Below are 56,362 nucleotides of genomic sequence, written 5' to 3'. Positions count from 1 at the left end.
CTGCAGGTGCCGGTCGATCGCGGCGATCAGGGCGGGCAGTTCCGCGCCGGCGTCGTAGCCGGCGGGCCACCACGCGCCGTCGACCGCGCCGCGGCGCGCGAGGTCGGGATCCAGACTGAACCGCACCTTCTTCGCGCCGGTCATCAGGAGGGCCTGCGCCGTCGTGCGGCCAGGCGTGCCGGGGTCGGCCAGCGTACGTCATGAGCCCAGCCGAGCCGTTCCAGCCACCGGATCAGCCGGGCGGAGATGTCGATCTGGCCGGGCAGCACGCCGTGGCGGGCGCAGGTGGGGTCGGCGTGGTGGCCGTTGTGCCAGCTTTCACCGAGCGACAGGATCGCCAGCGGCCAGAAGTTGGCGGCCCGGTCCCCGGCGTGGGTCTTCAGCGGTCGTTCGCCGAAGACATGACAGACGGAATTGATCGACCAGGTGATGTGGTGCAGCAGCGCGATCCGTACCAGGGCGCCCCAGAAGAACGCGGTCAGCGCGCCGCGCCAGGTGCCGGTGGCCAGCAGGCCGATGGTGGGCGGCAGCAGCAGCGAGGCCGCGGCCAGCGGCCCGAACAGCCGGTCCACCCGGCGGATGCCGGGGTCGTTGAGCAGGTCCTTGGCGAACCGCTCCCGGTTGGTGCGCTCACGCCCGAACATCCAGCCGGTGTGCGCGAACAGCAGCCCCTTGGCCAGGCCGCGCACGCTGCGCCCGTAACGCCAGGGCGAGTGCGGATCGCCGTCACGGTCGGCGAAGGCGTGATGACGCCGGTGGTCGGCCACCCACTGGATGACCGGGCCCTGTATCGCCAAAGACCCGGCCACCGCCAGGCCGATCCGCAGCCACCGCGGGGCTTTGAACGCGCCGTGGGTGAGATAGCGGTGAAAACCCACCGTTACCCCGAGCCCGGTCACGACGTACGCGCCGGCCGCGATCACGGCGTCGACCCAGCTCAGCCCCCACCCCCAGGCCACGGGGATCGCTGCGGCCAGCGCCGCGAACGGCACCAGCACGAACACCCACAACGCGACCACCGCAGCGCCCGGTTTACGCCCATCGATGATCGGCGCCGCGCCGCCCCGCTTCCGATCAACCACGCCTGTATCCGTTGCAGCCATACCAGCGTTGCCTCCTTGCCCCCATCAGGGAGCGCAGTCACGCGTTGCCAGAAGTCAATTCGCTTCCCCGGCACACCACGGCTACACCACCGCGATCACCCTCATTTGCGGCTTATGGCATGTTTCTTACCAGCACCCCAACCAGGTCGAGCGCTGGTTCGGCCACCTGAACCGGGCGACTGATCCACCGCGGAGCGGACAAGAGCGTTCAGGCGCTGGAGGGACGACATCCGCGCCTGGATGGACTCGCAGACCGAGACTCCGCCGCGATCTCCGCGGCCTCGGCGATGAGTCCCGGTGCCAGCGGCGCGAGGCCCGAAACGCCGTCCTGGACATTCCTGACCAACCACACCCGTGTCCTGGCCCGGCGCGCCCGCACCGCCGGCCGCGGACCGGCGAGGATCGCCGTCGATCTGGGCATCACCCAGGCGGCGAGTGTACGGGGTACTACGCGGCCTCGTCGCCGCTGTTCACATCACCTGAGTCCGCGACGGCCGGCGCGTCCGCCACGCCGTCGATCACCAGCGTGGGCTTGCGGCCGGGAAGCGGCGGGCGTGAGCATCGGCGACCTGCTCGCTGCCCGGTCACCGGCCGAGGAGCGGGTGGGCACCCCGCGGTGATTCGCCAGACCCGGCCCCAAGGCCCTCCCCCGACCTACCCGGGCCCACACGCTCATCGGTATGGCAGGGCCGGGGCTGGGCAGTAGGGCGGCGGGCGATTCAGCCTCACCTCCGAGAGGTGGCGATTTCGTGTGATCTCCGGCTTCCGGTCACAGTGGCCGATCATCCGTGACCTGGCCGCGCTGCGCGGCCGTGTCCGCGTCTTCGGTACCGAAGCGGGCCTGAGCGGGCAGCTGCTGGAGGATCTGGTGATCGCCACCAACGTGCTGCAACACGGCGGCGGAGGCGGGACCCTCACCGCGTGGTGCGATGAAGCGGGCGTTGACCTGGAGGTCGTTGATGTCGCGGGCAGCATGACCGGCGCTCATCTGGACACCGAACGCGAACCCCCCGGTCGCGTGGCCGGGCTGTGGCTGATCCGCCGCCTGTGCGAGGAGGCCGGCCTCGAAGGCGTGGCGGGTCACGCCCGCCTGCGGCTGCGCCTGTATCGCCGGGGCCGGCGGCGATCTGATCCAACCGGTGATCACCAGCGGTGATCACCAGCGGTGATGAGCCCGGTCGGGATCGACGCTTTCCGCTCCGTCGAATCCGCTGGACGATCAGGACATCGTGCCCCGCTCGCAGGTCACCGCGTCGTTCACGCCGGCGCATCGCAAGGTGGTTTCGCCGGCCCTCGCGGCGTCGTGTCCCGTACGCCCCGTTGGAGCTGATGTGAACACCCCTGGAGCGCCCGGCCCCGCCCTCGCCCCTGTCCCCGCCCCCCGCACCGCAGCCGACCGGCCCCTGCGCATCACCCCGCTCGCCGACCGCGCGGGGCTGCGGATCGAGGGTGAGATCGACCACACCACCCTGCCCGCCCTGAGGCGGGCGCTGGCCACAATGGGCGGCGGCAGCTTCAGTGTCGATCTGAGCGGCCTGGCGTTCATCGACGTCGGCGGGCTACGTGCCCTGGTCACCACCGCCGCCGCTCTGCACGGCGACGACAACGGTCATGTGCTGACGTTGCGGTCGGCGCCCTGGCACGTACAGCGCCTGCTCAACCTCACCGGCTGGCACAAGGCGCCCGGCCTTCACCTGCACGCGCCGCCGCCCGGACCTGATCCACCTGGCCACGCTCAGGAACCACCACACCGACGGATGCCTCCGAAGTGCTGACGGCTCCCGTACCGGCGAGCCCGGCGGACCGGCAGGTGATGCGACAAGCCCAGACCGAGGCCGGTGGCCTCCATCCTCTGCTTCCCCATTTGAAACACGACTCGCGAGGTGGTGCCAAGCCGGCCGTGCGCTCCGTCCACCGGCTCGTGCAGTACCAGGCCCCGCAGCCACTTCGGCATGTGCGCCGGGTCCGCGAACATCTGGAGCACCTTCTCCCGCGGCAGGGCGATCTCGATCGAGGTGGTGTACTTCATCAAGCGTTATCTCCGGGGGCGTAGAACGCGGTGGTGGCCTTGACGGCGGCCGCCACGTGATCCGGATCGCCGCCGGCGGCCAGGTGAGCTTCGCCCCAAGCCGCAGCGCTGCGCCGCACGAACTCGCGCCCCGTGGGCGAGGTCTGGAACTCCTCGTGATCGAGGGTCTCGCCGCCTGCCAGGAACCGGGCCAGAGTGAGGAGATGCAGGTCCCAGCCCACACCGCCGGCACCCGGGCCGTAGGTCGGGAACATGGGCTCCCCGACGGCCGCTGCATGGACCAGTTCAAGCTCGGTGTCCCCGGCAGGGCCCGGGGACAGGCGCACCTCGACCTCGCTCGTGCCCGGCCACTCGTCGGCGTCCGGCCCGAAGAGCCAGGACACCCGCAGCAGACGCGGCGGCTCGCACCGGAGGATCTCCCCGTGCTCACCGCCGTCCAACTCGAACGACCCGCCGAGCCGCAGATCTCCGGTGACCGGCTTCAACCAACGGCCCAGCCGCTCAGGGGCGGTGATGGCGTTCCACACGTCGTCGACCGGCGCGTCGTAGCGACGCCGCAACTCCATCGTGTACGCGTCGCCGGCGGGCAGGGTCGCTGTTCCCATCGTCCGGCGCGCAGCGGCCAGTTCGTCCAGCACGTCTTTCATGTCATGTTCCTTTCACTGGCGGATCGGCCTTGCCGGCGTCGGTGCGCGTGTCGGGCTGCTGGCCGGCCCGGGACCGGGATGCACGCCTGCCTCGGGCCAACTCAGTGCCCAGGGCATCGAGCCGCTGATCCCAGAACCCGCGAAACCGGTCCAACCACACGTCAACCTCGCTTAGCGACGTCGGGTCGACGGCATAGAACCGGCGAGCCCCCTCCGCCCGGACCGACGCGAACCCGTTCTCACGCAGAACGCGAAGATGCTGGGAAACAGCCGGCTGGGACAGTGCGAACTCAGCCCGGATCACGTCCGTGATCGCCCCAGAGGTCCGCTCACCCTCGGCGAGCAGCTCCAGAATGCGGCGACGCACCGGGTCGCCGAGAATGTCGAACGCGTGCACGGACCAGAACATACCAGGCCAGACTTATATAAGCCAGGACTGGTACTATCGCGTTGCCTCCGGTGTCCTCCAGATGGCGGCGCACCAGCAGCCCGGGACGCGGCCCGTTTCTGGCGTATTCCGGCCGGCCTTGTACTACGCCGCCAAGAGGCGTCCGCCCTCGACGCGGGCCGTGAGTGACGCCGAGCTGGACGCCCACATCCAGCGCATCCACGCCGGCAACTACGGCGTCTACGGCGCCCGCAAGGTCTGGCAACACCTGCTGCGCGAGGGGCACCGGGTGGCCCGCTGCACCGTCGAGCGGCGGATGCGCGTGCTCGGCCTGCAAGGCGCACGGCCGGGCAAGAAGATCCGCACCACCACGTCCGATCCAGGACACGATCGGGCCGCAGACCGGCTGCGGCGCTACTTCACCGCCACGCGGGCCAACGCCGCCTGGGTGGCCGACTTCACCCACGTGACGGCATGGTGCGGAGTGGTCTACGTCGCGATCGTCGGCTGTGCCGCCTCACCGACCAAGCACACCACGCTCGTGCTGGACGCCCTGGACATGGCGTTGTGGCGGCGCGCGCGCACCGGACACCCGGCCGGGCCGGGACTGATTCATCACTCGGACGCGGGCAGTCAATACACGTCTTTCCGGTTCACCACCCGCCTGCCGGCGGCCGGCATCGACGCCTCCATCGGCACGGTCGGCGACGCGCTCGACAACGCCCTGATGGAATCGCAGATCGGCCTCTACAAAACCGAACCGATCAAGCCCCGCGGCCCATGGCGCAGGCTGGCCGACGTGGAACTGGCCACCGCCGAATGGGTGTCCTGGTTCAACCCCACCCGCCTGCACTCGGCCATCGGACACCTCCCGCCCGACGAGTTCGAGGCGATCTACTACGCTCAACGCCACCCCCACAAAGCCCTGGCAATCAACCGCTGAGGTCTCCATCAAAGCCGGGGCGGTTCGGCCAGGCGGGCACCGAGTAGCGATCGGTGCGCACCACGATCACGCTGTAGCGGTCCACCCGCGTGGTGAACAGCCGTAATCCTGGGACTGCCCGGCCCCTTCTCGCCGCCAGGCACGGCCGGGGGCCTCCAGCGGTCCATCTCCCCGCCCAGGGCTACCTGCTCCCCCTCCCCCACCTGGCTCAAGCCGCCCGGGGACGTCGATGCGCCGGCGGACCGGCGACGCATCCTCGACGAACCCATGCAGCGTCGCCGCGGCAACGTTGATCAGCGGTGCCGCCCGCTCGTGCTGCCCTGCCCGGGGCGCCCTTGCCGTGACGGAACAGTGCACCGAATCGGGCCAGGTCCAGCTTGCACGCCTCGCTCATGCGCGGCCCGGCCTCGGATATCAGCCGGCAGGCGGATTGGTCGTGGGCGGCCGGGGCGAACTTCCGACAGTTCGCCGGCTACCGCCGCTACCCGGCGAACAACCGGCCCGCTGCTCGCCGGTGGGCGGCATGCGTAGCTTGCCCTGCGTGCCGCCGCGCTGGCCGGTTCATCCCGTCGATCGGGCGCTCGACACCCACCCGGTCATCTGGTGGTCTCGACCTCGCACCACAGCTCCAGGAACAGAGAGCACGTTTCGCTCGCCTGGGTACGGAGCAGCCGGGTGCCGGTCCTATAGAGCGCGGCACCTTGCCGAAGTACGTGTCCTGGGGCTGGAGATGCCGGAGACCTCCAGAGAACTCACGGTTGCCGGGGTTGTTGAGGGCATGGAAGGGTGCGGGGTCGCGGGTCCCTTCGGCAGTGGGGATGGCCGGGTAGCGGATCTGGCGCTCAGGAGGGTGATGGCGAGGGTGGTCAGGGATATGAGGGTGAGCGTCACCGTGATGACATGCAGTCGGCGACCGCGTTGCCGGGGGGCCGTGGCGCGTGCCCGCTGCGCGATCGCCCGCACCACGATGCATGTGCCGGCGCCGACGGACAGGGCCACCAGGCCGGCGGCCGGTGCCGTTTTGGCGATGGCGGCGCTCAGCGCGATCAGGGACACGGTGGTGCGCATCCAGGCCAGGTCGGTGCGTTCAGTGGCCAGTCCAGGGTCTCGGATCTGTGCGGTGGCGTCGTCTTCTTCAGTGCCGGGGCCGGTGAAGGTCATGTCAGTCGGGGTTCATCGCCAGTACGGCGGCGGCGACCGCCACGCTCGTGATGACCATGACCACGATGCGGGGCAGGGGTGAGCGGGGCAGGGGAAGACCCTGGCGTAGCGCCCGCTGGTTTCGTCGCCAGTCGATGTAGGCACCGCTCGGCAGGGCGGTGCCCAAGACGATGAGGGGCAGCGCCAGGAGACGGCGGGCTCCTGGAAGTCCGGGGAACGGAGGGAGTAGTTGCACGATCGCCAGTCCGGTGATCAGGAGGGCCAGCGCGGTCCTGCTCCAGGCCAGAAAGGTCCTCTCGTTGGCGAAGGTGAAGCGCACATCCGGTTCTGAGCCGCCCGTACCCTCATTGCCGTTACGGGCCGTACCCCGTTTCACAATTCCCATAGAGTCCGACGATAAATGGCGACGGGCTCATTTTTGCCACCTTTTCCGATGAATTACAAGGATCGCACCTGACGGCAAGGACAAATCATACTATAGTAACCTTTGTCAGCTTAAAATTGAGGCCTGACGGCGTTCCGCATAAATGATTCCAGGCGCGTGGCCGATGGCACTCCCGGCCAGGCCAGTGGCCCAGGGCAGAAAAACCCCGAAATCCCGCAGGGAAATCCGGATTCCCCTTGCTGGCGCAGTATTCCGACTGGAGAAGCAGGAATCAAGCGCCGCAAGCGCATGGCCGCATCCATCCGCGGGGCGATCGGGCACCCACCGGCGGCACCCATGTCGCGGCCCTATTAATGCTCCCTCGACATCGCGCCGATAACGGCGCAAACAACCTTCTGACTCTGTGGCCACTTCTGGCACGCCGAACCCATGTGATTACTGATAGTAATCATTCATGCGCGAGAGGTAAGGATGGGTCAATGGCCGCCCCGCTCCCCACGCGATACCCCCCCCAAAACCGGCCAGGCGATCAAGGCCGCCGGCACGGCGCTCCAGCCCGGACCGCCATGACGCCGGGCACGCCGATCCATCGGGGGGCCGGCCGATGACCCTGGACCTGCCACTGCTCATCGGCGCCTTCCTGGTCGCCGTGGTCGTCGGCCTCACGGGGATGGGCGGCGGAGCGCTGATGACCCCGATGATGATGCTCGTCTTCAACGTACCGCCGCTGGCCGCGGTCTCCAGTGATCTGGTCGCCTCCGCGGTGATGAAACCGATCGGCGGCTATGTCCACCTGCGCCGCGGCACCGTCAACCTGCGACTGGTGACCTGGCTGTGCGCGGGATCGGTACCGGCCGCCTTCTGCGGCGCACTGGCCACCCGGGCCTTCGGCCAGGACGCGGCGGTGCAACAGGCCGTGAAAACAGCCCTCGGCGTCGCCCTCCTGCTGGCCGTGACCGGAATGATCGCCAAAACCTGCCTCGCCGCCCGCGACCGCGAACCCCTCGACCAGGGCCAACTCACCGACATCACCCTCCGCCCGCTCCCCACCCTGCTGATCGGTCTGGCGGGCGGCGCGGTCGTCGGCGTCTCCTCGGTCGGCGCCGGCTCGCTGGTCATCGTCGGGCTCATCACGCTGTATCCGGCGCTCAAGGCCAACCAGCTCGTGGGCACCGACCTGGTGCAGGCCGTCCCCCTGGTCATCGCCGCCGCACTCGGTCACCTGCTGTTCGGTGACTTCCACTTCGATCTGACCGCCTCACTCATCCTCGGCTCCATTCCCGGCGTCTACCTGGGGGCGCGGATCTCATCGCGCGCCCCTGGCGGTCTGATCCGGGCCCTGCTGGCCCTGGTACTGCTCGCCTCCGCGCTGAAGCTGCTGGGGATGGGCACCACCGCAACCGCGTGGACCCTGATCGCGGCGACCGCGGCGGGAGCCGTCGGCTGGCGGCTACTACGGGCACGCGCCAAAGCAGGCGAATCTCCGGCAGACCCTCCGACGCAGCTCAGGCCGGGCGCCCAGCCTGCCACGGCCCCGGGGACGGTGTTGCGGGCAGGTCAGCCGGCGGCGTGCCGCTCCAGGAAGGTGTAGACGTCGGCCTCATCGACGCCCGGGAAGGAGCCGGGCGGCAGGGCGGCCAGGACGTGGGAGTTCGCGCGGGCCGAGGGCCAGGCGTAGCCCTCCCAGCGCTGGGTCAGCTCCGGCGGCGGGCGGCGGCAGCACTCGCCGTTGGGGCAGGCCGACTTGGTGCGCCGGGTCGTCTCCCGGCCGCGGAACCAGCGCGACTCGCGGTACGGCACGCCCAGCGTGATCGCGAAGTCGCGCTCCCGCGACGGATCCACGTGCGCCATGCAGAAGTAGGTGCCGGTGGCGGAGTCGGAGTACTGGTAGAAGACCGAGAACTTGTCCGGCGACTGGAAGACCTGGCGGCCCGACCAGCGCAGGCACATCCGCTGGCCCTCGATGGCCCCCTGCTCGTCGGCGGGGAAGACGATGCCGTCGTTCTCGTAGGCCTTGTAGATGATCCCGCCGGCGTCGTTGCGCACGAAGTGGCACACCAGGTCGAGGTGGTGGGTGGCCAGGTTGGTGAACCGGTGGGCGGCCATCTCGTAGGAGACGGCGAAGACGTCGCGCAGGTCTTCCACCGACAGCGCGCGGTCCTCCTTGGCCTCGCGCAGGTAGGCCGCCGCGGCGTCCTCGGGCACCAGCAGCGCGGCGGCGAAGTAGTTGGCCTCGGTGCGCTGGCGCAGGAAGTCGGCGAAGTCGCGCGGCCGGTGGTGGCCGAGCGCGAGATGACCGAGGGTCTGCAGCAGGATCGTGCGCGGGCTGTGCATGCCGAGCTGCTCGTTCTTGACGTAGATCCGCCGGTTGCGCTGATCGGTGATGGAACGCACGGTCCGCGGCAGGTCCTGGGCGGTGTGCACGGTGTAGCCGAAGTGGGTGACCAGCGCCTGGACGGTGCTCTGCGACAGCGCGCCGGTGCGGTAGCCGACCGCCGACAGCGCCTCGGCCGCGGCCTTCTCGATCTCGGGGAAGTAGTTGTCCCGCTCGCGCTGCTTGCGGCGCAGCTCGGCGTTGGCCGCCCTGGCCTCCTCCGGCGTCGCGGTGCCCCTGGCCTCGCGCGAGCGCAGCTCCTCGTACAGGGCCAGGATGTGTTCGAGGACGTCGTTGGGCACCCGTGCGGAGACCTTGAGCCGGGGCAGGCCGAGCCGGGCGTAGAGCGGGTCGCGCTGGGCCTCCTCCAGCGCGATCTCCAACTGGGCCCGGCGGTTGGGGGCCTGGCGGCGCAGTAGTTCCTCGACCGGGACGTTGAGCGCGGCGGCCAGGGACTTCAGCAGCGACAGCTTGGGCTCGCGTTTGCCGTTCTCCAGCAGGGAGAGCTGGCTGGGTGCGCGGCTGACCCGCCCGCCCAGGTCGGACAGGGTGAGCCCGCGCTGTTTACGCAGGTGGCGCAACCGCTGCCCGAACGCGATGAGATCCAGCTCCTGCGTCAAAGACAGCGGTTCTTCGCTCACCAAGGGTGCCATGCACCGATCCTAAGCGAAAATTCGCCGCATCTTCCACTACCGCCCGCCTCCCTGGGGGCCTGGCATCGGATTGGTCTAGTCCATAGCGGAAACTTACTATTTCTTCACCGCCCAAGACGACTCAATCTTCTCTAGAGCAGAAGATCTGACGTTCTTTCGCCCAGCGGGTCTGTTAACGAGTCCGGCATTCTGCCCAAACTCATAACAAGCACCCAGGGGACGAACAAGGAGCTGACTCATGATGAATCGCCTCAAGGGAGCGGCCGAAGAGCTCCGGCACGAGTGGGAGGCCGACCCACGCTGGGCCGGCGTGGAACGCACCTACAGCGCCGAAGACGTCATCAAGCTGCGCGGATCGGTGCAGGAGGAGCACACGCTGGCCCGGCTCGGCGCCGAGCGCCTGTGGAACCTGCTCAACACCGAGGACTACGTCCACTCGCTCGGCGCGCTGACCGGAAACCAGGCCGTCCAGCAGGTCAAGGCCGGCCTGAAGGCGATCTACCTGTCCGGCTGGCAGGTGGCCGCCGACGCCAACCTCGGCGCGCAGACCTACCCCGACCAGAGCCTCTACCCCGCCAACTCGGTGCCCGCCGTGGTGCGCCGGATCAACAACGCGCTGCTGCGCGCCGACCAGATCACCTGGTCGGAGGGCGCCACGGACGCCCCGCACTGGCTCGCCCCGATCGTCGCCGACGCCGAGGCCGGATTCGGCGGCGTGCTCAACGCCTTCGAGCTGATGAAGGGCATGATCGCCGCCGGAGCGGCCGGCGTCCACTGGGAGGACCAGCTCGCCTCGGAGAAGAAGTGCGGCCACCTCGGCGGAAAGGTTCTCATCCCGACCGGGCAGCACATCAAGACGCTCAACGCCGCGCGGCTGGCCGCCGACGTGTGCGGTGTCCCCACGCTGATCGTCGCCCGCACCGACGCCCAGGCGGCGACACTGCTGACCAGCGACGTCGACCCGCGCGACCAGGAGTTCACCACCGGCGAGCGGACGGCGGAGGGCTTCTACCGGGTCCGCAACGGCGTCGCGGCCTGCATCGCCCGCGGCCTGGCCTACGCCCCCCACTCCGACCTGCTGTGGATGGAGACCTCCACCCCCGACCTGGACGTGGCCCGCACGTTCGCCGAGGCGATCAAGGCCGAGTACCCCGACCAGATGCTCGCCTACAACTGCTCGCCGTCCTTCAACTGGAAGCGCCACCTGGACGACTCGACCATCGCCAAGTTCCAGCGCGAACTGGGCCACATGGGGTACAAGTTCCAGTTCATCACGCTGGCCGGCTTCCACTCGCTCAACTACTCGATGTTCGACCTGGCCAGCGGCTACGCCGAGAACGGCATGCCCGCCTACGTGGGCCTGCAGGAGGCGGAGTTCGCCGCCGAGGAGCGCGGCTACACCGCCACGCGCCACCAGCGCGAGGTCGGCACCGGGTACTTCGACCTGGTCAGCACGGCGATCTCGCCCGACTCCTCGACCACCGCACTGCGCGGCTCCACCGAGGAGGAGCAGTTCGACATGGCCCACTGAGGGCCCTGACGGACGGCTCGCAAGCGGGGCTCACCGAGACGACGATGTGACGGGGTCCGGTCCCGGGCCGATCAACGGCTCCCCTTTCCGGGACCGGACCCCACCGGCCGGGGGCGGCTCCGCCGTGACGGAAGGCAGGGCACATGTCCCCGCCACGGCGGAGCCGTTCACATGCGCAACGCGCGCACGTACCAGCGGCCCTCCACCCGGTCCAGGGCCAGCCGGCGGCCGAAGCACTCCGACAGCCACGCCCCGGTCAGAACGTCGCCCACCGCCCCGGCGGCCAGCACCCGGCCCTCGCGCATCAGCAGCGCGTGCGTGGTGGTGGCCGGGACCTCCTCCAGGTGATGGGTCACGGTGACTGTCGTCAGCTCCGGCCGGGAGCGCGCCAGGTCCTCCACCGCCACGATCAGATCCTCGCGGGCCGGAAGGTCCAGCCCGGCCGACGGCTCGTCCAGGAACACGATCGCGGGTTCGGCCATCAGCGCCCGCGCCACGCGGATTCGGGCCCGCTCGCCCTGCGAGCACACCCCGAACGGCCGCTCGGCGAGGTCCTTACAGCCCAGCTCGGCCAGCAGCCGGTGCGCCCGCTCGTGCTCGGCGGGGCCGTACCGGTCCCACAGCGGGGCCGCGGTGCCGGTGTGCCCGGTCAGCACCACCGTGTGCGCACCGGCCTGCTCCTCCTCCATCAGCGCCTCGTCCACCAGGCCCTGACCGGCCGCGACCAGGCCGATGTGCCGGCGCAGCTCGCGCAGGTCGACGCGGCCCAGCCGATGGCCGAGGACACGGGCCTGACCTGTGGTGGGATGGCGCACCGAGGCGGCCACCGACAGCATCGTGGTCTTGCCCGCGCCGTTGGGGCCGAGGATCACCCAGTGCTCGCCGTACCCCGCCCGCCAGTCGATCTCGCCGATCAGCCACCGCCCGCTCACCCGTACGCCGACGCCGGAAAGCTCCAGCGCCGCGCCCGTACGGTCCGGGACGATCTCCTCCCCCATCGGCCCTCCTCATCCGGGGTTCGGTACCGATGCAGGATAAGCGGTCCCCGCCGGGCGCCCCGAAGCGGCCGGTCCTTCAGCCGAGCCAGCCCGGCGTGATCAGGCCCCCCTCATAGGCCAGCACCACCACCTGTGCCCGGTCCCTGGCCCGCAGCTTGGTCATGATCCGGCTCACGTGGGTCTTGACCGTGGCGGGACTGAGCACCAGCCGCGCGGCGATCTCGTCGTTGCTCAGGCCCGAGCCGATCAGCATCATCACCTCGCGCTCCCGCTCGGTCAGCCCGGCGAACCGCGGCCCCGGCACGGGCCGCCGGACCCGCCCGGCGAACTCCGCGATCAGCCGCCTGGTGATCGACGGGGCGATCAGCGCGTCGCCGCGGGCCACCACGCGCACGGCGTGGATCAGCTCCATCGGCTCGGTGTCCTTGACCAGGAACCCGCCCGCGCCCGCCTTCAGCGCCCCGTAGACGTAGTCGTCCAGCTCGAAGGTGGTGAGGATCACCACGCGGACCGACTCCAGCCGGCCGTCGGAGACGATCTTGCGGGTGGCCTCCAGCCCGTCCAGGCGCGGCATCCTGATGTCCATCAGCACCACGTCGGGACGCAGTTCGCGGGCCAGCCGCACGGCCTCCTCACCGTCGCCCGCCTCGCCGACCACCTCGATGTCGTCCTCGCCGGTGAGTATCGACCGAAACCCGGCCCTGACCAGCGTCTGGTCATCGGCCAGCAGCACCCGTATCATCACGCCCCCCGTACCGGCAGCCGGGCGCTGACCCCGAAGCCGCCGCCCGGCCGCGGCCCCGTCGCGAGGTCGCCGCCCAGCGCCGCGGCCCGTTCGCGCATCCCCCGGATCCCGTGCCCGGCGGGCCCGGGAACGGCCGACCCGTCATCGTCCACCCGAACCGTCACGTGCCCGCTCCCGTCGTCGAACTCGATCTCCACCGCCGCCGAACCGGCCCCCGAGTGGCGGGTCACGTTGGTCAGCGCCTCCTGCACGATGCGGTACACGGCCTGGTCCACCTCGGGCGTGAGCACCGGCACCGACGCCTGGCCGCACTCCACGCGCAGCCGTACCGCAAGACCGGTCTCCCGCGCCCCGGCGATCAGCCGGTCCAGCGCCGCCATCCCCGGCCGCTCGGCCCTGCCCACCTCCGCCGTGTCCGCCCCGTCCGCCTCCATCGCGGCCGGCGGAACGGCGGGCGGCCCGGTCGGGGCCCGCTCGTCGGCCTGGCGCAACATCCCCAGCGTGGCGCGCAGGTCGCCCAGCGCCTCCCGGCTGGCTTCCTTGATCGCCGCCAGTGCCGACTCCGCCCCCTCGGGATGCTCCCCCAGCCGGTGCAGCGCCGCCGCGGCCTGGACGTTGATCAGCGACAACCGGTGCCCCAGCGCGTCGTGCAGGTCGCGGGCGATGCGCAGCCGCTCCTCGGCGCGGGCGCGCCGCTCGGCCTGGGCGATCGTGCGGCCCCGCTGCCGGGCCACCGCACCGGCCGCCACCGCGGTCAGCAGCCAGCCCACCGTGCGGAAGATGTCGCCCCGGGCGGCCCCCGTCGACTCGAACCAGACCAGCCCGGCGACCACCGCCACGATGAACGCCGCGGCCACCGCGATCCCGCGCGACTCGGCCAGCGTGTAGAGCATCACCATGTACGCCAGCACCATGGGGTTCATCGGGTTGCCGAGCGCGAAATAGGTCAGCGTCACCGCCAGCACGACCACCGACGCCCCGACCGGCCACCGCCTGCGGGCGGGCACCGTGGCCGCCGCCGCGACCACCAGCGCGAAGCCGTACGGCCACGCCGGACCCGACGCGCCGGCGACCCCGGCCACCACCGACCCGGCGGCGATGCCGGCCGCGATCAGCAGATCCGCGCGCAGGCCGCGCGGAGGCCACCATCGCCGATATGCGTCGCTCACCACGTCCGGAAGCCTATGGGCAAATCATCCCGGCCCGGCATCCGAGGCCACCACAGCCCACCCGGCGAGGTACGGTTCAGCCGGGCCGATCACGAGAGCCGTCGATGGCCGCCGGGACCGGTACCGCGCCCAGGAAACGGGCGATATGCCCGAAGACCAGCCGCGCCTCCGGCAGGACGTCCGCCAGGAGCGCGAAGACGTGCGGCATCCTGCGCCACTCCTCGTAGGTGACCGGCACCCCCGCCCGGCGGGCGCGCAGCGCGACCCGGCGGGCCTCGTCCCGCAGCACCTCGGTGGAACCGGTGACGATCATCAGCGGCGGCAGGCCGCTGTAGTCCCCGTACGCCGGTGACACCAGCGGGTCGCGCGGGTCCAGCCCGTCGGTCCAGCGGCGGGCCAGCCACTCCACCCGCCCGGCGGGCAGCACCGGATCCATCCACCGGTTGAACCTGCGCGGAGTGTCGGTCAGGTCCGCCCACGGCGACAGGCAGATCCCCGCGGCGGGCAGCGGCATCCCACGGTCGCGCAGCGACAGCAAGGTGGCCAGCGTCAGATGACCGCCCGCCGAATCCCCGGCCAGGACGATGTCACCCGCGGCGAACCCGCGATCCAGCAGGCAGCGGTAGGCGGCGTGCGCGTCCTCCAGGGACTCCGCCAGCGTGTGCACCGGCCCCTGCCGGTAGTCCAGCGCGAGCACCGGACGGCCCGCCGCCGCCGACAACCGCCAGGTGATGGACCGGTGGGTGGCGGGCGAGCAGATGAAGTACGCGCCGCCGTGGAAGTACAGCACCGCCTTCTTCCCGGCCGGGCCCTCATCGCAGGCACCGCCGGCCATGCGCACCCACTCCCCGCCGCACGCGCCGATGCCCTCCTCGGTCACCGTCACATCGCCGGGCAGCCGCCCCGGCAGCCGCTGGGCCAGCTCCACCGCCCGGCAGGCCACCGTGAGCGCCGCCGGATGCCGCAGCAACAGGCTGGACATCGGCTTCATCGTGCCCCGCATCAGCGTGTTCATCGCGGCGGCCTGCCAGCTCACGGGATAGTCCGGGGACACGTCCACGTCGATGTCAGACCGCATGCCGAACCTCCATGAAGGCACTCCCGGCGAAGCGGGCCGCTCCGCCTTCGCGTCGGTCCCCTCTCCTCACGCCCCGGTCCCGGCCTTCGTCCGGACCGGATGTCCGCCGAACTCCGCTACCCCGCAAAAGCGACATCACGCGGGCGGCCCCGAAACCCGGTTGCCCACGACCCGAGGCCACGGCACGATGGAACGCTTGTCCGCAACCCGCCGTGCGCCGCCGCGCCCGCGCGTGCCCCCGGGGAGGCAGTCTTCCAGCTCTACGCCCGCATCGCCTGGTACGGCTTTCGCCGGTACTCCGCATACCGCGCCGCCGCACTGGCCGGCGCCTTCACCAACACCATTTTCGGCATCCTGCGCGCCTACGTCCTGATCGCCCTGTGGCAGGCGCGCCCCGGCCTGGCCGGGTACGACGTCACCGACGCCGTCACCTTCTGCTTCCTCACCCAGGCGTTCATCGGACCGATGCAACTGTTCGGCGGCGGCCTCGGCATGGCCGAGCGCATCCGCTCCGGCGACGCCGCGATCGACCTGCTGCGCCCGGCCTCCCTGCAGGGCTGGCTGCTCGCCGACGACCTCGGCCGGGCGCTCTACCTGTTCCTGCTGCGCAGCATCCCGCCCACCATCGTGGGGGCCCTGCTGTTCGGCGTGGTCTTCCCATCGTCCGCGGCGGTCTGGGCGGCCTTCGCCGTCAGCATGCTGCTCGGCATCGTGGTCAGTTTCGGCCTGCGCTACCTGGTGGACCTGTCGGCCTGCTGGATCCTCGACGACCGCGGAACGGCCCAGGTCTCCCTCGTGCTCAGCCTTTTCTTCAGCGGCATGGTGGTGCCGCTGAACATCATGCCCGGCTGGCTGGGCACGGCCGCCAACGCACTGCCCTGGGCCGCGATGGTCCAGGTCCCCGCCGACGTCTACCTCGGCAAGATCACCGTGGCCGACGCGCTGACCTTCCAGGCCGGCTGGGCGGCCGTCATCCTCGCGCTCGGGGCCGTCGTCACCCGCGCGGCCCGGCGCAAGGTGGTGATCCAGGGTGGTTAGGATCTACGCGCTGCTGGCCTGGACCTGGATGCGCGCCTCCGCGCAGTACCCGGTGTCGCTGGCGCTGCTCACGCTGGGCTCGCTGACCGTCAACGCCCTGGACATCCTGGCCATCTGGGTCATCTTCTCGCACACCACCACCCTCGGCGGCTTCACCCTGCCGGAGGTCATGTTCCTGTACGGCACGGCGGGCGTGTCCTTCGCCGTGGCCGACATGCTGTTCGGCAACGTCGACCGGCTGAGCACGCACATCAAGTCGGGCAGCTTCGACATCATGCTGATCCGCCCCGCCGCCGCGTTCCTGCAGATGGCGGTGGACCGTTTCAACGTCCAGCGGTTCGGCCGGATCACCCAGGCCGCGGTCGTGCTGGGGCTGGCGCTGGCCGGGCTGGACGTGCCGTGGTCGCGGGCCTGGATGATCCCGGTGATGATCGTCTGCGGCGTCGTGATCTTCACCTCGATCTTCGCCATCGCCGGCGCGGTGCAGTTCCTGCTGATCAACGCGCCCGAGGTGGCCAACGCCTTCACCTACGGCGGGTCCTCGCTGACCCAGTATCCGCTCAGTGTCTACGGTTCGGAGCTGGTGCGGGCGGTGACGTTCGTCGTGCCGCTCGCGTTCGTCAACTGGCAGCCCGCGCTGCTGGTGCTCGGCCGGGACGATCCGCTCGGCCTGCCGCATTGGCTGCGCTATGCCTCCCCGCTCGCCGCCGTGGCCCTGGCCACGGTCGCGGTGCTGGCCTGGCGCGCCGGAATCCGCCGTTACCGATCGACAGGGAGTTGAGCAGGCGATGACCACGACGACACCGGCCGGGCAGGCCCCGATGATCGACGTCCAGGAGGTCGGGCGCACCTTCACGGTCAGGAGACGCACCGGGCTGCTGCGCCGCGAGCGGCGGGTGGTGCACGCCGTACAGAACCTGAGCTTCACCGTGCGCGCCGGGGAGTTCATCGGCTACCTGGGGCCCAACGGCGCGGGCAAGTCCACCACGATCAAGATGCTCACCGGCATCCTCGCGCCCAGTTCCGGGCGCATCCAGGTGGCCGGGCTGGACCCGGCGCGGCGGCGGACGGCGCTCGCCCGCCGGATCGGCGTGGTCTTCGGCCAGCGGACGACGCTGTGGTGGGACCTGCCGCTGCGGGACAGTTTTGAACTGATCCGGCACCTTTACAAAGTAGATCGTGTGGCCTTCCGGCGGCGCCTGGACGAGCTGACCGAACTGCTGGCCCTCGGCGAGTTCCTGCGCACCCCGGTCCGCCAGCTCAGCCTGGGGCAGCGGATGCGCGGCGACATCACCGCCGCGCTGCTGCACGACCCGCGGGTGCTGGTCCTGGACGAGCCGACCATCGGGCTCGACGTGGTGAGCAAGGCCGCGATGCGCGGGTTCCTGCGCACGCTCAACGCCGAGCGCGGCACCACCGTGCTGCTGACCACCCACGACATGGGCGACATCGAGAAGCTGTGCGACCGGGTGATGCTGATCGACCACGGCCGGCTGGCCTTCGAGGGCGGCATCGACGACCTGCGCGCCACCGCGCCCGAGGAGACCTCCATCGAGGACGTGGTGGCCCGCCTGTACGCCAGGGGCGCGCCCGCCGCGGGTCAGCAGCAGGGGAAGGGTCAGTAGTAAGTGCCTTCCTGCGACTCCTCGTAGTCCTCTTCTTCCTCCTCTTCGTGGCGGCCGGCCCAGCGGGAGGGCAGCAGCACCGGGATGAAGAGGAGGACGCCGAGCAGCGCGAAGACGCCGAAGGTGAGCAGGTACCGGCAGCCGATCACGACCTGGGCCACCAGCGGGTGCACCGACGGGCCCGCAGGGAACAGCGAGATCGCCCTGTTCATGTCGAGCGCGTACACGACCGTCCAGGCCAGCAGCGCGAGAGAGGGGACGAACGTGGCGAGCGGCGAGACCCGCCCGGCGACCACCATCCCGAGGATGAGCCCGATGACCGCCATCACGCCGAGCGCGGTCCATAACTCCGGGCCGGAGGCCATCGCCGGTGCGCCGGCCTCCTGTATCGCTCGCGTCGTGGCCCAGCCGGCCCCGCCCAAGATCCCCGCGGTGAGCACGATCCCGAGAAGCAGACCCAGGAAATGCCGCATGGCCACCACCTAGCGTCCCGTCATGCCGAGCACGACTCGTGCCGGACAGGTATCGCGAATCGGATTGCACGGTCGCCGCAACCTTAGCCGCAATGCCTCCGACGGTCAGCCGATCTCTGCATACCATCCCAAGTTTCTCCAAACCCGGGCATAGCCGGATATAGAGCACGTCGTACCGGGGAGACGGCCGGCGTGAGAGCATGTGGCTCACATGGGCGCCCGGTTACCCCTCCGCTGTACGCGGGCGGCGGCTTTCTCCGCCGTCTGCGTGATCCTCGCCGCCCTCGGGCACCGGCTGGCGGGCGGAGCCGCGCCGGTGCCGTGGACGATGGCCGCGGGCGGCGGCGGGGCACTGCTCGCCGCGCTGGCCCTCGCCGGGCGGGAGCGATCGGCCACCACCATCAGCCTCGTGCTGATGGGCCTGCAACTCGGCCTGCACGAACTGTTCTCGGTCGCCTCCGGCGCGGCCTCGTCGCTGACCCCGCACGGATACATCGGCCTCCCCTCGCCACTGCCGGCCGAAGGCCCGCACCCGCACGTGCAGCCGCCCGGCGGCACGAGCCTCGGCATGCTCATCGCCCACCTGACCGCCTCGCTGATCACCGGGCTCTGGCTGGCCCGGGGCGAGGCCGTGCTGTGGTCGGTACTGCGCCACCTCGGCGCCGCCACCCGCCGGGCGGGCGCGGCGGCGTTCGCCCGACTGCTCGGCGCCCCGCCGTACACCGGCCGGCGCCCGCTCGTCCTGCCGCTCCCGGCCCGCGAGCCGCGGGCCGCGCTCGGCCGCGGCACGCCGCTGCACGGCACGGTCGCCCGCAGGGGTCCTCCACTCCCCTCGCCCTGACCGCGACTCACCCCTTTACGCCGACGGCCACCGATGCCGGCGGCGTGCCCGCACACGTTCCCGAAGTGGAGAACCACGATGTCCCAGATGCCGCACCGGCGCCCGGCCGTACTGCGCCGCGCCGCCGCGCTCGCCGCCGCCACCACCGCCCTCACCATCGGGCTGGCCCTGCCCGCCCTCGCCCACGTGACCGTCAACCCGAACAGCGCCGAGCAGGGCGGGTTCACCAAGGTCGCCTTCCGGGTTCCCAACGAGCGGGACGACGCCGCCACCACCAAGGTCGAGGTCCACCTGCCCACCGACCATCCGCTCCCGTTCGTGTCGGTACGGCCGGTCGGCGGCTGGAAGGTGGAGGTGCACGAAAGCAAGCTGGACAAGCCGGTCACCACCGAGCACGGCGAGATCACCGAGGCGGTCACGAAGATCACCTGGTCCGGTGGGAAGATCGAGGCGGGGCAGTTCCAGGAGTTCGAGGTGTCCATGGGGTTCATGCCCAAGGACACCGACCGGCTGATGTTCCCGGCGATCCAGACCTACTCCAGCGGCGAGGTCGTCGAGTGGGACGACGCGCCCAACGCCGACGGCTCCGAACCCGAGCGGCCCGCGCCGGTGCTCAAGCTGGTCCCGGCGGCGGCCGAAGGCGAAGCCGCGGCGAGCCCGTCCGCGGCGGCCTCCCCCTCGGTGGCCGCCGCGTCCGACGTCTCCGCGTCTGCGCGGAGCTCGGAGACCGGGGGCTCCGACAGTACCGCGCGGATCCTCGCCGCGATCGGCATCGCCGCCGGTGTCATCGGTACCGTCATCGGGCTGTTCGGCCTGCGGCGGTCGCGGACCTGACGCCGGCCGAGCGCGGGGCCCTTCACCACCCTCCCCGAGCGAAGGGCCCCGCGCCGCTCACGCCGTGACGTCCCGGCCGCCGAACCGCGCCCAGGCGATCGAGCCGAAGACCACGGCATAGCACAGGAAGACCACGAGCCCCTGGACCATCGTCCCGGTGTTCACCGGATCGCGCAGCACCCCGTCGAAGTCGGTCAGCCACGACGTCAGCAGGTACGGGTCCAGCGGGGCGAGCTGCGGGATTGCCGAGAGCACCTGAGAGACGATCAGGATCACCGCGGTGGCCGCGATGGCGCCGATCGGCGCCTCGGTCAGCGTGGAAAAGGCCAGCGCGAGCGCGGCCAGCGCCGCCATCCCCGCCGCCACGTAGCCGACCACCACCAGAATGCGCAGCAGCCCCTCCGACAGCGGGATGGTGCTGCCCGACAGCAGCGTCACCGGCCCCACCGGGAAGAGCACCAGGCCGGTGATCAGCGCGGAGACCGCCACCACCGCCGTGGCGGCCAGCCCGTACACCGCGGCGTTGACGTACTTCACGGCGAGCAGCCTGGTCCGCCCCGCCGGGGCGGTCAGCAGGTAGCGCAGCGTCCCCATGGACGCCTCGCCCGCGACCGCGTCACCGGCGACCACTCCCACGGTCAGCGGCAACAGCAGCGGCACCAGCACGTACAGCGAGACGAACGCCAGGGCCAGCCCGTTGCCCGCGACCATGACGATCATGTCGTTCGCGACCTCGTCGGTGCCGAGCATCGCCAGCACCACGCCGATCACCACCGGCACCGCGGCCAGCACCGCGAGCATGACCAGGTTGCGCGGGCGGCGGAAGGTCAGGCCGAGCTCCGAGCCCAGCAGCCGCCACACTCCCCCGCCCACCCGGGGAGCCCGCGCGATGGCCCGCTCCCGATCGGCCGCCACGCCCGGATCCGGCGCCGTGCCCGCGGACGCCGCCGTCCCGGCGGCCGGAACCTCAACCGTCGACATCGAAGCCCTCCCCGGTCAGGCCCACGAACACTTCCTCAAGGCTCGGCCGCAGGACCGCGAGCCCGTGTACGGCCACCCCGGCCGTGACCAGGGCCGCGCACACCAGGTCGGGGGCCGCCGTACCCAGCGCCGCGCTCACCTCGCCCGGACCGGAACGCGGCTCGGCCAGCCCCAGCCCCGCCAGGACGCCGGCCGCCAGGCCCACGTCCGGCGTCTCGATCTTGATCCGGGGCTCGCGCCCCGCCCGCAGCTCCTCGATCGGGCCGTGCGCGACCAGGCGGCCGGTGCGCATCACGCCCACGTGCGTGCACATCTGCTCGACCTCGGAGAGCAGGTGGGAGGAGACGAACACGGTCGTACCGGCGGCGGCGACCTGCCGGATCAGCGCCCGCACCTCACGGGTGCCCGCCGGGTCGAGCCCGTTGGTCGGCTCGTCGAGGATCAGCAGCTCGCGCGGGCCGAGCAGGGCGGCGGCGATGGCCAGCCGCTGGCGCATGCCCAGGGAGTAGGCGCGGTACCGTTTGCCCGCCGCGGCGGCCAGGCCCACCCGGTCCAGGGCCAGGGCGATCCGCTCACGGGCGGTACGCCGGTCGGCCGAAGGGTCCGCCGCGTCGAAGCGGCGCAGGTTGGCCTCGCCGCTCAGATAGGGATAGAACGCGGGCCCCTCCACGACCGCCCCCACCCGGGGCAACGCCTCGGCCAGCCCGCCCGGCATGGGCACGCCCAGCAGCTCGCAGTCGCCGCCGGAAGGCGTGACCAGCCCGAGCAGCATCCGGATCGTGGTGGTCTTGCCCGAGCCGTTGGGCCCGAGGAATCCGAAGACCGAGCCGCGCGGCACGGCGAGGTCGAGGGAGTCCACGGCGACCTGCCCGCCGCGAAAGCGCTTGGTCAGCCCACGGGTGACGATCGCGTGCCCGCGCGCGGTGTCCTGGCCGGGGGACGGGGACGCCGCCTCGGGCGTCCCCCGGATCTCACCGCGCGGCCCCGCGGGCCCGGCCGCAGCCGGGTCCGCGACGTCGCGCTCCCCCGCCAGGAGCGGTGTCTCTCCTGGCGTCATGGTGCTCACTTCCGGCCGGCCGCCTCGTACAGCGCCTGCGGCCCGACCGCGCCGGCCAGCACCCGGCCGTCGTCGGTCAGCAGGACGGTGACCAGCTTGGTCTGGATCAGGCGCCCGTTGCCCCAGGCGCCGCTGACCGGCTTGGCCGCCGACAGCACGGCCTCCCCGAAACCGGCCACCTCGCTCCCGGCGCCGTCGCGCGGCTTCTCGGTGAGGTCGGAGGTCCGCAGCGGCGCGACGATCACGCTCGTCCACGCGCTGCCGTGAACGGTGACCTCGCCCGCGCCCGGGACGCGCGGACCGGCCTCCTTGGCCTCCTTGGACCCCTTGGCGTCCTTGCCCGCCTTCTCGTCACCGTGGCGCAGCCGCCCCAGCGCGTGGTCCTCGGCCTGCTCCACGTCCTTCTCGCCGATGGTCTCCTGCGTCACCTTCGCGCCCGCCGGCGGGGTGAACGTGAAGTTCTCCGGCGCGGGCGGGGTGAAGGTCACCGAGGTGTAGCCCGCCTCGAACGCCGGCTCGATCGAGTCCTTGGCGTAGATCTGGAAGCGCAGCGGCACGTAGTTCTCGCCGTCGAAGGCGATCCTGATCTCCTTGACCAGCGAATCGGGCGACTTGGGGGCGAACGTGAGCTGGTAGGCGGCGCGGTCGGCCACCTTCACGTCGTTGCTCACCCCCACCGCGGTGTGCTCGTCGATCGCGTCCAGCAACTGCGCCGACAGCGCCTGCGGCGTCAGGTCGGAGGGCATCCCCCGCCCGCCCAGCGAGTGCTTGCGGGCGCGCTCCTCGCCGCGCAGCAGGGAGTCGGCCACCTTCAGCCGGGTGGCCTTGTTGCCCCCGCTCTCATACAGCCAGAGCCGATCGCCGTTCTTGATCAGGTTGGTCTCGCTCATCCGGCCCAGCAGGGCGACCCGCTGGCGGTCGGCGCCGCCGTACCAGACCTTGAACTCGTGCGCTCCGGTCAGCAGCGACAGCGGCGAGGTGGGATCGGCGGACTGCGCCGGCATCGAGGGCAGGCCGAGGGAGGACGTCTGCAGGACGGTGCCGGACATCGGCGGGAACTGCCCCGACCGGGCGGCGCGCGCCGCCTCGGCGAGCAGTTGCGCCGCGGTGCGGTCGGGCAGGGCTGGAGAGCCCTGCACGGCCGCGATGACCGGCCCGGTGCCCACGGCCGCGGCGATCACGGCCACCGCGGCGATCGGCACACCCCACCTCACGGCACGACCCCGTGACTTGCGAGACTCCCTGGGCGGTCCCGTGTCGTGAACGTTGGACGACATCTCACTCCTTAACCGTATGTCGCCGGCCGCGGATGGGCGGCCGGTCACAACGAAGCCTGCGCGGTCGTCGCTGTGCCCAAGCTGAGACAGACTGAGAGGTGTCTCAGGCTGAGAAACCTCTCAGCGCTCTCAGCCCGGTCTCAGGCGCGTTGACCAGGATGGGAGGACACGTGCGGTTTCAGGAGGTCAGCGGATGCGGGTTCTCGTGGTCGAGGACGAGCGGCGGATGGCCGCCGCGCTCCAGCGGGGGCTATCGGCGGAGGGTTTCGCCGTGGACCTCGCGCACGACGGCGAGGACGGCCTGCACATGGCCAGGCAGGGCGAGTACGACGTGATCGTGCTCGACATCATGCTGCCGCGGATCTCCGGCTACAACGTCTGCAAGACGCTGCGCGCCGAGGAGAACTGGGTGCCGATCCTGATGCTCTCCGCCAAGGACGGCGAGTACGACTTGGCCGACGGCCTGGACCTCGGCGCGGACGACTACCTCACCAAGCCGTTCTCCTACGTGGTGCTGGTGGCCCGGCTGCGGGCGCTGCTGCGGCGTGGCGCGGGGCGGCGGCCCGCCGTGCTGCGGTCCGGTGACCTGGAGCTCGACCCGGCCAGCCGGCGGGTGGCCCGGGGGCGGACCGAGATCGAGCTGACGCCGCGGGAGTTCGCGCTGCTGGAGTTCCTGCTGCGCCGCCACGACGAGGTGGTCTCCAAGTCGGAGATCCTGGAGCACGTCTGGGACACCTTCGACACCGACCCCAACGTGGTGGAGGTGTACGTGGGCTACCTGCGCAGGAAGATCGACGCCCCGTTCGGCAGGAGCGCCCTGCAGACCGTGCGCGGCGCGGGCTACCGGCTGGTGGGCGATGGCGGCTGAGCCGGGCTCCGCCGGGCGCTGGTGGCGGCGTAAGAGCCTGCGCTTCCGCGTGACGGCCGCGGCGGCGGCGGTGCTCGCCCTGGCGCTCGCCATCTTCGCCTGGGTATTGCTCGGGCTGCTCGGCAGGTCGCTGACCGCCACCGTCGACGACTCGGCCCTGCAGCGCGCCAACCGGGTGCGCGCCGACGCCGACGCCGGGCGGCTGCCGCCCGAGCTGAGCAACCCCGACGGGACGCTCATCCAGGTCATCGAGCCGGGCGGCCGGGTGATGCACGCCACGGTCGGCACCGACCGGCTGGTACCGCTGCTCGGCCCCGCCGCCCGCGCCCAGGCGATCAGGTCCGACCAGGCCGGCGACCTGGACGGCGCGCCGTACGGCATCCCCGGGCGGCTGCGCGTGGTCGCGGTGTCCGCCGACCACGGCCGGGTGGTGATCGCCGCGCGCTCGATCGCCGAGGTGGAGAAGAGCCTGGCCGCCGCGACGCAGGTGCTGCTCTTCGGCACGCCGCTGCTGGTGATCCTGCTGGCCGCGGTGAGCTGGATGATCGTCGGCGGCACCCTGCGGCCGATCTCCTCGCTGCGCAGGGGCGCGGCCGAGATCTCCGGCACGGCCCGCTCCCGGCGGCTGCCGGTGCCCGAGGCCGACGACGAGGTGCACAGCCTGGCCATGACCCTGAACGACATGCTCGCCCGGCTGGAGGAGGCCGACACCCGGCAGCGGGCGCTGGTCTCCGACGCCGCCCACGAGCTGCGCAGCCCGCTGGCCAGCATCAGGCTGCAACTGGAGGTCGCGCTCGGGCACCCCGAGGGACAGGACTGGCGGGAGACCGCCGAGGGCGTGCTGGAGGACGCGATGCGCCTGTCCCGCCTGGCCGAGGACCTGCTCGCGCTGGCCCGGCTGGACGAGCGCGGCGGCATCCCGGCCCGCCGCGAGCCGGTGGACCTCGAAGGGCTGGTACGGCAGGGCGTCGAACGCTACGCCGACAGCCCGGTCACGGTCTCCTGCGCCGTCGTGGACGGCGGCCTGTCGGTCACCGGCGACGCGCTCGACCTGGGGCGGGTGCTGACCAACCTGGTGGACAACGCGGTACGGCACGCCCAGGCCGGGGTGGCGGTGGAGTTGCGCGCCGAGGGCACGGCGGCGCTGCTGACCGTCACCGACGACGGGCCCGGCATCCCCGATGCCGACAGGGAACGCGTCTTCGACCGCTTCACCCGGCTGGACACCGCGCGCAGCCGCGACGAGGGCGGCGCGGGGCTGGGACTGGCCATCGTCCGCGAGACCGTGCGGGCGCACGGCGGCAGCGTCCATCTGGAGTCCGCGGACGGCTCAGGGGACGACGCGGAGGGGCAGGGCCTGCGGGCGGTGGTACGGCTGCCGCTCACGACCGTCCCCACACTCTCGTCCCGGCCGGTTCCCGATGCCCGTGCGCCCGGCGGCCCGGTCAACGGGGCCGTACTGGAAAGTGCGAAGGATCAATGACGGGCGACGCGGTCCGGCTGTGCCGTCCGCCGCTCTACGCCGACCGGGAGACCGTCATCCCGGCGCGGAGCTCGCGCCCGGCGGTGCCGCCCCACCCGGCACCGGCTTCCTGTACTACTCGTGAGCGTTGGAACGCTCCCGCTGACTGGACGAGACGGCGGCGCTAGGCCGCGCTGCCCCCTTCGGCGAGCGCCAGAAAATCCTGGGCGATCAGCGGAAGGCGGCGACGGGCGTGCACGATGGCGATCACCCGCCGGACGGGTGGCTCCAACGAACGGATCACCAGCCCCGCTCGCAGGGCCTGCTCGGTCAGCCCGCGGTATCCGAGCAGGGAACCCACCCCCGCGCGGACATGGGCCATCGAACTGCCCCGTTCATCGGTCTCGGCGGCGGTCACCGGCCGCACGCCGTGCTTGGCGAACATCGCGTCGAACTCCCTGCGCCTGGCGCTGCCCCGCTTGGGGAGCACCAGCCGCATGCCGGTCAGCCGGGCCATCGGCACCGTGTCGGGGAGGTCGAGGCCAGGAGGGGAGATGAGCACGATCTCCTGGCGTTCCAGTGGGTGGCCGATCAGGTCGGCGGGGACCGGCAGGTCGGTCAGGCCAAGATCGGCCCGCTGGTCCCTGACGGCGCTCACCACGCCGTCACGTCCGTCACAGCGCACGATGTGCACGCGTACCGCGGGGTTCCGCTCGGCGTACGCGGGCAGGAGTCGCGTGGCGAGCGCCGGCTCCAGGCTCGGCGTCAGCGCGATCCGAAGGTCGGTGTCGGCCGAGCGGCCGTGCCCGGCCAGCGACTCGATCTCATGTACGGCGTCTAATGCCTCCTTCGCGAGTTTGACGACCCTGCGTCCCTGGGCCGTGACGACCACGCCACGACCGGAACGCGCGAACAACGTCATTCCGAGTTCACGCTCCAGGTCCCTGATCGCGCGGGAAAGCGCGGGTTGCGCGATGTACAGAGACCTGGCGGCGTCTGTCATGGTGCGGTGCTCCGCAGTCGCCACAACGTAGCGGAGCTGCTGCAGATTCATGCTTTGAAGCTAGGACACAGTGCCTTGATCGGTCCGCCACATTGCGGAGATCACCTCGCACGATTTCACTGAGTAACGGATCAGGCCGACATTCGTGACGGGTGATAAATCAGTATGCTTCTGCCCCAAATAAGGTAAAGGTCCGGCTGGTTTGTCGTGGTCAGGACAAACGGGGTAAGGGGAAGACAGCTTGGCAGTCAACGGACAGTATCCACCGCCACCACCCTCGTCCCCGCCGCCCCAGCAGCCCTTCCCCGCCTCAGGCGGCGACGATGACGGCCCGCACCGGCATACCCGCCTCTATGGCCCCGGCGACGCCCCCGACGCCCCTCCGCACCCCACCGCTCCCGGCCCGCCCCAAAGCGGCCCCACCCCCCACGGCCACCCGCCCGCCCCATACCCGGGCGATCCTCAGCGCTCCGGGCCCTACAGCGGCCAGGCGGCCCCTCCTCCGGCGGGCCGCCATGCCGACCCACACCACGGCGGCCCCATGGCCGGCCCGCCTCCCCATGGCGGCCCGGCGGCCGGTCCCTATGGCGCGGACGGTCACCCGGGCACGCCTTATCCGGCGGGCCGCGACCACCAGGGCCACCGGCGCGAGCCCGGCCATCCCGCCGCGCCGCCCGGGTACCCCCCGGCGGCCGGGCGGGGCGCGGGGCCTGGGTACCCACCGGCCACCCCGGGCTCCGGCCCTCCGCCGTCCACTCCCGGATACCCGCCCCCAGGAACCGGCCCGGCGCGCCCGCCGTACCCACCCGGCCCCGGCATGGCGGCCCACCCCACCCCACCCGACTCCGGCCATCCGGCCCCAAGGATCGATCCGACACACCCGCCCTACCCACCCGGCCCCGGCATGGCAACCCCTCCCACCCCACCCGACTCCGGCCATCGCGCCCCGAGAGTCGAGGCGGCGCGACCGCCGTCGCCGCCCGGGCCCGGCCACCGCTCCCCCATGGACTACCCGCCGCCGCCTCCGGGCGGCCCGTTCGCCGGCCATCCTCCGCATCCGCCGTTCGCACCACAGCAGCAGGCGCGAGAGCAACGGCCGTATCCGCCGCCGCCGAGGCGGCACGCCGGGCCGCCCGGCCGCCCGTACGGCGGGCCCGCCCATCCCCCGCCGCCCCGCTACCACCAGGGCGGGCGGCGCAAGGGCGGGAGCGGCGTGGCGGTGGTCATCGGGGTCCTCGGCGGCATCGCCGGCCTGTTCGTCGTGCTGGTCGTGATCGCCGCCGCGGTGAGCTCCTTCGCCGACAGGGACTGGACCTCCCCCATCGCCCTGCCCACCTACACGCCGCCCACCTTCGACGAGCCCGAACGCCCCACCGAGCCCAGCCGTACCGATGACCGGTCCGAGCCTCCGAACCGGCAAGATCAGGAAACGGACTCGACGGAATCGACGGACCCGGCCCAGCGCGCCCGCCCAACCCTGAACCGGTCGCTGCAGAACAACACCCTCTACCGCGCAGGCGGCCTGCCCGCGATCAACTGCCCCGGCGGCGGCGCGAGCATCTACAACCACGCCCAGCTCAAGGCGCTGATCCTCAAGACGTCACGGTGCATGGACCGGGTGTGGTCACAGGTCCTCACGAGGCAGGGCATCAGGTGGCACCGTCCCGGTTACGCCATCGCGGCCAGGAGCGGCCGGGGCGCCTGCGGCGACTACCCCTCCCCCGGCAGCATCGTGCCGTACTACTGCCCGCGCAACACCACGATCTACGCCTCCACCTCGGCGATGGCGCGCGGGTCCGGCAACTCCCAGGGGTACGGCCAGACGACGTCCTGGCACGGCGGGATCATCAGCATGATGGCCCACGAGTACGGCCACCATGTCCAGCACCTGTCCGGGCTGAGCGACTCATGGTGGACCAAGACCCTCGCCTCCACCAGCAACAGCGGCAAGCTGGCGCTGAGCCGCCGCTTCGAGTTGCAGGCCACCTGCTTCGCCGGGATGTTCATGCGGGCGGCCTCCGCCACATACCCGGTGCCGCCCTCGCGCCGCCGCGTTCTGTACTTCTTCCATTCCCGGGTGGGCGACTGGCCGGGCAGGCCCCGCGATCACGGGTCGCCACCGAACAACGGCAGGTGGTTCCGGCAGGGCTATGAGAAGAACAAGGCGTTCCAGTGCAACACGTGGCTGGCGCCGCCCAACACAACCTCGTAGATTAATGGGCTATTCATGAGTGGTTAGCCATCTGTCGGTGTTGTCCAGGTATGGGGCGTAGAATCCAGGACAATTCCCGGACAGCGGGGGACCAAGGACAGGTCTGGCCTGGTCAAGTATCCACCCGGACGATGACCCGGCCGCCCAGCCGGGCCGGTGGGGCCGGCCCAGATCACATGACGACGAGGGAGCGGTGTGACGATGCGCCATGGGCAGTCATCGGGGGATCCCGCGGACGACGGCGGGAAACGGCGCCCCCGGCGGCGACCTACCGGCGGACGGCAACGCGCACAGCGTCCCGCTCCCGGAGCCCAGCCCGGCGGGCAGGGCGAACCCCCGGAGACCGGCCAGTTCAGCATGCCCCCCGGGGCGCTCGACGAGAAGGACCACCGCCCCGGCCTGGGCGACCCGCCCCCTTCAGACGCGCCCGACACGGGCACCATGTGGGCGGTCGGGCGCGAAGAAGAGGGCGCACCCGGGCCCGGGCAGGGCGGCGACGGCCCACCGCGCCGCGGGGCGGGCGCCCGCCCCGTCGGCCCCGGCGAACCGACGGTCGCGGTCCGCCGCCCGTCGCGCGGCCCCGGCGGAGACGCCGAACACGAAGACCCCCGAAGGCGGGAGGGTCGCCATGCCCCCGGCACCGGATTCCCACCAGGACCAGGACACCCGGAAGGCGCCTACCCGGACGCCGGACGCGCGGGAGGGCCAGGCCACCCGGAAAGCACAGGTACGGCCGGGCCAGGCGGTAGAGGTACCAGAGCACGCGGCGCGGGACACGCGGACGCGGGCGGCGGTCTGGGAGCGGTAGGCCCGGGCACCCGACACGCCGCAGGGCACGGGCCACGCGCGGAGGCGGCGGGTGGGCCGATGGGAGCGCCTGGCGATGCCGGGCGGGCAGCAGGCCAGGGCGGTGCAGGCGGGAGGGGCACCGGGCCCTCTGGAGGCGGCGGGCGTACTGGTGGCAGAGGCCGCGGGGGCAGGAAAGGCCCCGGCGGCCCTGGGGGCAGAGGCCCCGCTCGCCCAGATGGGGCAGGTTCGGCGGGTGCCGGTGGTGCCGGGGGTAGAGGTTCAGCGGGCGGCGGCGGTGCCGGCGGGCGACGGGCCGGGGGCGGGCCGGAGTTCGCCAGACGGCTGAGCGCCGCGTCGATCGTCGGCTGGACCGCGTTGTCGGCCCTGGTGCCCGGTGCCGCGCACCTGCGGGCCGGGCGGCGGCGCACCGGTTACGTCCTGCTCGGCGCGTTCGGGCTGTTGCTGCTCAGTGCCGCCGTGATCGCGGTCGTCATCCTGAACAACGTCGGCCTGCTGCTCCGCGACAGCACCCTCCTGACCGCCACCGTCCTCGCCGTGGTCGGCGCGCTGCTGTGGTTCGTCCTGATCGTGACGTCCTACGTCAGCCTCAAGCCCGGCCGGCTGAACAGAGTCGGTCAGATCGCCTCCGGCATCGCCGTCGGCCTGCTGTGCATCGTGGTGGTCGCCCCCTTCGCGGTGGCCGCCAACACCGTGATCGCCGCCCGCAACACGGCCAACTTCATCTTCCCCTCCGGCACCCACCAGACCACCGCGCCGATCAAGCACGAGGACCCGTGGAACGGCCGGGACCGGGTGAACTTCCTGCTGGTGGGCGGGGACGCGGCGGGCAACCGTACCGGCGTGCGGACCGACAGCATGACGGTGGCCAGCGTGGACGTGAAGACCGGCAACACGGTCATGTTCAGTCTGCCGCGCAACATGCAGCACGTCCGCTTCCCGCCGCACAGCCCGCTCGGCAAGCGGTTCCCGAACGGTTTCTTCGCCGAGCTCCCCAACGGCGGCCTGCTGAACGAGGTGTGGCAGTTCGCCGAGGACAATCCGCAGGTCATGGGGGGCAAGCACCAGGGGCCCAGGGCGCTGAAGGACGCGATCGGGCACACGCTCGGCCTCAAGATCGACTACTATGCGCTGGTCAACATGTACGGCTTCGCCGACCTCGTGGACGCGATCGGCGGCCTGGACATCCGGGTCGAGCAGGACATCAAGTGGGGCGGCCTGTACGGCACCGCAGGAACCATCAAGGCGGGCTTTCGCAAGCTGTCCGGCGAGGAGGTCCTGTGGTACGGCCGTTCGCGGGTGAACAGCGATGACTTCTCCCGGATGGCCCGCCAGCGGTGCGTCATCGGGGCGTTCGCCAAGCAGGCCACCCCTGACGTCGTACTGGCCAACTTCAACAAGATCGCAGCCGCGACCAAGCGGCTGGCCAGCACCGACATCCCCCGCCCGCTGCTCGAACATCTGGCGGACCTGGCGCTCAAGGTGAAGAACGCCAAGATCACCAGCACGCAGTTCGTGCCGCCGGGGTTCTGGCCGGGGAACGTGGACTGGGTGAAGGTGCGCCGTACCGTGACGAGCGCGCTGCGCCAGTCCACGCGCGGCAACAGGCGGGCCCTGGCGGCGGACGTCACCGCCTCCCCCGGCGCGACCGGTACCGGCACCACCGGGCGGCCGACCACCGAGCCGCAGGCCAAGGGGCCGGGCCAGTCGCCCACCCCCGGTTCGCCGAAGAAGGACACCGGCGACAAGGACCTCGCCGAGGTCTGCGGGCTCTGACCCGCCCGGCGAAAGGCGAAGGACGAAAGGCGACGGCCCCCGTGCGCCACGCACGGGGGCCGAGCCGTTTCCGCAAAAGGTTCAGGAGGCGGCGGACACGCCCTTGCGCACTCTGGGCAGCAGCACGAACGCCCCCAGGTACACCACCGCGGCGATGATCAGCAGCCCCTGATAGCCGACCAGCAGCGCGAAGTACTCCAGGCAGCCGCCCACCATCGCGCCGAGCAGGTTGGCCCCGAAGGACGTCGTGCTGTCGGGGCTGTCGGCGAACCGCTTGGCGAACACCACGTTGGCCGCGAAGATCGGCAGGAAGGCGACCGCGACGGCGGCCACCGCGCGCAGCGGCACCGGCAGGCCGAGCAGCCAGGCGTTGGGGACGAGCCAGGCCAGCAGCAGCCCGGCGGCGAGCACGCCGTACATCACGGGCAGCGGCGGCATGCGGAAGCGCCGCGTCACCTCCACCGCGGCCAGGACCGCCACCAGCACGCCGGCGAAGACGATCGCGTTGACCACCCATGTGGTGCCGAACAGCAGCGCGAACCCGGTCACGCTCTTGGTCTCCAGCAGCAGGAAGCCGACGCCGAGCAGGAACAGGTCGCCGTAGGGGCGCATCCGCTCGTAGGGGCCCGCCACCACGCGCACGGCCAGCAGGCTGACGATGAGGATGAGCGAGAGCGTGATGATGTAGATCGGCGGGATCGTGCGGTCCTTCAGGTAGAGGAAGGGCCGGTCGTCGGGGCTCGGCTCCGGGGTACCGGGGGGCGCTCCGGCCCACTCGGCGGGCCCGCACACCTGCGCGTCGCGGGTGACGCCCGCGGTGATCACCGCCTGCTGCCCGGCCTCGGTCACCACGTCCACGCACGGCGTGTGGCCGAAGGCCGCCTGCATGGTGGCGGCGAGCCGGTCGACCAGCCAGCGTTCGCGGTAGTAGTTGTACATGGAGAACGTGCCGCCCGGCTTGAGCTGGGCGCGCGCGGCCTGCATGGCCTCCTGGGTGAACAGGTAGCTCTCCAGCCGCAGCGAGCTGGCCCCGGAGACGAGGGTGAGCGAGTCGGGCAGGGCGAACAAGATCAGGTCGTACTTCTTACCGGTCTGCTCCAGGAAGGCCCGCCCGTCGGTGACGTGGGTGGTGACCCGGGGGTCGGCGTAGGGCCGGTCGGGGTGGCGGTCGCCGAGCCCGCGCAGTTGCGGGTCGATCTCCACCGCGTCGACGTGCTTGGCGCCCTTGCTGAGCGCGATGGCCACGTCGGTGCCGCTGCCCGCGCCCACGATCAGCACGTCGTCCAGGGACCGCTTGGCCTGGCGTTCGTACGGCAGGGCGTACTGGCGCTCCAGTTCCAGCCGCTGGGCGGCGGGCACGGCCTGCTGGTGCGGGATGCCGTTGACCTGAATGTCGGTCACCCGGGTGCCGCCGTAGTCGCTGTCCTTGGTGGTCACCTTGTAGTACGGCGACCACAGCGCGCCCGCCGTCAGGGTCTCCGAGGCGAGCGCGCCGACCACGATCAGCGACGGCAGCACGACCAGGATCTTGCCGGGCAGGCCGGGCGGCCACAGCAGCGCGGCGTAGGCCACGGCGGCGATCGTGCCCCATACGACGGGCGGCGCGGAAAGGAAGGACAGCGCGGTGAACAGCGCGATGCCGGTGAGGCTGCCGATCAGGTCGTAGCGGTAGGCCTCCAGCCTGGACAGCTCGGGGAAGCACCGCCCGACGAGTTCGGCGGGCCCCATCAGGATGACGGCGGCGGCGCAGAAGATCACCGGCAGGATCAGCCACGGTGGCGGGCCGGTGGTGCCGAGGCTCGTCCAGTACAGGACGCCCTCAGTGTTGCGGTCCACGGTGACCGGGTACAGCAGGATGATCAGTACCAGGGCGGCGAGCGTGATCGGCGAGTAGTACGGCAGGCGCTTGGTCCTGCCCACTCGCAGGAACCCGAGCCCGATCCCGAGGAACGAACCGAGCAGCACGAAGTTGGTGAAGTAGCTGAGGTGAACGATGTTGGAGCCGGTCCACCTGATCAGCGCCAGCTCCAGGAAGAGCATGAAGGCGCTTGCCAGGATGAGCCTCGGCCGCACAGGCAGCCAATGCGCGGACCGGTCGGGAGATTCAGGCGTGGATGGCGCCTTGGCCGGTGCGGTCATGCCGGCCACGGTAGTGAACTCGAGCAGCTTCGCGCGAGCGCCCGCACCGGATCTGATCATCTTTTGCCCGTTCGCACTCAAAGTGATCAGTTGCGCGGCAGCGCGATGGTGAAGGCCGCGCCCTTGCCCGGCGCGGTGCTCAGTGCGATGCGCCCGCCGTGGGCGGTCACGATCGACCGGGCGATGGCCAGGCCCAGCCCGGCCCCGCCGCCCCGTTCCCGGCCCCGGGAGCCGTCCACCCGGTAGAAGCGGTCGAAGACCCGGGCCGCCTGCTCGCTTGTCAGTCCGGGGCCCTCGTCCTCGATCACCAGCAGCGCCTCGCCGCCGCGCGTCCCGACCCCGACGCGCACCGCGGTGCCCGCGGGGGTGTGCGCCACCGCGTTGCCCACCAGGTTGGCCATCACCTGGCGGAGCCTGGCCTCGTCGCCGAGCACGGGGGCACCGGACGGGGCGGACCGGTGGTCCACCCCGGTCAGCCGGATCGGCCGCGACGGATCGAGCGCCCGCAGGTCCTGCCGGGCGTCGGCGGCCAGTGTGCGCAGGTCCATCGGGGCCAGGTCCATCGGCGGCGCGGCGTCGCCCTCGTCCAGCCGGGCGAGCAGCAGCAGGTCCTCGACCAGGGCGGCCAGGCGGCCCGACTCGCTGTGGATGCGGGCCATGGTGGTGTCCACGTCGTGCGGGCCGGTCAGGCCGCCCATCCGGTACAGCTCGGAGAACCCCCTGATGCCGAACAACGGGGTGCGCAGCTCGTGGCTGACGTCGGCGACGAACCGGCGCATCCGCGCCTGCGACTCCTCCCGGGCCGCGAACGCCTGCTCGATCTGCCCCAGCATGCCGTTCAGGGCGGCGGACAGCCGGCCCACCTCGGTACGCGGCGGCATGTTCTCCGGGACGCGTCTGGCGAGGTCTCCGGCGGCGATGGCGGCGGCGGTCTCCTCGATCCGGCGCAGCGGGGCGAGCCCGGCCCGCATCGCGTACCAGCCCGCGGCGGTCAGCACCGCGAGCAGCCCGAGCCCGGTCAGTACGCACACGACAGTGAGCCGGGCGACGGTGGACTCCACCCCGCTCAGCGACGCGGCCATCACGATGCCCGTGCCCGGCTCGGGGGGCGCGGCACCCTCCGGAATCTGCTCGTCGACGCGAGGCAGCGCGATCACCCGCCAGGCGGTCTCGCCGTCGCCGCCCGTCACGCCGAACGGCTCGCCGCCGCGCGCGGCCACGGCCGCCGCGTCCAGTCTGGGCAGCGCGGGCAGGCCGTCGGCCGGCGGCGTGGTCCGCCAGCCGGCCCGCTCCACGGCTCCGGCGGGGGTCAGGTAGGCCGCGTAAAGGCCGTCCAGCAGGTCGAACTCACCGGCCAGGGCCCGCATCGCGCCCACCGCGTCACCGGACGTGGCCGGCGGCAGCAGCCGGGGCGAGAGCCGGGCGAACAACTGCGCCAGCGGGCGCATCTGCTGATCCACCCGGCCGACCAGGTGCGACTTGAGCATGCTCACCACCACGGCCGAACTGACCGCGAGGCCCACGAGCAGCAGGCCCATCGCGATCGCCAGCAACCGCGCCCGCAACGAGATCCTGGTCGTCATGGGCGGGCTCCTATCGGGGGCGGCGCAGCACGTAGCCGACGCCGTGCACGGTGTGGATCAGCTTCGGCTCCCCGCCGTCGATCTTGCGGCGCAGGTAGCTGACGTAGGTGTCCACGATGCTGGCGTCACCGTTGAAGTCGTAGTGCCAGACGTGGTCCAGGATCTGGGCCTTGGACACCACCCGCCCCGCGTTGAGCGCGAGGTAGTGCAGCAGCCGGAACTCCGTCGGGGACAGGCGGACCGGCTCGCCGGCCCGCAGCGCCTGGTGGCCCTCGGGGTCGACTTCGAGGTCGGCCACCACCAGGACGCCATCCGCCCGCCCGCCGCCGGTGCGGCGCAGCACGGCGCGGATGCGGGCGATCAGCTCCTCCAGGTCGAAGGGTTTGGTGACGTAGTCGTCGCCGCCCAGCGTCAGGCCGTTGATCTTGTCGGCCGGGGAGTCGCGGGCGGTCAGGAACAGCACGGGGACCTGGCCGCGCGCGCCCCGGCCGGCGACCGAGCGCAGCCGCCTGACCACCTCGAAGCCGTCCATGTCGGGCAGCATCACATCGAGCAGCACCAGGTCGGGAGGGTCCTCGCGGGCCGCGCGCACGGCCTGCTCGCCGGTCGCGGCCGAGGTCACCGTGAAGCCGGCGAACCGCAGGGTCGCCGAGAGCAGTTCGCGGACGGTCGGCTCGTCGTCCACCACGAGCAGCCGCTCGCCCGCCCCGGTGATGTGTCCCGTCACCGCCTGGTCACCCGCCATCCCGCCGCCCGCCGTGCTTGTCAGGATATGACCCCGCTCACCGTGCCCGCCCCGGGCACTGGGACCAGGCTGCACGACCGCACTGAGCGATTCCGCAGTGGATCTGGGAGCTTCCTGTGAGGCGGCGGGCGGCGGCGGGCCGGGCGGGTTCGATGGGTTCGACGGGTGTGCGGAAAAGATCCTTTAAGCTCTTGATGCCGTGCCTGACGCGATGAGGGGAAGTTTCAGCACATGCGGGAGCGTGTCCGCGCGACCGTCGAGTCGACCGGGTTCCAGCGGTTCATCACGGCGGTGATCGTGGTCAACGCCGCGACACTGGGACTGGAGACCTCGCCGTCCGTGGTCCACGCCTACGGGCCCGTGCTCGCCTTCATCGACCACATGGCCCTCTACCTGTTCGTGGCCGAACTGCTGGCCAAGCTGTACGCCCAGGGCCCGGCCTTCTTCCGCGATCCGTGGAACCTGTTCGACACCGCGATCGTGGGGGTCTCGCTGCTGCCCACGGCGGGCGGCCTTTCGGTGCTGCGCGCCCTGCGGGTGCTGCGCGTGCTCCGGCTGATCTCGACCGTGCCGAGCCTGCGCCGGGTGGTGTCGGCGCTGCTGACCGCGGTGCCGGGGATGACCTCGATCGTGGCGCTGCTGTCGCTGGTGCTCTACGTGGCGGCGGTGATGGGCACCAAGCTGTACGGCGCGACCGCCCCGGAGTACTTCGGCTCGCTGCCCACCTCGCTGTTCACCCTCTTCCAGATGATGACCGGCGACGCCTGGTCCGACATCGGCAGGGAGGTCATGGCCCGGCACCCCTCGGCCTGGATCTTCTTCGTGGTGTTCATGCTGACCTGCACGTTCGTGGTGCTCAACCTGTTCATCGCGGTGGTCGTGCGGGCGATGGACGACGACGATGACGCCCACGACCGCCTCGGCCGGACGGTGCTCGCGGAGCTGGCCGCCGTCCGCGCCGAGCTGGCCGTGCTCCGCGAGGCCGTACCGGGCAAGGAGAGCGCGACGGCTCAGCGGGAGTAGTGCTCCACGACCAGCCGTTCGTCCACCGGGATGCGCACCTGCTCCCGCTCGGGCCTGCTGAGCAGCGTGAAGCGCAGCTCACCGTGGTCCACGGCCAGGTAGGGGGCGCTCACCTCGTCGGCGTGCACGCCTTCGGCCGCCGCCACGAACGGCTGCCTGCCCCGCGAGCGCGGCCGGACGCCGATGACCTGGCCGGGCTTGACCAGGTAGCTGGGGATGTCCACCTTGCGGCCGTCCACCGTGATATGGCCGTGTGTGATGTACTGCCGCGCGGCGTAGATCGACGGGGCGAACCCGGCGCGCAGCACCAGGGAGGCCAGGCGCGACTCCAGCAGGACGACGAGCTCGGCGCCCGACCGGCCCGGCTTGCGCTGCGCCGCCTCCCAGTATCTGCGCATCTGCTTCTCCGAGACGTCGTAGTACCACCTCAGCTTCTGCTTCTCCATCAGGCGCAGGCCGTAGTCGCCGGTGTTGCGGCGGCTGGTCTTTCGGCCGTGCTCGCCCGGCGGGTAGGGGCGGTCCTCGAAGTAACGCACCGCCTTCTTGGTCAGCGGCACGCCCGCGCGGCGGGACAACCTCACTTTGGGGCCGGTGTAGCGCACGATCACCTCACTGTGCTTAGGTAAACCTTAATTAGGTAAGCCTAACCTTAGCAGTGTCGTCAGATCGAGGCGAAGGAGAACGGTCGTGCAGCGACCCGTTGCAGCAGCGCCCATTCCCGAACGCGTCCGCACGCTGGCCGCGGGGGCCGCGCCCACCCACGTCTCCGTGGTGTCGTCGCCGCGCCCGGCCGTGCCGGCCAGGGGCGGCGTGGACCCCGAGGGCCGCCCGGTGCTGCTGGTCACGCCGGGGCACCCGCTGGCCGGCCTGCCCGAACAGACGGTGGTCACCGTGGACCTCATCGCCTGCCGCGACCTCGGCGGCCGGCGCTGCACGCGCGGCATGCTGAAGGTCCGCGGCTGGCTGGAGCCGGTCCCGGCGCACGAGGCGCGCCGCTCCGCCGTCGCGGTCGCCGAGCACTGCCCCGACGAGCTGCTGTTCCAGGCCGTGGAGGAACCGGGCGAGGCGGCGAGGCTGCTCCGGGTCGACGTCGGGCAGGTCATCTACCTGGCCGGGATGGAGTCGGGGGTGCTGGAGGCCGAGGACTACCTGTCGGCCGGGCCCGACCCGTGCCACGAGAGCGCCGAGCGGATGATCGAGCACGTCAACGCCTGCCACCGCGAGCAGCTCACGCTGGCCGTACGCCACCTGGCCGGGGCGCTGTCCGCGCCGGACGTGTGGCTGTGGGAGCTGGATCGGTACGGGGCCACCGTGCGGGCCGGGCTGGACGACCCCGAACTGCTGCGCCTGCCGTGGTCGCGGCCCGCCACGAACGCCCGCGAACTCGAACAGGCGCTGCACTGCCTGATCCAGCACGCCGAGGCGTAGCCCGCGGACGGCCTGTCAGAAGACGGTGACCCGGGGCTCGGCCGACAGGGAGGCGTCCACCGCCTCGGGCGCGAGGATGTTGGCCAGCACCATCAGCGCGCACCCGGTGACACCCGCGCCCGGGCCGAGCCTGCTCGGCTCGATGCGCAGGTTTCGGGTGGCCAGGGCGGTGGACCTGCGATAGACGACCTCGCGCACCCCTGACACCAGCGGCTGGAAGGTCTCGGCCAGGTCGCCGCCGAGCACCACGACGGCCGGGTTGAGCAGGTTGACCGCGCTGGCCACGACCTCGCCGAGCTTGCGCGCCGCGTCGCGGATGACCGCCATGGTCTCCGCGTCGCCCGCGCGCACCAGGGCCACCACGTCGGCCAGCCCGGAGACCTGACGCCCGCGCTCGCGCAGCACGCGCAGCATCGCCGTGGCGCTGGCCACCGAGTCCAGGCAGTCGACGCTGCCGCAGCGGCACAGCACTCCCCCGCCGTCGCGTACCGGGATGTGCCCGATCTCGCCCGCCGCGCCCAGCGCCCCGCGCATGATCTGGCCGCCGGAGATCACCCCGGCGCCGATGCGGGTGGAGACCTTGACGAACAGCAGGTCGTCCACCTCGCCGCGGTAGGCCGCGTGGTGCTCGCCGATGGCGATCACGTTGACGTCGTTGTCCACGAACACCGGGACCGGGAACCGCTCGGCGATGATCGGCGGGATCACCAGGCCGGTCCAGCTCGCCATCACGCGCACGCTCTCGGTACGGCCGGCGGCGAACTCCACCGTGGCCGGCACCCCCAGGCCGACGCCGCGCACCTGGGCGGCGGGCCGGTCGGCGAGCAGGCTCTCCCAGGTGTCCATCAGCAGCGGGAGCACGACGTCCGGCCCGCGCTCCACGTCGATCGTCACCTCCGCGGTGGACAGCGCCGTGCCGGCGAGGTCGCAGACGGCGATCTGAGTACGGCCGGCGCCCAGCGAGGCGACCAGCACCACCCCGCCCTGGGCGTTGAACGCCAGCCGGGCGGGCGGACGCCCGCCCGTCGAGGGCCCTTCGGTGTCCTCCACCACCAGGCCGCGGTCGAGCAACTCGCTCACCCGCAGCGCCACGGCGGGCCGGGACAACCCGGTCACCCTGCCGATCTCCGCGCGGGTGACGGCCTCACCGGCGCGGATGAGGTGCAGCACGTCGCCGCTGGAGGCGAGCGGAGCGGCGGAACGTCGGACCATCGACCAAGTGAATCACACCCTCTTATGGAATGAGAAGTAACCACTTATTCATCTCGAATGACAAAACTCGGCTTGTCTGGAGCGGAAGATGTGGCTAGTGTCCGATCTGTCCCCGTCCAGGTAGATCATCGGAGCCTCCGTCGTGAACCCCTCGCCAACCCCCGCCGCCCAGCGCGCGACCCCGCATGACGCGGACCTCGTCGTGTTCGGCGGCACCGGCGACCTGTCCATGCGCAAGCTGCTGCCCGCCCTCTATCACTGCGACCGCGACGGCCGCCTGGCGCCGCAGACCAGGATCATCGCCCTTTCCCGCGGCGGCCTGACCGACGACGACCTGCGCGGCAAGGTGGACGCCCAGGTCCGCGCGGCCGTACCGGAGGGCGATGACCCCGCGGTGTGGCAGCGGTTCCTGGCGCGGCTGCGGCATGTGCCGGTGGACGTCCACGACGACGGGGCCGCGCACGAAGGGTGGCGGGAACTGGCCGGCCTGCTCGCCGGGAACGAGGACCGCGACCGGATCTTCTACCTGGCCAGCCCGCCGATGACCTTCGGGCCGTTCTGCCGCCATGTACAACGGGCCGGCCTGGTCACCCCGCGCTCCCGGGTCGTGCTGGAAAAGCCGCTCGGCCGCGACCTGGCCAGCGCCCGGCAGATCAACGACGAGGTGGGCGCCATCTTCGCCGAGTCGCAGATCTACCGGATCGATCACTACCTGGGCAAGGAGACCGTGCAGAACCTGCTGGTGCTGCGCTTCGCCAACGCCTTCCTGGAACCGATCTGGAACTCGCTGTGGATCGACCACGTCCAGATCAGCGTGACCGAGACGGTCGGCACGCCCGGCCGGCGCGGCTACTACGACCAGGCCGGGGCGCTGCGCGACATGGTGCAGAACCACCTGCTGCAACTGCTGTGCCTGGTGGCCATGGAACCTCCGGCGCGCAACGACCGCGAGTCCATCCGCGACGAGAAGCTCAAGGTCCTCCAGGCGCTGCGGCCGATCAGCGGGTCGGAGGCGGACCGGTTCACCGTGCGCGGGCAGTACGCCGAGGCCCCCGGCATGCCCGGTTACCTCGACGAACCCGACCGCTCCCCGCCCACCGACGCCTCCTACCGGGTGGAGACCTTCACCGCGATCAGGGCCGAGGTGAAGAACTGGCGCTGGGCCGGAGTCCCCTTCTACCTGCGCACCGGCAAGCGGCTGCCGAGCCGCCGCTCGGAGATCGTCGTGCAGTTCAAGGACGTGCCGCACTCCATCTACCCCGGCGGCTCGCCCAACCGGCTGGTGCTGCGGCTACAGCCGAGCGAGGGCATCGACCTGCACATCATGGCCAAGGAGCCGGGCGCGGGCGAGGTCACCCTGCGGCCGGTGCCGCTCGGGCTGAGCTTCGCGCGCACCTTCGGCACCCGCGTGCCCGACGCCTACGAGCGGCTGCTGATGGACGTCATGGACGGCAACCCCACCCTGTTCATGCGCCGCGACGAGGTGGAGGCCGCCTGGCGGTGGATCGATCCGATCCTGGCCACCTGGGAGTCGGCGGGGACGCCGCCCGAGCCGTACCCGGCGGGCAGCGCGGGCCCGCCCTCCGCGCACGAACTGCTCGGCCGCAGCGGCCGTGCCTGGCACGAGGAGGAGCCGGCATGAACCGGATCGTCGAAGAGGTGACCGACGGGATCCGCGAGCGCAGCCGGGCGAGCCGGGCGGCGTACCTGCGGCGGGTGGACGCCGCCGGGCGGGAGGCCGGGGAGCGGGGCCCGGCGCGCACCACGCTGGGCTGCGCCAACCTGGCGCACGGGTTCGCGGCCAGCCCGGCCGCCGACAAGCTCGCCCTGCGCGGCTCGGTCAAGCCCGGCGTGGCCATCGTGACCAGCTACAACGACATGCTGTCCGCGCACCAGCCGTATGAGACCTACCCGGCCGAGCTGAAGGCGGCGGTGCGGGCGGCGGGGGGCGTGGCGCAGGTCGCCGGCGGCGTCCCGGCCATGTGCGACGGCATCACCCAGGGCCGCGCGGGCATGGAACTGTCCCTGTACAGCCGCGAGGTCATCGCGATGGCCACGGCGATCGCGCTGTCGCACGACATGTTCGACGCGGCTCTGCTGCTGGGCGTGTGCGACAAGATCGTCCCCGGCCTGCTGATCGGCGCGCTGCACTTCGGGCACCTGCCCGCCCTGTTCGTCCCGGCCGGGCCGATGACCTCCGGCCTGCCCAACAAGACCAAGGCCCGGGCCAGGCAACTGTTCGCGGAGGGCAGGATCGGCCGGGGCGAGATGCTGGACGCCGAGGCGAAGTCCTACCACTCCCCCGGCACCTGCACCTTCTACGGCACCGCCAACTCCAACCAGGTGGTCGTGGAGGTCATGGGGCTGCACCTGCCGGGCGCGACGTTCGTCAACCCGCACACCGAGCTGCGCCACGCGCTCACCGAGGCGGCCGGGCGCAGGGCGGTCGAGCTGACCGCGCACGGGCCGGAGTACACCCCGGTCGGGCACGTGGTGGACGAGCGGGCCGTGGTCAACGGGGTCGTGGCGCTGCTGGCCACCGGCGGGTCGACCAACCACACCATGCACCTGGTGGCGATCGCCGCGGCGGCCGGGATCGACCTGCGGTGGGACGACTTCGCCGCGCTGTCGGCGGCGGTGCCGCTGCTGACCAGGATCTACCCCAACGGCCAGGCCGACGTGAACCACTTCCAGGCGGCGGGCGGCATGCGGGTGCTGATCGGCGAGCTGCTGGACGCCGGGCTGCTGCACGAGGACGTGCTCACCGTGGCCGGGCGCGGGCTCGGCCACTACCGCTGCGCGCCGGAGCTGAAGGAGGGGACGCCGGTCTGGCAGGAGCAGGCCGGCGGCAGCGGCGACCTGGACGTGCTGCGCCCGGTCGCCGACCCCTTCTCCGCCGACGGCGGCATCCACATGCTTTCGGGCAACCTGGGCCGGGCGGTGAGCAAGGTCTCGGCCGTCAAGCCGGAGCACCAGGTGGTGGAGGCCCCGGCATTGGTCTTCGACGACCAGCTCGACCTGCTGGCCGCGTTCGAGGCGGGCGAGCTGGACGGGCGGGATTTCGTCGCGGTGATCCGCTACCAGGGCCCGGCCGCCAACGGCATGCCCGAGCTGCACAAGCTGACCCCGCCGATGGCGGTGCTGCTGGACCGGGGCCGGCGGGTGGCCATCGTCACCGACGGCCGCATGTCGGGGGCGTCGGGCAAGGTGCCCTCGGCGATCCACCTGTCGCCGGAGGCGGCCAAGGGCGGGCCGATCGCACTGGTGCGCGACGGCGACATGATCCGGCTGGACGCGGCGGGCGGCGCGCTGGAGCTGCTGGTGCCGCAGGAGGAACTGGCCCGGCGTACGCCGCAGGGCGCGCCGCCCTCCGACGAGCAGTGGTCGGGCACCGGAAGAGAGCTGTTCACCGCCTTCCGTCGTACGGCGGGGCCCGCCGAGCGTGGCGCGGGTATCTTCGCCATGAACGGCGTCTACGGTGTGAACGGCGAGGGCTTGTGACCGAATTCGCATATCCATGGCTGGTGGCCGACATCGGCGGCACCAACGCCCGCTTCGGGCTCGTCACCGAGCCCGGCGGGCATCCCTGTCACGTGGCGGTGCTGCCGGTGGCGGAGTACGACGACATGCCCGCGGCGGTGGCCGACTATCTGGCCGGCCACGCGGGCGGTCTCCTGCCCGCCGCAGCGTGCTTCGCCATCGCCGGCCCGGTGGACGGCGACCTTTACCATCTGACGAACGCCGGGTGGGCCGGTTCGGTGCGCGACGTCGGCATCCGGGACATCACGCTGCTCAACGACTTCGAGGCGCTGGCCCTCTCGCTGCCGCACCTGGGGAAGGCCGATCTGGTCCCGCTGGGCGGCCCGGCGCCGCCCGGCCCGCGGCCGGGGTCGGTGAAGGCGGTGCTCGGGCCGGGCACCGGGCTCGGGGTGGCCGGGCTGGTGCCCGCCGGTCAGGGCTGGGTGCCGGTCGCGTGCGAGGGCGGCCACGTCACCCCGCCGGTGGTGACCGAACGGGAGACGGCGGTGGTCGCGGCGCTGCGCGCCGAGGGGGCGACCTACCTTGACGCGGAGGAGCTGCTGTCCGGCCCCGGGCTGACCCGGCTGCACCATGGGCTCGCGCTGGTGGACGGCGTGCGCGCCGACCGGCTACCGGCCGCCGAGATCGTCACGCGGGCCGACGCCGACCGGCTGTGCGGGGAGACCCTGGAGGTGTTCTGCGCCCTGCTGGGCAGTTTCGCCGGCAACGTGGCGCTGACCTTGGGCGCGCGGGGCGGGGTGTACCTGGGCGGCGGGGTGCTGCCGCGGATCGTCGCGCGGGTGCGCGCGAGTGAGTTCCGGGCGAGGTTCGAGGACGCGCCGCCGCTCGGCGACTATCTCCGCGACATTCCCACCAGCCTGATCGTGGACGCCCAGCCCGCCCTCACCGGGGCGGCGGCGTGGCTGGTCCAGCGATCAGGAAGAATAGTACGTTAGGGATATTGGAGGAGAATCGGATGAGTGTGCTCGACCTCGCCCCCGTGGTGCCCGTCGTGGTGATCGACGACGTGGACACCGCGGTGCCGCTGGCCCGCGCCCTGGTCGCGGGGGGCCTGCCGGCCATCGAGGTGACCCTGCGCACCGACGCCGCCCTTTCGGCCATCGCCCGCATCGCGGCCGAGGTGCCGGACGCGGTGGTCGGCGCGGGGACCGTGCGCACCTCCGCCGACGTGGACGCCTCGGTACGGGCCGGGGCGAAGTTCCTGGTCAGCCCCGGTGCCCCGGCCGCACTGGCCGCCGCGATGGCGGCGAGCGGCATCCCGTTCCTGCCGGGCGCCGCGACGGCGACCGAGGTCCTGGCGCTGGCCGAGCGCGGCGTGAAGGAGATGAAGTTCTTCCCGGCCGAAGCGGCGGGCGGCGTGCCGTACCTCTCGGCCCTGGCCGGGCCGCTGCCGGACGTGCGGTTCTGCCCGACCGGCGGCATCCGCCCGGCCAACGCCCCGGATTACCTGGCGCTGCCGAACGTGGGCTGTGTCGGCGGCACCTGGCTGACCCCCGCGGACGCGCTGGCCTCCGGCGACTACACGCGCATCGAGAAGCTGGCCGTGGAGGCCGCCGCGTTGCGCTGAGATCACCGAGACGACGTCGGCGGCCCCCTTCCTCCCTCGGCTCGCCGGCGGCCATGACGGCACCGTGACCCGGTGCCGCGATCATGGGATCGACGGCCCGTGGCGCCGCACCCGGCGCCACGGGCCTACTCATGCCCGGCCGGCGGGCGAGGTCGGTCCGGGGTCAGCGGGCGTGGCCCGAGCCCCAGGCCCAGGCCGCGATGCCCACCCGGTTGGCCGCGCCCAGCTTGCGCTGCAACGTTGGCCACGTGGGTCTTGACCGTGCCGGGGCTGATGGACAGTTCGGCGGCGATCTCGGGGTTGGTACGGCCGTGCGCGACCAGCCGGGCGACCTCCGCCTCCCTGCCGGTGAGCGGTTCGGCGGGCGGCCGGAGGTCGCGCAACTCGCGCAGCAGGCGCACGGTGACCTGCGGGCTGATCAAGGTGTCGCCCGCCATCGCCGCCCTGATCGCCTCGGCCGGCAGCGCGGGCCGGACCGTTTCAGCAGGAAGCCGCAGGCCCCGTCGCGCAGCGCGGTACGGACGTACTCGTCCAGGTCGAAGGTGGTCACCACGATGACCCGCGGCTGCCCCGCGAGGCGTCTGGTCACCTCCAGGCCGTCCAGTCCGGGCATGCGGATGTCGGCGAGCACCACGTCGGGCCGCAGGTGACGGGCCAGCTCCAACGGCCCGTGTGCCGTCGGCCGCCTCCCCCACCACGGTCATGTCGGGTTGCGCGGCGAGGATCATCCGGAACCCGATCCGCACGTCCTCCTGGTCGTCGGCGATCAGCAGCCTGATGGTCACCTGGTCCCTCCCGAGGGCAGTACCGCCTCGACCCGCCACCCGCCCGGCGCGGGCCCCGCCGACAGCGAGCCGCCGAGCACCGACACCCGCTCGGCCAGACCGAAGCCGCCGCGCCCGGACGCCTCCGAACGGCCGCCGCCGTCGTCGGTCACCCGGACCCGCACCGCCGAGCCGCCCGCGCGGGCGACCTCGACCTCCACCCGTTCCGCGCCGGGGGCGTGCCTGCGGGCATTGGTCAGGGCCTCGGTGACCAGGCGGTAGATCGTGGCGGACACCTCACGGGAGACCTCCCCGGCCAGGCCGGGGTCGATCCTCAGGCTGACCTCGGCCGGCGAGTAGTCCGCGGCGAGCCGGGCCAGGCCGTCCAGACCGGGCAGCGCGCCCCCGGCGGCCTCGCCGGCCGCAGGGTGCCGGTCGCGCTGCCGGTGGCGCTCGGCGGCGCGATGTGCGGCGTGCTGCTGACCTCGGTGGGCAGCGTCGTGGCGATGACCGGCTGGAACGATCCGGCCTCCTGGCTGCTCAGCCCGATGACCTACTGGCCGCTGTGGGCGGTCGCGCTCGGCGCGGCGACCCTCGCCTACCGGCTGCGCAGGCGCGGTGCCTGCCGGGCCTGCGGCCTCAGCGGTTGACCAGGGGGCCGGAGCCGGTGGAGCCGCGGACCACGAGTTCGGGCTGGAAGAGGAGCTCGGCGTGTTTGGGCGGCGCTCCGTTGATGCCTTCGAGCAGGGTCTCGACGGCCGCCGCCGCCATCGCGCCGATCGGCTTCCTGATCGTGGTCAGCGGCGGGTCGGTGAAGGCGATCAGCGGGGAGTCGTCGAAGCCGACCACCGAGACGTCGACGGGGACCCGCAGCCCGCGCTCCCGGCAGGCGCGTACCGCGCCGAGCGCCATCAGGTCGCTGGCGCACACGATGCCCGTGCAACCGCGTTCCAGCAAGGTGCCCGCCGCGGCCTGGCCGCCCTCGGCGGTGAACAGCGAATGGCAGATCAGGGCCTCGACGTCGATGGCGCCGAGCAGCCGGGACATGGCCCGCCGGAACCCCTCGATCTTGCGCATCACCGGCACGAACCTGCGCGGCCCCACGGCCAGCCCCACCCGCTCGTGGCCCAGGTCGACCAGGTGCTGCACGGCGAGGGCCGCCGAGAGCCGGTCGTCCGGCGAGATGAAGGGGGCCTCGACCTCTTCGCTGTATCCGTCCACCAGCACGATCGGCGTGCCCCGCTCGACGAGCCGAATGTAGCGCTCCATACGCGCGGTGGTGTCGGCGTGCGGCCCCGCGACGAACACGATGCCGCTCACCCCCCGGTCCAGCAGCAGGTCGGCGAACTCGTCCTCGGGCGCTCCGCCGGGCAGGCGGGTGCACAGCACGGGCGCGAGGCCGTGCTGGACGAGGGACCTTTCCACGGCCTGGGCGAACGCCGGGAAGATGGGGTTGTCCAACTCGGGGGTGACCAGCCCGACCAGCCCGCTGCCACGGTGGCGCAGCCGCTGCGGGCGTTCGTACCCCATCAGGTCCAGCGCGCTGAGCACGACCTGCCTGGTGGTGGCCGACACACCCGGCCTGCCGTTAAGAACCCGGCTCACCGTCGCCTCGCTGACCCCTGCCTGAGCTGCGATGTCGGAGAGCCGGGTGCCGTTCATGGGGAGTACTTTACGCGCGCGGACGGCCTGCTCAGCGCGCCCGGGCGGGCGGCCCCCGGCACGGCCCGCGCAACGGTCGCGCAAGGGGCGTAAGGGACACGCGGCGCGGGAAGACATGACCGCGGGAGTGACGGCGGCGTGAAGATTTCTGAAGAGTCTTGCGGTAACTTTCCGCAACCGTTTCCACACCCTGGCGACTCAGCGTCATCACCATAATGGCGTTGATCAGGGGTTTTATCAGGTCAAGCGGAGGTATAGTGGATGTGCCCAGATGGTCACGGAAGGCCCACGGTACCGTGGACATGACAGTGTCAGAATTTTAGTCGGTCCCAAATCCATCCCGGAATCATCACGGATGCAGAAAATATCCACCATGTATGGACAGAGCCCGCTCGACCGCGATGTACTACCTCATCAATCAGCACCGCCACAGATGGCGTCTCGCACCCGACTTTCGACCCTGGGATCAGCGGCCCCACTGTGGGGAGGCTGAAGAGATCTCTTTGGATGTGGGCGGAGCAGGCCAATGAGTACGGTCGTCCTCGACAACGTGAGCAAGATTTACCCGGGCGGGGTCCTCGCGGTCGATCGTTTCAACCTGCGCGCCGAAGACGGCGAGCTATTGGTCCTACTCGGCCCTTCGGGGTGCGGCAAGTCGACGCTGCTACGGATGATCGCCGGCCTGGAAGAGATCACCAGCGGCGACCTGTGGATCGACGGGCGCATGGCCAACCACCTCCCGCCGCGCGACCGCGACGTGGCCATGGTCTTCCAGAACGGCGCGCTCTACCCGCACCGCACGGTACGCGGCAACCTCTCCTTCCCCCTGGAGATCGCCAAGGCCGACCCCTCGCTGGTCAAAGACCGCGTCATCGAACTGTCGAAGGCGCTGCACATCGACGAGACGCTGGACCGGCGCCCTGGAACGCTCTCCGGCGGGCAGCGGCAGCGGGTGGCGATGGGGCGGGCGATCGTCCGCCAGCCGTCCCTCTTCCTGATGGACGAGCCGCTGTCCAACCTGGACGCGGGCATGCGCACCGAGCTGCGGATGGAGATCTCCTCGCTGGTCCGCGCGCTGGGCGTCACCACCATCTACGTGACGCACGACCAGGTCGAGGCGCTGACCCTGGCCGACCGGATCGCCATCATGAACCGCGGCGTGCTGCAGGACGTCGGCACCCCCGGGCAGATCTACAACGACCCCGCCACCGCCTTCGTCGCCGCCTTCCTCAGCTCCCAGCAGCTCAACCTGCTCTCCCCGCAGGTGCGCACCCCGCAGAACCAGTACATCCTGCTGGACTTCGGCCCGCACCAGATCACCATGCCGTGGACCGATCCGCGCGCCTACGCCGTGTCCCAGCACACCGGCGGCACCATCATCGTCGGCATCAGGCCCGACGCCCTCGCCCCGGTCCCGGAGACCTACGACGGCCCCTCCTTCCAGGGCCGTGTGCGGACGCTGGAGTACCACGGCCACGAGTGGCTGGCCTACGTCGAGGCCGGGCTGCCCGCGGTGGCCGTGCCCGAGCCGCCCGACCCCCGGCAGAACGGCAAGGCGGCCAACGGCGGCGGGCCGGGCAGGGCGCGTTCGATGATGCGCCGGCTGCTGTCCGGCGGCGAACGCGAGCCGGAGCAGGAGCAGGAGCCGGAGACCATGCTCAACGGCGCCTCCATCAGCGGCACCCACCGCCGCGCCGACCTGATCGTGCGGCTCGGCTCACGGCCGGTGTGGCGGGCCGGGGAGCACGCGAGGGTGGGCGTGGACCTCAACCGCCTGATGCTGTTCACCAACGACGGCGGCAGGATCGACCCGCCCCGGCGCTGACCCTGCCCATGGCCTGTTCGCCGAGGTGGGGGCTCACCCGACGGCGGTCGCCTCCCCTGCGGGTGCGAGCATGGCGACGACCTCCACCAGGCGCACCACGCTGTCCAGCTCGGCCGGATGGAACTCCGCGCCCTGATGGCGCCCCACGATCAGGCACAGCCCGGCGTCCTGCACCGGGACGCACAGCAGCCGGACGTCCCCGTCGCTGGACACCCCGGCCCGGGGCGGCACCTCCCCCGCCGGGCTGAAGTCGGCGGGGGCGCGCACGCTGCGGTGCACGAGCCGCGACCACGCCCGTGGCCGCCCCGCCGCCCCCGGCCCGGTGGCCACGGTCACCGCCCAGTCCGCCCCCACCAGGTCGGGCAGCGCGTCCACCAGCGTGGTGTACGCCCGTACCGGCTCGGCCGCGACGTACCTGAGCAGGTCATATCCCGGAGCCGCCCCCGGCACGACCCGCGTGATCCACACCCCCTCCACCGACACTCCCGGAAGCCCGGCGAGCCGGTCCCGCATGTGGGCGCACACCGGCTCGTTCCGCCCCGCCTCCGGCCCGTCGGCGGAGACGGGCCAGGCGACGGTGAAGTCGTCCACCGCCCTGCCGCCCTCCCTGCCGAGCACCGTCACCTGATGGATGTCCGCGCCGATGGTCCCGAGCGCCCGGGTCACCTGTCCGAGCGCGCCGGGACGGTCCGGCAGCGAAATCCGCAACCGCAGCAGCATTGGCAATCACCCCCCACCTTGACACCAAACACTCTTGGAAGAAGGTTTCAACCCTGTTCTGGGTAAATGTCGGCAGTGATTCGCCATGAATGGGCCGGAGCCGGCTTTTGGGCCCCCGGACAGGCGCGGTCGGCGCAGCCGATCCGGTCACAGGGGGTGGAATTCGGCGCACGGGCCGGTACGATCATGAGCCCGGCGCGCACGGCCGCCGTACTCGCCCCCGGACTCAGGGCGGGCCGGCGTCCCACGCGGGAAGCGCCCGAAGGAGTCGGCGTTGAGGTCCCTGCGGATTGCCCTGATCACTGTGACCGCCGTGCTGGCCGTCGCCGCGACCGTCTCGGTCCTGCGCCACGAACTGGGCGGCGGCGAGCCTTCGGCGGAGATGTCCGAGGCCATGGCCGTGCCCGCGGTGCCCACCGTCATCGATCGGTTGAAGGCCGGGGAGCGCGGGCTGGACCTCGCCGTCCACTCGCCGGCGCTCGGCCGGACGGCCTCGGTGCGGGTGCTGCTGCCCGCGGGCTGGCGGCCGGGGTCGGGCCCGTGGCCGGTGCTGTACCTGCTGCACGGCTGCTGCCGCAGCGATCACGCGAGCTGGGCGGAGGAGGGCGGCGCGGAACGCCTGACCGCCGGCGCGCCGATGATCGTGGTCATGCCCGAGGGCGGCCGGGTGGGGTTCTACTCCGACTGGCTGGACGGCCCGGCGTGGGAGACGTTCCACGTCCGGGAGCTGATCCCGCTCATCGAGCGGGAGTTCGGGGCGGGGCCGCGGCGCGCGGTGGCCGGGTTCTCCATGGGCGGGCTGGGCGCGATCGGCTACGCGGCCAGGCATCCGGGCCTCTTCCAGGCCGCGGCGGCCTATTCGGGGGTGCTGGACACCACCGGCGACCGCGCCGCGGTGCGCTCGCTCATCAGTGAGAACGGCGAGGACCCGGCGGGCCTGTGGGGCGGTCTTTCGTCCCATCCCCGGATCTGGCAGGAGCACAACCCGGCCGAGCTGGCCGTACGGCTGCGCGGGGTGACGGTGTACGTGTCCTGCGGCGACGGCGAGCCGGGGCCGCTGGACCCGCCGGGCGCCGCCGCCGACTACGAGGGCGCGATGCTCGCCCAGGCCAGGACCTTCGCCCGGCGCGCCCGCGCGGGCGGCGCCAGGCTCACCACCGACTTCTACGGGCCGGGCACGCACACCTGGCCGTACTGGGAGCGGGCGCTGGGCCGCTCGCTGCCGCTGCTGCGCGCCGCCGTCGGCGCGTGAGGATTCCAGTCGATCAGGTACGGCATCCGAGATGCCAACGAATTGGGCCTTAATGAAAAGGTTCTTTACTATTAACCTGACAAGGTGGACTTAGAAGTACGGCACCTACGTGCGATCTGTGCGATAGCCGACTGCGGAAGCATCTCCAAGGCCGCGGTCCATCTGCGAACGTCGCAGCCTGCACTGGCGGCGCAGTTACGCAGGATCGAGCGGATGTTCGGCGGCCCGCTCTTCGAGCGCGGAAGGGAGGGGGCCCGCCCGACGCCACTCGGCGCCTGGGTGCTCCTCCGGTCCCGCTCGATCCTCCCCGCCTTCGACGAACTCCAACGGGACGGCCGCCGATACACCGGTCAAACCCTCATCCGGGTGGGCTGCGCGCCGACCCGGCTGGCCATCCACGTCTCGGAGTGCCTGCACCGCCTGGCGGGGGGCACGAGGGTCGCGATGCGGACCGAGGAGGCTGTGGACGTCCTGCCGGAGTTACTCGAGTCCGAGCGGCTGGAACTGGCCGTGCTCCCGGACTATCCGGGACACGAACTGGCGCCGCGGCCCGGCGTGGCCTACTCGGTGATCGCGGTGGAGCCCATGTTCGTCGGGCTGACCGCCTCCCACCCGCTCGCCGCCCGGGAGGAGGTGGAACTGGCCGACCTGGCCGACGAGGAGTGGACGCTGCCCGCGGTGGTGGAGAACGGCCACCGCGAGCACTTCCTGGCCGCGTGCGCGGTCAAGGGGTTCGCTCCGGTGGTCTCGTACTCCCTGCACACCAGCGTGGCACTCGGGATGATCGGGGCCGGGCGCTGCGTGGGCATGTTCCAGGCCACCAGCAGGGAGTCGCCCGGCATCGTCATCCGCCCGGTGGCCGGCACGCCGCTGCGCCATCGGCACGTGCTCGGCTGGACCGAGCACGGACCGATGGCGGGCTTCGCGGCCGACCTGGTGCGCAGCGTCACCCAGGCGTACTGGGCGGACGCCCTGAACGCGCCCATCTACGCCTCCTGGCTCAAACGGCACGGACCGCTGCCACAGCCCGCCCACAATGCCGCCCTTTCAGTGCCATAACCCCGTGTTATAACGCCCACATGACATAGCGCCACGTTATGGAAACCTGTGGGGTTACTACTTCCCGGTGCCGGGTGCGAGCCTAACTCGCACCCGGCCGGGCTCCTTCTCACCCCCCAAGGAGCCATGTGAAACCCAAGCTCAGGCTTGGCGGCGTCGCCGTGCTTTCGGCGGCCGCCTTGACCCTGTCGTCTGTGTCCGCGCCGACATGGGCGTCGGACGTCACGCAGAGTGAGCGTGCCGTTGCTGCGGCTCAGGAGGCGCAGCGGGCACCGGCCAACGCCGCGGCTCCCAACCCGGAGCAGCGTGTCAAGGCCCTTTCGAGCGCGCAGAGCGCGCTCATCGTGCATGCCGACGAGCTGAAGCTCGCCGAGAGTGATGACCTGCAACTGGAACGGGCCATCACCGGCACCAACGGCGTGCAGTACCTGACCTACAAGCGGCTGCACCAGGGCCTGCCGGTGTACGGCGGTGAAGTGATCGTCACCACCGACGCCTCGGGTCAGACCGTCCATGACGTGACCACCGGCCAGCGCACCGAAGCGTCGGTGACCACCACTCCGCGCGTCACCGCCGACCGGGCGGCCACGACCGCGCGCAAGCGGCTGACCAAGGTCGACTCCGTGAGCACCCCCACCCTCGCGGTGCACGCGGCGACCAAGACGCCGCGGCTCGCGTGGGAGGTCGTCGTCACCGGCGCGACCAAGGACGGCCCGAGCGTCCAGCACGTGTACGTCGACGCCGTCAACGGCAAGGTCGTCGACGCGTGGGACGACGTGCGCGCCGGCACCGGCAACAGCTACTACAACGGCAACCCGGTGCAGATCCAGACGTCGGGCTCCGGCAGCTCGTACTCGATGACCGACAACACCCGCCCCGGCCTGCGCTGTGGCGGCCAGAACGGCAGCGCGTACACCGGCAACGACGACAACTGGGGCACCGGCCAGGGCACCAACCTGGAGACCGCCTGCGTCGACGCGCTGTTCGCGGCCCAGAAGGAATGGGACATGCTCCGCCAGTGGTTGAACCGCAACGGGTTCAACGGCTCCGGCGGCGCCTTCCCCGCGCGGGTCGGCCTCAACCAGGCCAACGCCTTCTGGAACGGCCAGTACACCAACTTCGGCCGTAACCAGGCCAGCACCAAGCAGGCCACCGCGATGGACGTCGTGGCCCACGAGTACGGCCACGGCATCTTCCAGTTCTCCGGCAGCGGCGGCTCCGGCTCGGGCAACGAGACCGGCGGCCTGAACGAGTCCACCGGTGACATCTTCGGCGCCCTGACCGAGCACTACGTGAACCACCCGGCCAACCTCGACGAGCCCGACTACCTGGTCGGCGAAGAGATCGACCTGGTCGGCCGCGGCCCGATCCGCAACATGTACAACCCGAACGCCCTCGGCGACCCGAACTGCTACTCCTCGCAGATCCCGAGGACCGAGGTGCACGCGGCGGCCGGACCGCAGAACCACTGGTTCTACCTGCTGGCCGAGGGCACCAACCCGCCCGGCAAGCCCGCCAGCCCGGTCTGCAGCGGCCCCGCCAACCTGACCGGCATCGGCGTCCAGAAGGCCGGCCAGATCTTCATGGGCGGCCTCAACGCCAAGACGGCGCCCTGGACCCACGCCAAGGCCCGCGTCGCCACGCTGAACGCCGCCAAGTCGCTGTTCAACGGCAGTTGCGCGGAGTTCCGGGCGACCCAGGCCGCCTGGACGGCCGTGGACGTCCCGGCGACCAACGACCCGACCTGCACCGACACCGGCGGTAACGACTTCTCGGTGTCCGTGCAGCCCTCATCCGGCACCATTCCGGCCGGTGGTGGAGAGGTCAGCACCACGGTGACCACCGCGGTCACCCGCGGCAGCGCCCAGTCGATCACCCTGCGTCAGCCGACCGGCCTGCCCACCGGCGTGACCGCCACCTTCAACCCGGCGACCATCACGGCCGGCCAGAGCTCGACGCTCCGGCTGACCGCCACCGCCGCCGCCCCGGCCGGCACGCACAACATCCAGTTCGTCGCCGACGGCGCCGACGTGGACAAGCAGGCCGGCTACGCACTGACCATCGGCCGCACCGACCCTCCGGTAGTTCCGGACATCGCGGTGGCCAACGTGCAGGCCCACCTGAGCCAGCTTCAGTCGATCGCCCAGCAGAACGGCGGCAACCGGGCCTCCGGCACCGGCGGCTACACCGGTTCGCTGAACTACATCAAGGGCAAGCTGGACGCGGCCGGGTACCAGACCCGCATCCAGAACTTCACCTACGGTGGCGGGCAGCACCAGAACCTGATCGCCGACTGGCCGGGTGGACCGGCCAACCAGACGATCATGCTGGGCGCGCACCTGGACAGCGTCAGCGCCGGTCCGGGCATCAACGACAACGGCAGCGGCTCCTCCGGCCTGCTGGAAGTCGCGCTCACCCTGGCGGGCAAGAACCCGACCATGAAGAAGCACGTCCGCTTCGCCTGGTGGGGCGCTGAAGAGCAGGGGATGCGCGGTTCGACCTACTACGTGCAGAACGGCGGGGCGTCCGGAGTCGAGGCCTACCTCAACTTCGACATGATCGCCTCCCCGAACCCGGGCTACTTCGTCTACGACGACGACACGGCGCTGCAGAAGCTTTTCAACGACTACTTCGCCACTCTGCAGATCCCGACCGAGCGTGAGACCGAAGGCGACGGCCGCAGCGACCACGCTCCGTTCAAGAACGCGGGCGTGACCGTCGGCGGGCTGTTCACCGGCGCGTCGAGCGTCAAGTCCGCGGCGCAGGCCCAGAAGTGGGGCGGCACCTCGGGCCAGGCGTTCGACCGCTGCTACCACTCCGCATGTGACAGCTACCCCGGCAACATCAACACCACGGCCCTCGACCGTAACTCCGACGCCATCGCGGTCGCCGTGTGGGCCCTGGCGGTCGGCGGCGGCCCCCAGCTGCCGGACGACTACTCGATCTCCGCTGAGCCGTCCTCGGCTTCCGTGGAGCCCGGCGGACAGGCCACCACCAACCTTCGCACCACGGTGACCTCGGGTAACGCGCAGGCGATCACGCTCTCCGCCGGCAGCCTGCCGGAAGGCGTGAACGTCACCTTCAACCCGGCCAACATCACCGCGGGCGGGTCGTCGAGCGTGACGATCACCACCTCGTCCGCCACGCCGCAAGGCACGCACACCATCAACCTCAACGCCGACGGCACCCTCGCGGACCACTCGGCCTCCTTCAGCCTCACCGTGGGCAGCGGCCCCGGCGAGACGACGTGGGAGACGTGGAAGGCGTACACCGCCGGCCAGCAAGTGACCTACCAGGGCGTCTCCTACCGGTGCCTCCAGGCGCACACATCGCTGCCTGGATGGGAGCCGCCGAACGTGCCGGCCCTGTGGGAAGCCGTCTAGTTCCCGCCTGATCGGTACGGCTCACGCCCCGTCCGCACCAGCCCCATCGGGGGGTGGACGGGGCGTGAGCATGTCCTGGGGCGGATCGCCGTCCCGCGAACGTCCCAGGGCGTACGGCACGGAAAGTTAACAAGGGCGATGCGGAGCGTTCAGCTCCAACACCCCCGCCCGGTCACCCTCGTGGCTAGTTTCGGAGCACCCCCGGCTCAGCAGCGTTCCGGCATGCCGACCACATTCCACGAGGAGTCCATTTTGCGAGTACTGGCCGTTGTCCCCGCCCGCGGCGGCTCTGCGGGCGTACCGCTCAAGAACCTGGCGAAGGTGGGCGGCACGCCGCTGGTGGCGCGCGCCGTACGAGCCTGTGTCCGGGCCGGGCTGGTCGACGAGGTCGTGGTGAGCACCGACCACGCGGGTATCGCGGACGTGGCGCGGGAGGCCGGGGCACAGGTCGTCGAGCGGCCGGCCGACCTGGCCGGCGCGACCGCCTCCAGCGAGTCGGCGGTGCTGCACGCGCTGGACGAGCGCGTCGCGGCCGGGCAGCAGGAGCCGGAGATCGTGGTCCTGGTCCAGTGCACCAGCGCCTTCATCGACCCCGCCCACCTCGACGCCGCGATCGGCAAGGTCGCCGGCGGGGAAGCCGACGCGGTGTTCTCCGGCCTCGCCACCCACGAGTTCCTGTGGAGCACCAGCGGCGCGGGCATCAACCACGACCCGGCGGTACGCCGGCGGCGCCAGGACCGCGAGCCGCAGTACCGCGAGACCGGCGCCTTCTACGTGATGCGCACGGCCGGGCTGCGCGAGCACGGCCACCGGTTCTTCGGCACGGTCGCCGTGCAGCCGGTCGATCCCGGCCACGCCATCGAGGTGGACGGCCCGGCGGACCTGGAGCTGGTACGCGTGCTGGCCCCGTTCGTGGACGTGCCGGAGCCGCTGGACGTGGACGCCGTGATCACCGACTTCGACGGGGTGCACACCGACGACCGCGCCTACGTCGACCAGGAC

Annotated in this window: 53 protein-coding genes and 1 pseudogene (2 of these 54 running past the window's edge); 27 read left to right on the top strand and 27 right to left on the bottom strand. The window is 71.7% G+C overall.

The features are described 5' to 3' along the window. Positions 1-144, bottom strand: partial view of a DUF5994 family protein gene (locus ACH34R_RS31400; RefSeq protein ID WP_397565162.1) — the start only. 417 nt of this gene lie to the left of the window's left edge; only the first 144 of its 561 coding nucleotides appear in the window; its start codon is at positions 142-144; the stop codon falls past the left edge of the window. Next, positions 144-1,103: an acyl-CoA desaturase gene (locus ACH34R_RS31395; protein WP_397565160.1), complete on the bottom strand. Its 960-nt coding sequence runs from the start codon at positions 1,101-1,103 to the stop codon at positions 144-146. The genes ACH34R_RS31400 and ACH34R_RS31395 overlap by 1 nt, the downstream gene beginning before the upstream one ends. A gap of 751 nt (positions 1,104-1,854) precedes the next feature. On the opposite strand from ACH34R_RS31395, the gene ACH34R_RS31390 reads away from it, so the two are divergent. Beyond that, positions 1,855-2,259, top strand: coding sequence for a hypothetical protein (locus ACH34R_RS31390; protein ID WP_397565158.1), 405 nt, complete (start codon positions 1,855-1,857; stop codon positions 2,257-2,259). A gap of 175 nt (positions 2,260-2,434) precedes the next feature. Further along, on the top strand, positions 2,435-2,878 hold the full coding sequence (locus ACH34R_RS31385) for an STAS domain-containing protein (RefSeq protein ID WP_397565157.1): 444 nt from the start codon (positions 2,435-2,437) through the stop codon (positions 2,876-2,878). On the opposite strand, the gene ACH34R_RS31380 is transcribed toward ACH34R_RS31385, so the two are convergent. Genes ACH34R_RS31380 through ACH34R_RS31370 form a run of 3 tightly spaced genes read right to left on the bottom strand, consistent with a single transcriptional unit; the run spans position 2,839 to position 4,176 of the window. After that, on the bottom strand, positions 2,839-3,132 hold the full coding sequence (locus ACH34R_RS31380) for an SRPBCC family protein (protein WP_397565156.1): 294 nt from the start codon (positions 3,130-3,132) through the stop codon (positions 2,839-2,841). The two genes, ACH34R_RS31385 and ACH34R_RS31380, sit on opposite strands and share 40 nt — an antisense overlap. Then, complete coding sequence (locus tag ACH34R_RS31375) at positions 3,132-3,779, bottom strand: SRPBCC family protein (RefSeq protein WP_397565155.1); 648 nt, start codon at positions 3,777-3,779, stop codon at positions 3,132-3,134. The genes ACH34R_RS31380 and ACH34R_RS31375 overlap by 1 nt, the downstream gene beginning before the upstream one ends. A 1-nt stretch (position 3,780) precedes the next feature. Next, positions 3,781-4,176, bottom strand: coding sequence for an ArsR/SmtB family transcription factor (locus ACH34R_RS31370; RefSeq protein WP_397565154.1), 396 nt, complete (start codon positions 4,174-4,176; stop codon positions 3,781-3,783). Here ACH34R_RS31370 and ACH34R_RS31365 point away from each other — a divergent pair. Next, on the top strand, positions 4,133-5,110 hold the full coding sequence (locus ACH34R_RS31365; protein WP_397565153.1) for an IS3 family transposase: 978 nt from the start codon (positions 4,133-4,135) through the stop codon (positions 5,108-5,110). The genes ACH34R_RS31370 and ACH34R_RS31365 overlap by 44 nt on opposite strands. Before the next feature lie 684 nt (positions 5,111-5,794). On the opposite strand, the gene ACH34R_RS31360 is transcribed toward ACH34R_RS31365, so the two are convergent. Beyond that, on the bottom strand, positions 5,795-6,271 hold the full coding sequence (locus ACH34R_RS31360) for a DUF202 domain-containing protein (protein ID WP_397565152.1): 477 nt from the start codon (positions 6,269-6,271) through the stop codon (positions 5,795-5,797). Position 6,272: 1 nt separating this feature from the next. Then, positions 6,273-6,590, bottom strand: coding sequence for a YidH family protein (locus ACH34R_RS31355; RefSeq protein WP_397565151.1), 318 nt, complete (start codon positions 6,588-6,590; stop codon positions 6,273-6,275). Positions 6,591-7,260: 670 nt separating this feature from the next. Between ACH34R_RS31355 and ACH34R_RS31350 the strand changes: the two genes are divergently transcribed. Beyond that, positions 7,261-8,247, top strand: a complete 987-nt coding sequence (locus ACH34R_RS31350) for a sulfite exporter TauE/SafE family protein (RefSeq protein ID WP_397565150.1) — start codon at positions 7,261-7,263, stop codon at positions 8,245-8,247. Here the strand turns inward: ACH34R_RS31350 and ACH34R_RS31345 are convergent. Next, the gene (locus ACH34R_RS31345) at positions 8,214-9,683 is read right to left on the bottom strand and encodes a helix-turn-helix domain-containing protein (RefSeq protein WP_233507609.1); all 1,470 of its coding nucleotides are present in this window, start codon (positions 9,681-9,683) and stop codon (positions 8,214-8,216) included. The two genes, ACH34R_RS31350 and ACH34R_RS31345, sit on opposite strands and share 34 nt — an antisense overlap. A gap of 238 nt (positions 9,684-9,921) precedes the next feature. On the opposite strand from ACH34R_RS31345, the gene aceA reads away from it, so the two are divergent. Further along, positions 9,922-11,214 carry an isocitrate lyase gene (gene aceA / locus ACH34R_RS31340; protein WP_397565148.1) on the top strand — a complete coding sequence of 431 codons (1,293 nt, stop codon included), beginning with the start codon at positions 9,922-9,924 and terminating at the stop codon, positions 11,212-11,214. Between the two features lie 167 nt (positions 11,215-11,381). On the opposite strand, the gene ACH34R_RS31335 is transcribed toward aceA, so the two are convergent. The 4 genes from ACH34R_RS31335 to ACH34R_RS31320 form a co-directional block, all read right to left on the bottom strand. Then, positions 11,382-12,212 (bottom strand): ABC transporter ATP-binding protein, encoded by an 831-nt coding sequence (locus tag ACH34R_RS31335; RefSeq protein ID WP_397565147.1) that lies wholly within the window; start codon positions 12,210-12,212, stop codon positions 11,382-11,384. 76 nt (positions 12,213-12,288) lie between these two features. Then, entirely contained in the window at positions 12,289-12,954 is a 666-nt protein-coding gene (locus ACH34R_RS31330; RefSeq protein ID WP_397565179.1) for a response regulator, read from the bottom strand. Next, positions 12,954-14,129, bottom strand: coding sequence for a sensor histidine kinase (locus ACH34R_RS31325; RefSeq protein ID WP_397565146.1), 1,176 nt, complete (start codon positions 14,127-14,129; stop codon positions 12,954-12,956). Before ACH34R_RS31325 ends, ACH34R_RS31330 begins: the two co-directional genes overlap by 1 nt. Positions 14,130-14,202: 73 nt before the next feature. After that, on the bottom strand, positions 14,203-15,204 hold the full coding sequence (locus tag ACH34R_RS31320; RefSeq protein ID WP_397565145.1) for an alpha/beta hydrolase: 1,002 nt from the start codon (positions 15,202-15,204) through the stop codon (positions 14,203-14,205). A 99-nt stretch (positions 15,205-15,303) separates the two neighbouring features. Here ACH34R_RS31320 and ACH34R_RS31315 point away from each other — a divergent pair, with 99 nt between their 5' ends. Genes ACH34R_RS31315 through ACH34R_RS31305 form a run of 3 tightly spaced genes read left to right on the top strand, consistent with a single transcriptional unit; the run spans position 15,304 to position 17,867 of the window. Continuing rightward, positions 15,304-16,242 carry an ABC transporter permease gene (locus ACH34R_RS31315; RefSeq protein WP_397565144.1) on the top strand — a complete coding sequence of 313 codons (939 nt, stop codon included), beginning with the start codon at positions 15,304-15,306 and terminating at the stop codon, positions 16,240-16,242. After that, the gene (locus ACH34R_RS31310; protein WP_397565143.1) at positions 16,235-17,023 is read left to right on the top strand and encodes an ABC transporter permease; all 789 of its coding nucleotides are present in this window, start codon (positions 16,235-16,237) and stop codon (positions 17,021-17,023) included. The genes ACH34R_RS31315 and ACH34R_RS31310 overlap by 8 nt, the downstream gene beginning before the upstream one ends. A 7-nt stretch (positions 17,024-17,030) precedes the next feature. Further along, positions 17,031-17,867, top strand: a complete 837-nt coding sequence (locus tag ACH34R_RS31305) for an ATP-binding cassette domain-containing protein (protein ID WP_397565142.1) — start codon at positions 17,031-17,033, stop codon at positions 17,865-17,867. Here ACH34R_RS31305 and ACH34R_RS31300 read toward each other — a convergent pair. Next, a complete protein-coding gene (locus tag ACH34R_RS31300; RefSeq protein ID WP_397565140.1) occupies positions 17,861-18,340 on the bottom strand; it encodes a hypothetical protein in 480 nt (159 codons plus the stop codon). The two genes, ACH34R_RS31305 and ACH34R_RS31300, sit on opposite strands and share 7 nt — an antisense overlap. 211 nt (positions 18,341-18,551) lie before the next feature. Between ACH34R_RS31300 and ACH34R_RS31295 the strand changes: the two genes are divergently transcribed. Together ACH34R_RS31295 and ACH34R_RS31290 are read left to right on the top strand one after the other, a co-directional pair. After that, positions 18,552-19,181, top strand: a complete 630-nt coding sequence (locus tag ACH34R_RS31295; RefSeq protein ID WP_397565139.1) for an MFS transporter — start codon at positions 18,552-18,554, stop codon at positions 19,179-19,181. Positions 19,182-19,268: 87 nt separating this feature from the next. Then, positions 19,269-20,015, top strand: coding sequence for a YcnI family protein (locus ACH34R_RS31290; RefSeq protein ID WP_397565138.1), 747 nt, complete (start codon positions 19,269-19,271; stop codon positions 20,013-20,015). Positions 20,016-20,072: 57 nt separating this feature from the next. On the opposite strand, the gene ACH34R_RS31285 is transcribed toward ACH34R_RS31290, so the two are convergent. Genes ACH34R_RS31285 through ACH34R_RS31275 form a run of 3 tightly spaced genes read right to left on the bottom strand, consistent with a single transcriptional unit; the run spans position 20,073 to position 23,255 of the window. Continuing rightward, positions 20,073-20,996: an ABC transporter permease gene (locus ACH34R_RS31285; RefSeq protein WP_397565137.1), complete on the bottom strand. Its 924-nt coding sequence runs from the start codon at positions 20,994-20,996 to the stop codon at positions 20,073-20,075. After that, positions 20,983-22,053: an ATP-binding cassette domain-containing protein gene (locus ACH34R_RS31280; RefSeq protein WP_397565136.1), complete on the bottom strand. Its 1,071-nt coding sequence runs from the start codon at positions 22,051-22,053 to the stop codon at positions 20,983-20,985. The genes ACH34R_RS31285 and ACH34R_RS31280 overlap by 14 nt, the downstream gene beginning before the upstream one ends. 5 nt (positions 22,054-22,058) lie before the next feature. After that, positions 22,059-23,255 carry an outer membrane lipoprotein carrier protein LolA gene (locus tag ACH34R_RS31275; RefSeq protein ID WP_397565135.1) on the bottom strand — a complete coding sequence of 399 codons (1,197 nt, stop codon included), beginning with the start codon at positions 23,253-23,255 and terminating at the stop codon, positions 22,059-22,061. Between the two features lie 268 nt (positions 23,256-23,523). Here ACH34R_RS31275 and ACH34R_RS31270 point away from each other — a divergent pair, with 268 nt between their 5' ends. Both ACH34R_RS31270 and ACH34R_RS31265 read left to right on the top strand, forming a co-directional pair. Beyond that, the gene (locus ACH34R_RS31270; RefSeq protein WP_397565134.1) at positions 23,524-24,198 is read left to right on the top strand and encodes a response regulator transcription factor; all 675 of its coding nucleotides are present in this window, start codon (positions 23,524-23,526) and stop codon (positions 24,196-24,198) included. Next, positions 24,188-25,681, top strand: a complete 1,494-nt coding sequence (locus tag ACH34R_RS31265; protein WP_397565133.1) for a sensor histidine kinase — start codon at positions 24,188-24,190, stop codon at positions 25,679-25,681. The genes ACH34R_RS31270 and ACH34R_RS31265 overlap by 11 nt, the downstream gene beginning before the upstream one ends. Before the next feature lie 163 nt (positions 25,682-25,844). On the opposite strand, the gene ACH34R_RS31260 is transcribed toward ACH34R_RS31265, so the two are convergent. After that, the gene (locus ACH34R_RS31260) at positions 25,845-26,714 is read right to left on the bottom strand and encodes a LysR family transcriptional regulator (protein WP_397565132.1); all 870 of its coding nucleotides are present in this window, start codon (positions 26,712-26,714) and stop codon (positions 25,845-25,847) included. Between the two features lie 952 nt (positions 26,715-27,666). Here ACH34R_RS31260 and ACH34R_RS31255 point away from each other — a divergent pair. After that, positions 27,667-28,875: a neutral zinc metallopeptidase gene (locus ACH34R_RS31255; protein WP_397565131.1), complete on the top strand. Its 1,209-nt coding sequence runs from the start codon at positions 27,667-27,669 to the stop codon at positions 28,873-28,875. A gap of 417 nt (positions 28,876-29,292) precedes the next feature. Here the strand turns inward: ACH34R_RS31255 and ACH34R_RS31250 are convergent, their stop codons facing one another. Next, a complete protein-coding gene (locus ACH34R_RS31250; RefSeq protein WP_397565130.1) occupies positions 29,293-29,505 on the bottom strand; it encodes a hypothetical protein in 213 nt (70 codons plus the stop codon). Positions 29,506-29,734: 229 nt separating this feature from the next. Here ACH34R_RS31250 and ACH34R_RS31245 point away from each other — a divergent pair, with 229 nt between their 5' ends. Together ACH34R_RS31245 and ACH34R_RS31240 are read left to right on the top strand one after the other, a co-directional pair. After that, positions 29,735-30,010 carry a hypothetical protein gene (locus tag ACH34R_RS31245; RefSeq protein WP_397565129.1) on the top strand — a complete coding sequence of 92 codons (276 nt, stop codon included), beginning with the start codon at positions 29,735-29,737 and terminating at the stop codon, positions 30,008-30,010. 29 nt (positions 30,011-30,039) lie between these two features. Then, entirely contained in the window at positions 30,040-31,458 is a 1,419-nt protein-coding gene (locus ACH34R_RS31240) for an LCP family protein (RefSeq protein ID WP_397565128.1), read from the top strand. 81 nt (positions 31,459-31,539) lie between these two features. Here ACH34R_RS31240 and ACH34R_RS31235 read toward each other — a convergent pair whose 3' ends face one another. The 3 genes from ACH34R_RS31235 to ACH34R_RS31225 all read right to left on the bottom strand — a co-directional run bounded on the left by ACH34R_RS31235 (position 31,540) and on the right by ACH34R_RS31225 (position 35,907). After that, entirely contained in the window at positions 31,540-33,498 is a 1,959-nt protein-coding gene (locus tag ACH34R_RS31235; protein ID WP_397565127.1) for a spermidine synthase, read from the bottom strand. A 185-nt stretch (positions 33,499-33,683) separates the two neighbouring features. Next, positions 33,684-34,568 (bottom strand): sensor histidine kinase, encoded by an 885-nt coding sequence (locus ACH34R_RS31230; RefSeq protein WP_397565178.1) that lies wholly within the window; start codon positions 34,566-34,568, stop codon positions 33,684-33,686. A 622-nt stretch (positions 34,569-35,190) separates the two neighbouring features. Next, a complete protein-coding gene (locus ACH34R_RS31225; RefSeq protein ID WP_397565126.1) occupies positions 35,191-35,907 on the bottom strand; it encodes a response regulator transcription factor in 717 nt (238 codons plus the stop codon). Between the two features lie 249 nt (positions 35,908-36,156). Here ACH34R_RS31225 and ACH34R_RS31220 point away from each other — a divergent pair, with 249 nt between their 5' ends. After that, positions 36,157-36,948, top strand: coding sequence for an ion transporter (locus ACH34R_RS31220; protein WP_397565125.1), 792 nt, complete (start codon positions 36,157-36,159; stop codon positions 36,946-36,948). Here ACH34R_RS31220 and rpsD read toward each other — a convergent pair. Then, positions 36,936-37,550, bottom strand: coding sequence for a 30S ribosomal protein S4 (gene rpsD, locus ACH34R_RS31215; RefSeq protein WP_111169102.1), 615 nt, complete (start codon positions 37,548-37,550; stop codon positions 36,936-36,938). The two genes, ACH34R_RS31220 and rpsD, sit on opposite strands and share 13 nt — an antisense overlap. Before the next feature lie 85 nt (positions 37,551-37,635). On the opposite strand from rpsD, the gene ACH34R_RS31210 reads away from it, so the two are divergent. After that, positions 37,636-38,376 carry a DUF2470 domain-containing protein gene (locus ACH34R_RS31210; protein ID WP_397565124.1) on the top strand — a complete coding sequence of 247 codons (741 nt, stop codon included), beginning with the start codon at positions 37,636-37,638 and terminating at the stop codon, positions 38,374-38,376. 15 nt (positions 38,377-38,391) lie between these two features. Here ACH34R_RS31210 and ACH34R_RS31205 read toward each other — a convergent pair whose 3' ends face one another. Next, positions 38,392-39,588: an ROK family protein gene (locus tag ACH34R_RS31205; RefSeq protein WP_397565122.1), complete on the bottom strand. Its 1,197-nt coding sequence runs from the start codon at positions 39,586-39,588 to the stop codon at positions 38,392-38,394. A 229-nt stretch (positions 39,589-39,817) separates the two neighbouring features. On the opposite strand from ACH34R_RS31205, the gene zwf reads away from it, so the two are divergent. The 4 genes from zwf to eda are packed head-to-tail and all read left to right on the top strand — an operon-like array spanning position 39,818 to position 44,695. Then, the gene (gene zwf, locus ACH34R_RS31200; RefSeq protein WP_397565176.1) at positions 39,818-41,230 is read left to right on the top strand and encodes a glucose-6-phosphate dehydrogenase; all 1,413 of its coding nucleotides are present in this window, start codon (positions 39,818-39,820) and stop codon (positions 41,228-41,230) included. Further along, positions 41,227-43,089, top strand: coding sequence for a phosphogluconate dehydratase (gene edd, locus ACH34R_RS31195; RefSeq protein WP_397565121.1), 1,863 nt, complete (start codon positions 41,227-41,229; stop codon positions 43,087-43,089). The genes zwf and edd overlap by 4 nt, the downstream gene beginning before the upstream one ends. After that, on the top strand, positions 43,086-44,063 hold the full coding sequence (locus ACH34R_RS31190) for a glucokinase (protein ID WP_397565120.1): 978 nt from the start codon (positions 43,086-43,088) through the stop codon (positions 44,061-44,063). The genes edd and ACH34R_RS31190 overlap by 4 nt, the downstream gene beginning before the upstream one ends. A 20-nt stretch (positions 44,064-44,083) precedes the next feature. Then, the gene (gene eda / locus ACH34R_RS31185; protein ID WP_397565118.1) at positions 44,084-44,695 is read left to right on the top strand and encodes a bifunctional 4-hydroxy-2-oxoglutarate aldolase/2-dehydro-3-deoxy-phosphogluconate aldolase; all 612 of its coding nucleotides are present in this window, start codon (positions 44,084-44,086) and stop codon (positions 44,693-44,695) included. 163 nt (positions 44,696-44,858) lie between these two features. On the opposite strand, the pseudogene ACH34R_RS31180 reads toward eda, so the two are convergent. Then, positions 44,859-45,480 (bottom strand): annotated as a pseudogene (locus ACH34R_RS31180) (response regulator). After that, on the bottom strand, positions 45,477-45,755 hold the full coding sequence (locus ACH34R_RS31175; RefSeq protein WP_397565117.1) for a sensor histidine kinase: 279 nt from the start codon (positions 45,753-45,755) through the stop codon (positions 45,477-45,479). Before ACH34R_RS31175 ends, ACH34R_RS31180 begins: the two are co-directional and overlap by 4 nt. A 132-nt stretch (positions 45,756-45,887) precedes the next feature. Between ACH34R_RS31175 and ACH34R_RS31170 the strand changes: the two genes are divergently transcribed. Beyond that, positions 45,888-46,109: a hypothetical protein gene (locus ACH34R_RS31170; protein ID WP_397565116.1), complete on the top strand. Its 222-nt coding sequence runs from the start codon at positions 45,888-45,890 to the stop codon at positions 46,107-46,109. Here the strand turns inward: ACH34R_RS31170 and ACH34R_RS31165 are convergent. Continuing rightward, a complete protein-coding gene (locus tag ACH34R_RS31165) occupies positions 46,099-47,121 on the bottom strand; it encodes a LacI family DNA-binding transcriptional regulator (RefSeq protein ID WP_397565114.1) in 1,023 nt (340 codons plus the stop codon). The two genes, ACH34R_RS31170 and ACH34R_RS31165, sit on opposite strands and share 11 nt — an antisense overlap. Positions 47,122-47,647: 526 nt before the next feature. Between ACH34R_RS31165 and ACH34R_RS31160 the strand changes: the two genes are divergently transcribed. Next, complete coding sequence (locus ACH34R_RS31160) at positions 47,648-48,946, top strand: ABC transporter ATP-binding protein (RefSeq protein WP_397565112.1); 1,299 nt, start codon at positions 47,648-47,650, stop codon at positions 48,944-48,946. Between the two features lie 33 nt (positions 48,947-48,979). Here the strand turns inward: ACH34R_RS31160 and ACH34R_RS31155 are convergent, their stop codons facing one another. Next, positions 48,980-49,666: an amino acid-binding protein gene (locus ACH34R_RS31155; protein WP_397565174.1), complete on the bottom strand. Its 687-nt coding sequence runs from the start codon at positions 49,664-49,666 to the stop codon at positions 48,980-48,982. Positions 49,667-49,940: 274 nt separating this feature from the next. Here ACH34R_RS31155 and ACH34R_RS31150 point away from each other — a divergent pair, with 274 nt between their 5' ends. The 4 genes from ACH34R_RS31150 to ACH34R_RS31135 all read left to right on the top strand — a co-directional run. Then, positions 49,941-50,918 (top strand): alpha/beta hydrolase, encoded by a 978-nt coding sequence (locus ACH34R_RS31150; RefSeq protein ID WP_397565111.1) that lies wholly within the window; start codon positions 49,941-49,943, stop codon positions 50,916-50,918. An 84-nt stretch (positions 50,919-51,002) separates the two neighbouring features. Next, positions 51,003-51,977 carry a LysR family transcriptional regulator gene (locus ACH34R_RS31145; protein ID WP_397565110.1) on the top strand — a complete coding sequence of 325 codons (975 nt, stop codon included), beginning with the start codon at positions 51,003-51,005 and terminating at the stop codon, positions 51,975-51,977. A gap of 194 nt (positions 51,978-52,171) precedes the next feature. After that, positions 52,172-55,360: a M28 family peptidase gene (locus ACH34R_RS31140; RefSeq protein WP_397565109.1), complete on the top strand. Its 3,189-nt coding sequence runs from the start codon at positions 52,172-52,174 to the stop codon at positions 55,358-55,360. 222 nt (positions 55,361-55,582) lie between these two features. Beyond that, positions 55,583-56,362, top strand: partial view of an N-acetylneuraminate synthase family protein gene (locus ACH34R_RS31135; protein ID WP_397565108.1) — the beginning only. Its footprint extends 1,320 nt past the window's final position; only the first 780 of its 2,100 coding nucleotides appear in the window; its start codon is at positions 55,583-55,585; its stop codon lies beyond the right edge, outside the window.

This window comes from Spongiactinospora sp. 9N601, assembly GCF_044326295.1.
Classification (GTDB): Bacteria; Actinomycetota; Actinomycetes; order Streptosporangiales; family Streptosporangiaceae; genus Spongiactinospora; species Spongiactinospora gelatinilytica.
The sequence above is the reverse complement of the archived record's forward strand: the minus strand, read 5'-3'. Positions and strand labels throughout refer to the sequence as shown.

Excerpts from the sequence above, each read along its gene's own strand:
- ACH34R_RS31255 (WP_397565131.1), top strand. The coding sequence starts at position 27,667 with ATGGACTACCCGCCGCCGCCTCCGGGCGGCCCGTTCGCCGGCCATCCT.
- ACH34R_RS31315 (WP_397565144.1), top strand. The coding sequence starts at position 15,304 with ATGTCCGCCGAACTCCGCTACCCCGCAAAAGCGACATCACGCGGGCGG.
- ACH34R_RS31380 (WP_397565156.1), bottom strand. The coding sequence starts at position 3,132 with ATGAAGTACACCACCTCGATCGAGATCGCCCTGCCGCGGGAGAAGGTG.
- ACH34R_RS31365 (WP_397565153.1), top strand. The coding sequence starts at position 4,133 with ATGCGGCGACGCACCGGGTCGCCGAGAATGTCGAACGCGTGCACGGAC.
- ACH34R_RS31320 (WP_397565145.1), bottom strand. The coding sequence starts at position 15,204 with ATGCGGTCTGACATCGACGTGGACGTGTCCCCGGACTATCCCGTGAGC.
- ACH34R_RS31270 (WP_397565134.1), top strand. The coding sequence starts at position 23,524 with ATGCGGGTTCTCGTGGTCGAGGACGAGCGGCGGATGGCCGCCGCGCTC.
- ACH34R_RS31300 (WP_397565140.1), bottom strand. The coding sequence starts at position 18,340 with ATGCGGCATTTCCTGGGTCTGCTTCTCGGGATCGTGCTCACCGCGGGG.
- ACH34R_RS31395 (WP_397565160.1), bottom strand. The coding sequence starts at position 1,103 with ATGGCTGCAACGGATACAGGCGTGGTTGATCGGAAGCGGGGCGGCGCG.
- ACH34R_RS31360 (WP_397565152.1), bottom strand. The coding sequence starts at position 6,271 with ATGACCTTCACCGGCCCCGGCACTGAAGAAGACGACGCCACCGCACAG.
- ACH34R_RS31290 (WP_397565138.1), top strand. The coding sequence starts at position 19,269 with ATGCCGCACCGGCGCCCGGCCGTACTGCGCCGCGCCGCCGCGCTCGCC.
- ACH34R_RS31155 (WP_397565174.1), bottom strand. The coding sequence starts at position 49,666 with ATGCTGCTGCGGTTGCGGATTTCGCTGCCGGACCGTCCCGGCGCGCTC.
- ACH34R_RS31345 (WP_233507609.1), bottom strand. The coding sequence starts at position 9,683 with ATGGCACCCTTGGTGAGCGAAGAACCGCTGTCTTTGACGCAGGAGCTG.
- ACH34R_RS31375 (WP_397565155.1), bottom strand. The coding sequence starts at position 3,779 with ATGAAAGACGTGCTGGACGAACTGGCCGCTGCGCGCCGGACGATGGGA.
- ACH34R_RS31335 (WP_397565147.1), bottom strand. The coding sequence starts at position 12,212 with ATGGGGGAGGAGATCGTCCCGGACCGTACGGGCGCGGCGCTGGAGCTT.
- eda (WP_397565118.1), top strand. The coding sequence starts at position 44,084 with ATGAGTGTGCTCGACCTCGCCCCCGTGGTGCCCGTCGTGGTGATCGAC.
- edd (WP_397565121.1), top strand. The coding sequence starts at position 41,227 with ATGAACCGGATCGTCGAAGAGGTGACCGACGGGATCCGCGAGCGCAGC.
- ACH34R_RS31350 (WP_397565150.1), top strand. The coding sequence starts at position 7,261 with ATGACCCTGGACCTGCCACTGCTCATCGGCGCCTTCCTGGTCGCCGTG.
- ACH34R_RS31250 (WP_397565130.1), bottom strand. The coding sequence starts at position 29,505 with ATGGCGACCCTCCCGCCTTCGGGGGTCTTCGTGTTCGGCGTCTCCGCC.
- ACH34R_RS31265 (WP_397565133.1), top strand. The coding sequence starts at position 24,188 with ATGGCGGCTGAGCCGGGCTCCGCCGGGCGCTGGTGGCGGCGTAAGAGC.
- ACH34R_RS31305 (WP_397565142.1), top strand. The coding sequence starts at position 17,031 with ATGACCACGACGACACCGGCCGGGCAGGCCCCGATGATCGACGTCCAG.
- ACH34R_RS31235 (WP_397565127.1), bottom strand. The coding sequence starts at position 33,498 with ATGCTCTTCCTGGAGCTGGCGCTGATCAGGTGGACCGGCTCCAACATC.
- ACH34R_RS31285 (WP_397565137.1), bottom strand. The coding sequence starts at position 20,996 with ATGTCGACGGTTGAGGTTCCGGCCGCCGGGACGGCGGCGTCCGCGGGC.
- aceA (WP_397565148.1), top strand. The coding sequence starts at position 9,922 with ATGATGAATCGCCTCAAGGGAGCGGCCGAAGAGCTCCGGCACGAGTGG.
- ACH34R_RS31220 (WP_397565125.1), top strand. The coding sequence starts at position 36,157 with ATGCGGGAGCGTGTCCGCGCGACCGTCGAGTCGACCGGGTTCCAGCGG.
- ACH34R_RS31165 (WP_397565114.1), bottom strand. The coding sequence starts at position 47,121 with ATGAACGGCACCCGGCTCTCCGACATCGCAGCTCAGGCAGGGGTCAGC.
- ACH34R_RS31330 (WP_397565179.1), bottom strand. The coding sequence starts at position 12,954 with ATGATACGGGTGCTGCTGGCCGATGACCAGACGCTGGTCAGGGCCGGG.
- ACH34R_RS31295 (WP_397565139.1), top strand. The coding sequence starts at position 18,552 with ATGGGCGCCCGGTTACCCCTCCGCTGTACGCGGGCGGCGGCTTTCTCC.
- ACH34R_RS31230 (WP_397565178.1), bottom strand. The coding sequence starts at position 34,568 with ATGCGGGCCGGGCTCGCCCCGCTGCGCCGGATCGAGGAGACCGCCGCC.
- ACH34R_RS31280 (WP_397565136.1), bottom strand. The coding sequence starts at position 22,053 with ATGACGCCAGGAGAGACACCGCTCCTGGCGGGGGAGCGCGACGTCGCG.
- zwf (WP_397565176.1), top strand. The coding sequence starts at position 39,818 with ATGCGCAAGCTGCTGCCCGCCCTCTATCACTGCGACCGCGACGGCCGC.
- ACH34R_RS31160 (WP_397565112.1), top strand. The coding sequence starts at position 47,648 with ATGAGTACGGTCGTCCTCGACAACGTGAGCAAGATTTACCCGGGCGGG.
- ACH34R_RS31260 (WP_397565132.1), bottom strand. The coding sequence starts at position 26,714 with ATGAATCTGCAGCAGCTCCGCTACGTTGTGGCGACTGCGGAGCACCGC.
- ACH34R_RS31205 (WP_397565122.1), bottom strand. The coding sequence starts at position 39,588 with ATGGTCCGACGTTCCGCCGCTCCGCTCGCCTCCAGCGGCGACGTGCTG.